Below are 56508 nucleotides of genomic sequence, written 5' to 3'. Positions count from 1 at the left end.
TTCTTCCACGTGTTCACGGGTTCCTACGACCTGCAGGCCGCGCACTGCACGGTCACCGGCGTCTACACCAACAAGGCGCCCGGCGGTGTCGCGTACGCCTGCTCGTTCCGCATCACCGAGGCGGTCTACCTGGTCGAGCGGATGGTCGACGTGCTCGCGTACGAGCTCAAGGCCGACCCCGCCGAGCTGCGGATGAAGAACCTGATCCAGCCCGAGCAGTTCCCCTACACGACCAAGACCGGCTGGGAGTACGACTCGGGCGACTACCCGAAGGCCCTCCAGCTCGCCATGGACATGGCGGGATACGACGAGCTGCGCAAGGAACAGGCGGAGAAGCGCGAGCGCGGCGAGCTGATGGGCATCGGGGTCGCGTTCTTCACCGAGGCGGTCGGCGCCGGCCCGCGCAAGCACATGGACATCCTCGGCCTCGGCATGGCGGACGGCGCCGAGCTGCGGATCCACCCGACGGGCAAGGCCGTGCTGCGGATCTCGGTGAAGACCCAGGGCCAGGGCCACGAGACGACGTTCGCCCAGATCGTCGGCAACGAGCTCGGGCTGCCCACCGCCGACATCGAGGTGGTGCACGGAGACACCGACCAGACGCCGTTCGGCCTCGGCACCTACGGCTCCCGGTCGACGCCGGTGTCCGGCGCCGCCACCGCGCTGGTGGCCCGGAAGATCCGCGACAAGGCCCGGATCGTCGCCTCCGCGATGCTGGAGGTCTCGCCCGACGACCTCGAGTGGGAGGGCAACCGGTGGCAGGTCAAGGGTGACCCGGAGCAGGGCAAGACGATCCAGGAGATCGCCCTGGCCGCGCACTCCAGCCTGGAGCTGCCGGAAGGCGTCGAGGGCCACCTGGACGCGACGACCGTCTACAACCCGCCGAACCTGACGTACCCGTTCGGCGCGTACATCTGCGTCGTCGACGTCGACAAGGGCACCGGCGGGGTCAAGGTGCGGCGGTTCATCGCGGTCGACGACTGCGGCGTGCGGATCAACCCGATGATCGTCGAGGGCCAGGTGCACGGCGGCCTCGCCGACGGCGTGGGCATGGCGCTGATGCAGGTGATGGCGTTCGACGAGGAGGGCAACCACCTCGGCGCGTCCTTCATGGACTACCTGCTGCCGACCTCGCTGGAGTGCCCGTCGTGGGAGCTGGGCGAGACGGTCACCCCGTCGCCGCACCACCCGATCGGCGCCAAGGGCGTCGGTGAGTCGGCGACGGTCGGCTCCCCGTGCGCGGTGGTCAACGCCGTGCTGGACGCCATCAAGCCCTACGGTGTGCGGCACGCCGACATGCCGCTCACGCCGGCCGCGGTGTGGGGTGCCATGAACGGCCGGCCGATCCGGACGGACCTCGCGATCCCGTGACGTCCACGACGGAGCGGAGGGCGAACGAGCTGCGCCAGGCGCGCAGCCCGTTCGTCCTCGCGGTCGTGGTCCGCGCCGAGCGGCCCACCTCCGCGAAGCCGGGCGACCGGGCGATCATCCACGGCGACGGCACGATCGAGGGCTTCGTCGGCGGCTCCTGCGCCGAGTCGACCGTGCGGATCCAGAGCCTGCGCCAGCTCGCGGTCGGCGAGTCGACGCTGCTGCGGATCACGCCGGGCGGCGACGCGACCGGGCCGCGTGAGCTGCCCGGTCTCGTGGTCACCGACAACACCTGCCTCTCCGGTGGCACCATCGACGTGTTCCTGGAGGTGGTCGTGCCGGCGCCGCTGCTGCAGGTCTACGGAGACACCCCGATCGCGCGCGCCTTGCGGTCGGTGGGCGAGGCGGCCGGCTACGAGGTCCGGGTGGCGCCGGCTCCCGGGCCGGTCCCGACCGACGCCCTCGCCGTCGTGGTCGCCTCGCACGGGCACGACGAGACCGGCGTGCTCACCGAGGCCGTCGCCGCCGGGGTGCCGTACGTCGCGCTGGTCGCCTCCCCGAAGCGGGGCGCGGCGGTGCTCGCCGAGTCGGGTGTGCCGGCCGGGCGGGTCAAGACACCGGCCGGGCTCGACCTCGGCGCCCGCACGCCGGGCGACGTGGCCATCTCGATCCTGGCCGAGGTGGTCGCGGCCCGCATCACCACGAAACCGGTGCCGGCCCCGCGGCCGCCGTCGCTGCTCCAGATCGGCGTGGGCCTGCCGACGCCGCCGGAGATCGCCGTCGACCCGGTCTGCGAGATGGAGGTCGTCGTCGAGCCCGGTGCGCTGTCGTACGAGCACGGCGGCCGCACCTGGTACTTCTGCGCGCCCGGCTGCCGCAAGAAGTTCGCCGCGGACCCCGCCCGGTGGGGCGGATGACGCAGGACCTGCCCGCCGACGTCGGTGGACTGACGGCCGCGCTCGACCGCACCGGCTACCTGGCGGACGAGCCCCTGGCCACGGCCATGTTCCTGGCCACCCGGATGCCGGCGCCGATCCTGCTCGAGGGTGAGCCCGGCGTCGGCAAGACCGAGGCCGCCAAGGCGCTCGCGACCGCACTGGACACCCCGCTGGTGCGGCTGCAGTGCTACGAGGGACTGACCGTCTCGGAGGCGCTGTACGAGTGGAACTACCCGCGGCAGCTCCTCGCGATCCGGCTGGCCGAGGCTTCCGGCGAGACGCTGGCCTCGGCCGACCTGTTCACGCCCGAGTTCCTGCTGCGCCGTCCGTTGCTGTCCGCGCTGGAGCATCCCGGGCCGCGTCCGGCCGTGCTGCTCCTCGACGAGGTCGACCGGGCCGACGACGAGTTCGAGGCGTTCCTGCTGGAGCTGCTCGCCGAGGCCACGGTCACCATTCCCGAGCTGGGCACCCGGCGGGCGCTGCTGCCGCCGATCGTCGTGCTCACCTCCAACCGCACCCGCGACCTGCACGACGCGCTCAAGCGCCGCTGCCTCTATCACTGGATCTCCTACCCGGCCGCCGAGCGGGTCGCGGCGATCGTCCGCCGCCGGGTGCCCGGCATCGGCGACCCGCTCGCCGACCAGGTCGCCGGGGCGGTGCAGCGGCTGCGGGGGCTCGAGCTCTACAAGCCGCCGGGGGTGGCCGAGGCGGTCGACTGGGCCACCGCGCTGCGGGTGCTGGGCGTCGACTCGCTGACCCCGGCGACCGCCATGCTGTCCGTCTCTGCCGTCGTGAAATACGACGAGGACCTGGCCACGGTACGCGCCAGCGGGTTGTTCGATGACTGAGCCGGACCTCGCCGTCGTGGTCGCCCGGTTCGGCGCGCTACTGCACGACTCCGGCGTCGCGGTCGGCCCGGACCGCAGCGAGCGCTTCGCGCGCGCGGTGCAGCTCGTGCGGCCGGCCACGACGCGCACGCTCTACCACTGTGCCGCCGCCACGTTGCTCGCCGATCCGGCCGATCGGCCCGCCTTCGACCGCGCCTTCGACCTGGTGTTCGGCGGCATGGTCGACGACGCCCCAAACCGCGGCGGCGAAGGCGGCTCGACATCGTCCAACTCGGACGTGCCGCCCCGGCCGGGTCGCGCCGATGGCGGACGGCCGGGCATCGGCGACCGGTCACCGGGTTCCCCTCCTTCGGCCAACGGGGCACGTAGCCCGTATCCCGTGATAGCGACGGGAACCGAACGACTCGGTGGTCGCGACTTCGCGAAGCTCTCGCCCGACGAGCTCGCGGAGCTTGCCGTCGCCATGCGGCGGCTCCGCCTGGCCACACCGCCGCGTCGCAGCCGCCGCACCGTCGTCGGACGGCGCGGACCCGCTGTCGACCTCCGGGAGAGCCTGCGTGTCGCGAGGCGGACCGGCGGCCACCCGGTGCGGTTGAGCCGTCGTCGACCGAGAACCAAGCCGCGCCGACTCGTCGTGCTTTGCGACATCTCCGGTTCGATGGCGCCCTACGCGCGTGCGCTGCTGCAACTGGTCTATTGCGCGGCCGAAGGCCAGCGGGCCGAGGTCTTCACCTTCGCCACGCGCCTGACCCGCCTGACACGGGTGCTGCACCGAGTGCCTCCGGCAGTGGCCCTCGAGCGGGCTGGCCGCGCGGCACCGGACTGGTCGGGCGGCACGCGGATCGGCGCGGCGTTGCGAACCTTCATCGACGACCACGGCGCCCGAGGTATGGCCCGTGGTGCGGTGGTCCTCATCCTGAGCGATGGTTGGGACACAGGTGAACCCGCTGAACTGGAACGCCAGATGATTCGCTTGTCGCGCCTGGCATATCGAGTGGTCTGGGCGAATCCGCGCACGCAGAGTGCGGCGTTCCGACCGCTGACGGGGGGAATGGCCGCCGCGTGGCCGCATTGCGACGCGGTGGTGAGCGCGCATCGGCTGGACGCGCTCGACGAACTGTTAGCGGCTCTGGCGGCGGGGAACCGGACCGACCATAGTGATACCTGGGGGCGATGATCGTGCGAGACGTGCTCGCCGACCTGTCACGCTGGTGGCGTGCCGGTCGACCGGTGGGGATGGCCACGGTGGTTGGCACCTGGAAGAGTGCCCCGCGGCCACCCGGTGCCACCATGCTCGTCGGCCCTGACCAGACCGCGGTGGGCAGCGTCTCGGGCGGGTGCGTCGAGGCCGCCGTCTACGAGCTCGGCCTGACCGCGATCGAGACCGGCGAGCCGCACCTGCAGCGCTACGGGGTCAGCGACGACGACGCGTTCTCCGTCGGCCTGACCTGCGGCGGGATCATCGACATCTTCGTCGAGCGCGTCGACCCCGCGTCCTTCCCGCAGCTCGGCGAGGTGGTCGAGGCGATCGAGGCGGAGTCGCCGGTCGCGGTGGCCACGGTGATCAGCGACCCCGGCGACCGGGTGGGCCGGCGGGTGCTGGTCTGGCCGGACCGGGTCGACGGCTCGCTCGGGTCGGCGCACTTCGACGAGGCGCTGACCGAGGACGTGCGCGGGATGCTGGCGTCGGGGCTGACCGGCCCGCTGCGCTACGGCCCCGACGGCGAGCGGCTCGGCGACGACGTGACGGTGTTCGTCGCGTCGTACGCGCCGCCGCCCCGGATGCTGGTGTTCGGCGCGATCGACTTCGCGTCCGCGCTGGCCAAGCAGGGTGCGTTCCTCGGCTACCGGGTCACGGTCTGCGACGCGCGTCCGGTGTTCGCCACCAACCGCCGGTTCCCGGGTGTGGAGGTCGTGGTCGACTGGCCGCACCGCTACCTCGCGGCCGAGCTCGAGGCCGGGCGGGTCGACGGGCGCACCGTGGTCTGCGTGCTCACCCACGACCCCAAGTTCGACCTGCCGGTGCTCCAGCTCGCCCTGGAGCACGAGTTCGCCTATGTGGGCGCGATGGGCTCCAGGCGGACCCACGACGACCGGGTCACCGGCCTGCTCGCCGCCGGGGTGCCGGAGGCCCAGCTCAAGAAGCTGCACTCGCCGATCGGGCTGGCGCTGGGCGCGCGCACGCCGGAGGAGACCGCGGTGAGCATCACCGCGGAGATCATCGCCGACCGCTGGGGCGGTGGCGGGCAGAAGCTGTCCACTCTGGACGGCAGCATCCACGAGAACCTCGACCGACGCTGACTGGGAGACCCTGCAATGGAGCTGGAACACGAGTTCACCGTCGCGGCACCCGTCGAGCGCGCCTGGGAGGTCCTGCTCGACCTCGACACGGTCGTGCCGTGCATGCCCGGTGCGGCGTTGACCGGCCAGGACGGTGACAACTTCGACGGCACGGTCAAGGTGAAGCTCGGCCCGGTCTCGATGACGTTCGCCGGCAAGGGCCGGTTCGTCGAGCGCGACGCGGCCAGCCGCACGGTGGTGGTCGAGGCCGCGGGGCGCGACTCCCGGGGCGGCGGCACCGCCAAGGCCACCGTCCGCGCGACGCTGACGCCGTCGGCCGACCCGTCGTCGACCGACGTGCACGTGCTGACCGACCTCGCGGTGACCGGGCGGATCGCCCAGTTCGGCCGGGGCATGATCGCCGACGTGAGCGGTCGCCTGCTCGGCCAGTTCACCGACTGCCTGCAGGGCAAGCTGGCCGGGGGAGCGACGGTGGCCGCGGGCCGCACCGCCACCGCGGCCGGCGCGGCGGCGTCCGGTGCCGCCGCCGGCGGCGCGGCGGCGGCCAACCCGCCGGCCGGCTCGGCGGCGTCCGGCGGCGCGGTCGCTGACGGTGGGCCTCCGAACGGCCGGGTGGCCGGCCACGCGGAGGCCTTCCACGGCACGACGCCGGCGGAGCGCGCGTTCCCGGGCCAGCTGGACTCCGAGGAGCAGCGGGCGTTCACGGAGGAGCGCGAGGTGTCGTTCACCGAGACCGAGGTGGAGCCCGTCGACCTGCTCGCGGTCACCGGCCTCGACACCGCGGCCCGGCGCGTCCTGCCGTACGCGCTGGCCGTCGTCGCCGGCATCGCGATCGGCGCGGTCCTCTTCCGGCGTCGCCGCGACTAGGCCTGGTCGCGGCCGTCGACTTCCTGATTGACGCGGCGCCCGGTCAGGCGGCCGTGAGGGCCTTGTCGCGGGAGCCGCGCAGGACGGCGGCGGCGAGCTCCGGCAGGCGGTCGGGCGGCACCAGTCCGGCCAGCCTGGCCGGGCTGGCCGGCAGACGCACCGCCTTCGCGGCGGCGGTGACCCGCTCGTCCAGGTACGGGCGGACGTCCGGCCACACCGCCTGCACCTCGCGCAGGTAGATGTCGGCGCCGGTCGGGCCGATGCCCGGGAACTCGGTGAGCGAGGCCCGCAGCCTCGCCCGGTCGCCCTGGGCCGCCTTGTGCATGCGTCGCAGGTCGCCGCCCCACCGGTCGTTGACCAGCTGGGCACCGCTGGCCAGTGCCCTGATGGCGGGGCCGCCGTAGCGGATGTAGTGCGCCCTGGCCAGGGTGTGCCACAGGGTGTGCTCGTCGGCTGCCAGCATCGCCTTCGGCGAGGTCAGGCCGGCCTTGAACAGCTCACGGGCGCCGGCCACCGCCACGTTCGCGGAGATCCGGGCGCTGAGCAGCTTCGTCAGCACCAGCAGCTGGTAGAGCGGCTGCGGCCGGTCGGCGAGGCGGATGCCGGCCTGGTGCGCGTAGGTCTCGCCGTACCGGTCCAGCAGTCGCTCCACCCGGTCGTTGTCGGTCATGTGTCCCGGGTTACCAACCCGCGGCGATCTAACCGATGAGTTTCGCCGGCCGGCGCGGTACATACCTCGACCGCACTTCGAGGAGGAAGATCGAGATGATGCACGCAGAGATTCGCGAGCTGCTGGACCGGGTGTACGCGGCGTGGGGCGACGCCGAGGCGTTCGCCGCGCTCTACCGCCCGGACGCGACGGTCGTCATGCCCGGCGTGTTCCGGCAGGGCCGCGACGCCGTACGCGAGTCGATGGCCGCCGCCTGGGCCGGCCCGCTGCGGGACTCGACCCCGATCGACGAGCCGCTCGACATCCGGGTCCTCGGCGACAGCGCGGTGGTGGTCAGCCGGGCCGGCATCCTGCTGTCCGGCCAGAGCGCGCTCACCCCGGCGCAGGAACGGACCGCGACCTGGGTCCTGACCCGCGCGCCGGGCGAGGGCTGGGCGGTGGCCGCCTACTCGAACACCCCGGCGGCCGCGTGACGTTCGAAGCTCATCGGGCCGAACTGCTCGCGCACTGCTACCGGATGCTCGGGTCGGTCGACGACGCCGAGGACGTGGTGCAGGAGACCATGCTGCGCGCCTGGCGCGCCCGGGACGGCTACGACCCCGGGCGCGCCTCGGCGCGCACCTGGCTCTACCGCATCGCCACCAACGCGTGCCTGACCGCGCTGGCCGGCCGGGCTCGGCGGCCGTTGCCGTCCGGGCTCGGCGGGCCGCCCAGCGACGACCCGGACGCGCCGCTGACGCCGGCGTTCGAGATCCCGTGGCTACAGCCGTTTCCGGACGCCCGGCTGGCCGCCGCCGGCGACGACCCGGCCGCCACGGTCGTCCAGCGCGGCAGCCTGCGCCTGGCCCTGATCGCGGCGCTCCAGGTGCTCCCGCCGAAGCAACGCGCGGTGCTGCTCCTGCGCGAGGTCCTGGAGTTCCCGGCGGCCGAGGTGGCCTCCCTGCTGGACACCTCGGTGGCGGCGGTCAACAGCGCGTTGCAACGGGCGCGGGCCGCGCTGGCGGAGGTGGGGGAGACCGGCGTCGAGGAGCCGACCGACCGGGTCACGCGGGACACGGTGGACCGCTACGCGCGAGCCTTCGAGATCGCCGACGTCGACGGCCTGGTGCGACTGCTGACCGCCGACGCGGTGCTGGAGATGCCGCCGGTCCCGCTGTGGTACCGGGGCCGCGACGACTACGCGGCGTTCCTGCGCCGGGTGTTCGCGATGCGCGGCGAGTTCTGGCGGGTGGTCCGCCTGGAGGCGAACACCCAACCGGCCTTCGCGGCGTACGTCCGGACGGATGCCGGATTCGCCCTGCACACGCTCCAGATCCTGACGGTGACCCCGGCCGGCCAGATCTCCCGCAACGTGGTCTTCCAGGACCCGTCCGTCTTCGCCGACTTCGCCTTGCCGGCGCTCCTGGCGGCCTAGCCGCGCGTGATCGCGGCGGAGGCGGTGCCGTCCTGGCAGGTCACCCTCATCGTGACGACCTGCTTGCCGCGCCTGAACGAGACGGAGGCGGTCGTCGCGGGTCCGGGGTCGACCTGGTCCAGCAGGTATCCCTTGCTGGCGACCCAGGAGGACAACCGGACCTGTCCGGCGCTCGAGCAGGCCGCGTTCGTGCTGCCGCCCTCGGACGACAGCCGTTGCTGGGGACCCCAGTGCGGCGGCTCGGCCGGCGGGGGGCTCGGCGGCGGCGCGACGGTCACCGGTGGCGGCGGGACGAGCGGTCCGCCGGTGACCGGGGGCGCCGTGCCGTCCGGGCCGGCGCGGCCGATCGGCCGGCCGGTCGGCTCCAGCCGCTCGGGGCCGGCGGTGGCCGGGGCGACGGTCCGCGCCGCGCCCAACCGATCCTGGCCGGGCGGGGAGGAGGTCGGCGACGGGAGCGCGCCGCTGACCGGCGGGAGGGCGGAGCCGTCGGGGCCCAGCAACCACCACGAGCCGGACGCCAGGAGCACGGCGGCGACGGCGGCCGAGGTCTTGGCCCGCCGGCGCGCCCGCCGCGCCGCCGGCACGGGCGACGAGGGCGGTGGCGCCAGAGCGCCCGCCGGGACCGGGAGATCGTCATGGACCGTACGCAGGCCCGCGGCCCGTGCCAGGGTCGCGGCGACCATCGCGGCCGTCGGTCGCGCGGCCGGGTCCTTGGCCAGGCAGTCGTGGCACAGCTCACGCACGGCGGGCGGGACGCCCTCGAGCGGCGGCAGCGGGGCCGGGGCGGTGAACACGCGGTCCGTCATGAGGCCGGTGTTCGTCCTCGGTGGCCACGGCAGGCGGCCGGCGAGCAGCTTGTAGAGCATGACGCCGAGGGAGAACACGTCCGAGGCGGGCTCGACGGCGTCGTGGGTGATCCGTTCGGGAGCCAGGTAGGCCGGTGTGCCGTACAGCTCGCTGGCCGGCTCGGCCGGTCCGCCCGGCCGGACGAAGGCGGCGATGCCGAAGTCGACGACCTTGGCGCCGACGGGGGTCACCATGACGTTGGCCGGCTTGATGTCGCGGTGGACCAGGCCGGCCTCGTGAGCCGCGGCGAGCGCGGCCGCCACCTGCGCGCACAGCCGGAACGCCTCGTCCGGCGGCAGGGCCCCGGCCGCGCGGTGCTCGTCCAACGACCTGCCCGCGACCAGCTCCATCACCACGTACGGAGCGCGCTGGTCGTCGTCCGTCTCGCCGAAGTCGTAGACCTGGGCGATGTGCGGGTGGGAGAGGGCCGCGGCCATCCGCGCCTCGTCGCGGATCCGCTCTCTGGCCTGGTCGTCGATCGACGGCCCGCCGGAGAGCACCTTGACCGCGACGGTGCGGCCGAGCACCTCGTCGTGTGCCCGCCACACCACGGACGTGCCGCCGTCGCCAAGGCGCTCCAGGAGGCGATAACGGCCGTTGAGCACCCGTCCTTCCGCCATCCGCCCAGTGTGCCCATATCGATGGACGACTACACGTCGATCTCCGGGATAGTGACCAGGACGAGACCTCAGGCGGCGGCCGCGGCGCTGGCCGGCAGCGCCGGTTCCTCCGGTTCGTCGTCGGCCGGGGCGGTGGGATCGGGATCGGGATCGGCGGAGGCGGTCTCGTCGTCGGACGCCGGAGGTGGCGACGACTCGCTCGGCGCGGACGGCTCGGCGGTGGGAGTGGGCTCCGGTTCGCCGCCCGGGTCGCCGCCGTCCGCGGGCGCGCCTCCGTCGTCGCCGCCTTCCGGCGCGGTGTCGCCGGCCGGTGTCGCGACCACGGATCCGGGGGATCGCGGCGGGTCAGCGCTCGTGTCGTCGCCCTGGCGAGGCTGATCCGGGTCGGCCGAGGCCGGCGCGTCCCGCGTCGCGGCCGGCACCCGGGGCGGCTCACCCGGCAGCGGGATGATGCCGGTCGGGTCGGCGACCGCGAACACGACCAGCAGCGCGACCGCGCCGACGATCAGCGCGCCCACGGTGCGGCGGCGCCGGCGGACCGGCGGCGGTGGCTCGTCGACGACCGTCACCGGTGCCGCCGGCAGCGGGGCGCGCGCCGCGAGGACCGTCGTCGACGCCTCGGTCCGGCCGCTCTCGACGGCGTCGGCCAGGGCGGCCGCGGTGGGGTACCGCAGCGCGGGGTCCTTGGCCATCGCGGTCGTGACGACGCGGCACAGGCTCTCGGGCACGTCCTCCGGCAGCGGGTCCGGCTCGTCCTGGAGGTGGCTCAGCGCGACGGTGACGGCGTTGTCGCCCGTGAACGGCGGCCGGCCGGCCAGGCAGTGGTACGCGACGGCGCCCAGGGCGTACACGTCGGTGGCCGCGGTCAGCTCACCCTTGGTGACCTGCTCGGGCGCCATGTAGAGCGCGGTGCCGACCACCTCGTCCGCCCTGGTCTGGGCCGCGGCGTCGGCGGTGACCGCGACACCGAAGTCGATGAGGACGACGGTGCCGTCGGGCTCGACGATCAGGTTGCCCGGCTTCACGTCCCGATGCACGACGCCGGCGTCGTGCACGGCCTGGAGGGCGCGGGCCGCCTGGGCGACGACCGACGCGGTCTCCGCCGCCTCCAGCCGGCCGGCCTCGGCGATGCGCCGCGACAGGGGCTGACCCTCGACGCAGGCCATGACGATGAACGCGACCGGCGTGCCGTCCGGGAGCGCGGTCTCGCCGTAGTCGTAGACACCCGCGACGCCCGGGTCCCGCAGCGCCGCCATGGCCCGGGCCTCGTTGCGGAACCGCACCCGCGCCGTGTCGTCGGTGAGGTGGCGCAGGAGCTTGACCGCGACCGTGCGGCCGAGGACGGTGTCGGTCGCCCGCCACACCTGCCCCATGCCGCCGGCGGCGATGGTGGCGTCGAGGCGATAGCGATCGTTGACGAGCGTCCCAGGGTCGAGCATCGTTTCGCCGTACCCGATCGGGTCGATCGCATGCGTCGCGCCGCATGTCTGCGCGATCTTCTTTCGGGAATTGCGGAACCGGACTCGTGTATGTGACGAAATGACTCCTGTCGGCGCTACGCGCGCGCGTCAAGCGGTGCCCGGTGCGGGGTCGGCGTCCCGGCCGGCCGGTGCGGCGGCCGCCTGCGATGACGCTTGGGCGGTCGGGCCGGCCGTTTCCGGCTCCGCGCCGGCGGTGCTTCCGTCGTCGGTCGGTGGAGCTCCCGACGGCTGCGGGGCGTGGGCCTGGATCAGGAAGAAGATCAGCACCGCACCGGCCGCGAAGATGCCCGCCGACACCAGGAACGCGATCTTGTAGCCCGCGACCGGCGCCTCCGCCGCGGCGGCCGCTCCGACGTGTGTCGCCGCGTACGAGCTGGTCACGCTGGCCGCGATCGTGCTCAGCAGGGCGGTGCCGATGGATCCGCCGACCTGTTGCGTGGTGTTGACCAGGGCCGACGCCACGCCCGCGTCCTCGCGGTTGACCCGCTCCGTGGCCGTGTTGATGGCCGGCGCGAAGATCAGGCCGAAGCCGAAGCCCAGGACCGGCAGCGACGGCAGGATGTGCACCCAGTAGTTCGACGTCGAGTCGATGAAGTACAGGTAGGTCATGCCGATCGCGGACAGGACCATGCCGAGCGTGATCAGCACGCGTGCGCCCAGGATCGGCATCAGCTTCACGTTGGCCAGCGTCGAGCCCAGCAGCACGAAGGCGATCATCGGCAGGAAGGCGACGCCCGTCAGCACCGGGCTGTAGCCCTTGGTGAGCTGCAGGTAGAACGTCAGGAACAGGAAGACCCCGAAGATCGCGATCGCGGCGAGACCCACCGACAGGTACGCGCCGCCGCGGCTGCGGTCCTTCACGATCCGCAAGGGGAGCAACGGCTGCCCCACCTGCCGCTCGATCTGCACGAACGCCAGCAGCAGGAGGGCGGACACGACCAGGCTGATGATCGTGAAGATGTCGCCCCAGCCGTCGGAGGCCGCTCGGGAGAAGCCGTAGACCAGCAGGAACAGGCCCACCACCGCGGAGGCCGTGCCCAGCCAGTCGATCTTCGGTTTGGTCGCCGACGTCTCGTTGCGCAGGTAGTACTGGCCGCCGATCCAGGCGATGCCGGCGAAGACCAGGTTGACGAAGAAGCACCAGCGCCAGGAGGCGTACTCGGTCAGGACGCCACCCAGCAGCAGGCCCACCGCGCCGCCGCCGCCGGCCACCGCTCCGTACACGCCGAAGGCCCTCCCTCGTTCCGCGGGTGACGAGAACGAGTTGGCGATCGTGGACAGCGCCGCCGGTGCGAGCAGCGCGCCGAACGCGCCCTGGGCGGCCCGCGAGATCACCAGGACCATGAAGTCGGTCGACGCTCCGCCCGCCGCGGACGCGACCGCGAAACCGATGAGACCGATGATGAACATGCGTTTTCGCCCGAACAGGTCGCCGAGCTTGCCGCCGAGCAGCAGGAGCGAACCGAACGCCAGCGCGTACGCGGTCACCACCCACTGCCGGTCACTGTCGGCGAACCCCAGCGCGTCCTGCGCGGCGGGGAGGGCGATATTGACGATCGTGGCGTCGAGTACGACCATGAGCTGCGCGATCGAAACGATCACCAGGATGGTCCAGCGGTGCTTGTGCTCGAACTCGCGGTCCGCGTCGTACCGCTGTGCCGTAGCAGTTTGTGACGTCATATGGCTTCCTCGGCCGAAATGACCGGAAAAATCACTCTTATGGGTGGCCCGACCTCCACGGTATGACGCGATTCCGTCACGACCAGCGACAACGGCGAGTTATCGAAGTGTCCTGGCTCTCACACCCGGAGTTTGCCGCTCCCGCGTCCCGGGCATTGCCGACCCACAATCCCCTCGACCCCCCGAGGAGAAAGGCGATGGGCATCGTGGGCAAAGTGGCGTACAAGCCGGTCGGTGTGTTGCTCGGCATCGCGGCGGGCGGCCTGGCCGGGCTGGTGTTCAAGCAGGTCTGGAAGCGCGTCTCGGGCGACGACGACGCGCCCAACGCGACCGACGAGGATCGCGGCTGGGGCGAGGTGCTCGCGGCCGCGGCGCTCCAAGGGGCGATCTTCGCGCTGGTCAAGGCCGCCGTCGACCGCGGCGGCGCGACGGGCGTCAAGCGGCTGACCGGGCGCTGGCCGACGTAACGGTTCTGTGCCATGAGTGCGCGAGCTCAGGGCACCTGTCGCGCCCAGTCCGTACGATGAACCAGCCATGTCGACGCTCGCGCCCGGCCTTCGCCTGCACGACCGCTTCCTGCTGGTCGCGCGGATCGGCGTGGGCGGCATGGCCGAGGTCTGGCGGGCCGACGACACCGTGCTCGGCCGTCCCGTCGCCGTCAAGGTGCTCGACCCGTCGGTCGGCAGCGACACCACGATCCGGCTCGCCACCCATCGCGAGGCACGCGCGGCCGCCGGGCTGGCCCACCCCAACATCACCCGGGTGTACGACTACGGAGAGGCCGCCCTGCCCGGCGGCGGCCTGGCGCCCTACCTGGTGATGGAGCTCGTCGAGGGCGACGACCTGGCCGAGCGGCTGGCCGTTGGTCCGCTGCCCTGGCCCGTCGCCGCGGCGATCGCCGCGCAGGTGGCCGCCGGGCTGGCCGCCGCGCACGCCGCCCGCGTGGTGCACTGCGACATCAAGCCCGGCAACGTGATGCTCACCCAGGGCGGGGTGAAGATCCTCGACTTCGGCATCGCCGGCCTGGCGGGCAGCTCCGACGGCGGCGAGCGATACGGCACGGTGGGCTACTGCTCTCCCGAGCGGCTGGCCGGTGCCGACCCGACACCCGCGAGCGACGTCTACAGCCTTGGCGTCCTGCTCGCCGAGGCCCTGGTCGGCCACCGCCCCGAGTCGTCCGGCGGCGTGGCCCGGTTCCCGGTGCTGCCCGGAGTGCCGGCGGCACTGACCCGGGCCGGCGTGGCCAGCCTCTCGGCCGATCCGGCCGCGCGCCCGTCCGCCGCCGAGCTCGCCCGCGTGCTGGGCGAGCTCGCCGCGTCCGCGCCAACCGCATCCCTGGAGACCCGCCCGGCGAACCCGGGCCGCGCGGTGGTGTCCGCGCCGACGAGCCTGCTGCGTGCGCGGGCCGCCGACCGCGAGCCTGTTCGCGACCCGGGGCCGGCCCGCAACCCGATGCGCGCGGTGGCCGTCGGCGGTGTCGCCGCGGCCCTGGTCGTCGTCGCCATCGTGGCGGCCATCCTGCTCAACCCCGGCGCCGACGGCACGCCCGGCGGTTCGGTGGCGCAGGCGGGTGCGAGCCCGCAGCAGCAGGCCCGCGACGACGTGGTCGAGCCGACCACCGAGCCGCCGGCACCGACCGACCCGGGCGACGCGCTCGCGGCCTTCAAGTCGGCGCTCGAGGACGCGGCGGACGCGGGCAAGATTGACAAGAAGGCCGTCGATCGGATCCTCAGGCGCGCCGACGACCTCGAACGAGCGATGACCTTCGGCGACGAGGACGACGTCGCCGACGAGGCCCGCGACCTGCGCTCCGAGGTGCTCCGCGACCGCAACAAGGAGCACGTCGACGAGCTCACCCGCCGCCAGCTGGTCCGGCTCCTGCTCCCGTTCGGCAACGACGTCGACCGCTAGGCCCGGCGGGTCGACCGCCGGGCCTGTCCGACCGCCTAGAGCAACCCGGCCTTGCGCAGCGCGTCTTCCATGGCGCTGTTGACCGGCCGGCCGCCGCCCTGCCGTCCACCGGCACCCTGGCGACCGCTTCCGCCCTGACCTCCGGTGCTCTGGCGACCGCCGCCACCCTGACCGCCCGTGCTCTGGCGACCGCCGCCGCCATGACCGCCACCCTGGCGGCCGCCGCCACCCGGGGCGCCGCCTTGGCGGCCGGTGCCGCCGCCCTGCCGGCCTCCGCCGCTCTGACCGCCGCCACGCCGGTCACCGCCGCCGCTCTGACCGCCACCCTGCCGGTCACCGCCCCCACCCTGCCGGCCGCCGCCACCGCCCTGGCGCTGTTGCGCGGGCCGACCGCCGCCGCGCGGCGCGCCCGCGCCGTTCTCCTCGTCCAGCCGCAGCGTCAGCGAGATCCGCTTGCGCGGCACGTCGACGTCGAGCACCTTGACCTTCACGACGTCACCGGGCTTGACGACCTCGCGCGGGTCGTTGACGAAGGTCCGCGACATCGCCGACACGTGCACGAGCCCGTCCTGGTGCACGCCGATGTCCACGAACGCGCCGAACGCCGCCACGTTGGTCACGACGCCTTCCAGCACCATGCCGGCGACCAGGTCGCCGATCTTCTCGACGCCGTCGGCGAACCGCGCCGTCTTGAACGCCGGTCGCGGGTCGCGGCCCGGCTTCTCCAACTCGCCCAGGATGTCGGTGACGGTCGGCACGCCGAACATCGCGTCGGCGAAGTCGCCGGGCTTGAGCCCGCGCAACAGGGCGCCGTTGCCGATCAGCGCGGGCAGCTCGAGGTCGACGGACGCCAGGATCCGGCGGACCACCGGGTACGCCTCGGGGTGCACCGACGACCCGTCCAGCGGATCGTCACCACCCGCGATCCGCAGGAAGCCCGCGCACTGCTCGAACGCCTTGGGGCCGAGCCGCGGCACCTCCTTGAGCGCCGACCGGTTGCGGAACGGCCCGTTGGCCTCACGGTGCGCGACGATGTTGGCGGCCAGCGACTCACCGATGCCCGAGACGCGCGACAGCAGCGGCGCGGACGCCAGGTTGACGTCGACGCCGACGCCGTTGACGCAGTCCTCGACCACCGCGTCGAGCGAGCGGGACAGCTTCACCTCGGAGATGTCGTGCTGGTACTGCCCGACGCCGATCGACTTCGGGTCGATCTTCACGAGCTCGGCCAGCGGGTCCTGGAGCCGGCGGGCGATGGAGACCGCCCCGCGCAGCGAGACGTCCATGCCGGGCAGCTCCGACGCGGCGTACGCGGATGCCGAATAGACCGAAGCCCCCGCCTCGGAGACCATCACCTTGGTCAGGTTGAGGTCGGGATTCGCCGCGATCAGCTCACCGGCCAGCTTGTCGGTCTCCCGCGACGCGGTGCCGTTGCCGATCGCGACGAGCTCGACGTCGTGCTCCTTCGCCAGCGAGGCCAGCGTCGCCAGCGCCGCGGACCACTTGTTGGCCGGCACGTGCGGATAGATGGTGTCGGTGGCCAGCACCTTGCCGGTCGCGGAGACCACCGCGACCTTCACCCCGGTGCGGAAGCCCGGGTCGAGGCCCATCGTGGCGCGGGTGCCGGCGGGTGCGGCCAGCAGCAGGTCGCGCAGGTTGGCCGCGAACACGCGCACCGCCTCGTCCTCGGCGGCCTGGAACAGCCGCATCCGAAGCGACATGTCGAGGTGCACGACGATCCGGGTGCGCCAGGCCCAGCGGACCGTGTCGAGCAGCCAGCGGTCGGCCGCGCGCCCCTGGTCGGCGATGCCGAAGTGGCCGGCGATCCGCTGCTCGTAGTACACCGGCCCGGTGGCCAGCGTCCCGGCGGCGACCGCGTCTGCTTCTTCGGCGGAGGGCTCCAGGATGAGGTCGAGGACCTCCTCCTTCTCACCGCGGAACAGCGCGAGGATCCGGTGCGACGGCAGCGAGGTCAGCGGCTCGGCGAAGTCGAAGTAGTCGCTGAACTTCGCGCCCGCCTCCTCCTTGCCCTCCTTGACCTTGGCCCGCATCCGGCCGCGCTCCCAGACCTGCTCGCGCAGCCCGCCGATCAGGTCGGCGTCCTCGGCGAAGCGCTCGACCAGGATCGACCGGGCGCCGTCGAGCGCGGCCGCCGCGTCGGCGACACCCTTCTCGGCGTCGACGAACGCCGCCGCCGAGCTGGCCGGGTCCTGCGTCGGGTCGCCGAACAGCAGGTCGGCCAGCGGCTCGAGGCCGGCCTCGCGGGCGATCTGGGCTTTGGTCCGGCGCTTGGGCTTGAACGGCAGGTAGATGTCCTCCAGGCGGGCCTTCGAGTCGGCCGCCACGATCTGCGCCTCGAGCTCTGGGTCCAGCTTGCCCTGCGAGCGGATCGACTCGAGGATCGCCGCCCGGCGCTCGTCGAGCTCACGGAGGTAGCGCAGCCGCTCTTCGAGCGTGCGCAGCTGGGTGTCGTCGAGCCCGCCGGTGGCCTCCTTGCGGTAGCGGGCCACGAACGGCACCGTCGCGCCGCCGTCGAGCAGGTCGACGGCGGAGACGACCTGCGTCTCGCGTACTCCCAACTCCTGCGCGATGCGGGCGGAGACGGACGGAGCTGCTGCCTGGATCTGGTCGGTCACGTCCGGCATTCTGCCGGACCGGTTCGTTTCCCGTGGCCAGTGGGTAGAAGCCACACCGAGGGAGGTACACCGATGCTGGCCGAGCGACTGCGCGCCGTCGCCCCCGACGCACTGGTCGAGGTGGTCGACCACCATGTCCGATCGGAGCTGGGCGGTCTGCGCGCCGACGTGTTGCTCGCCGACTACCGGATCGCCGGGCTCTGGCCGGTGCTGCGGCCCGACGACCCGACCCAGGGCCTGCTGGCCGAGCGGACCATCGCCGCCCGCTGCTACGCGAGCCAGGAGCACTGCGTCGACGACGTGCCGGAGACGCCGGGCGTACGCCTCTACGTGCCGTTGACCGTCTGGGGCGAGCGGCTGGGCGTCCTGGTCGCCGACTTCCCGGCCGCACCGACCGACGCGACCGTGCGGCACTGCTGTGCGGCCGCCGAGGACCTCGCGGTCGCGTTGCGCGCCGCTGACCGCGACACCGACCGCTACCGGCTGACCCGCCGCCGCCAACGCCTCTCGATGGCCGCGGAGATGCAGTGGGACCTGCTGCCCGGGCGCTGTGTGAGTGATCACGGGTACGTGCTCGCCGGTCAGCTCGAGCCCGCCTACCGGACCTCCGGCGACAACTTCGACTGGGCGGTCAACGACGGCCGGTTGACCGTGACGGTGGTCAACGGCCAGGGCACCGGGCTCGCCGCGTCGGCGCTGACCTCGTTGGCCGTCAACGCGATGCGCAACGCTCGCCGCTCCGGCGGCACGCTCGTCGAGCAGGCGGAGCTCGCCTCGGACACGGTCTTCGCGGCCCACCGCGGCGGGCGGCCGGTGGACGCGATGCTGCTGGAGTACGACGGCGGCACCGGCCGGGTGCGCGCGATCGACACGGGCTCGCCCAAGGCGTGGCGGGTCCGCGGCGCGGCGGTGGCGCCCGTGGTACTCGACCAGCAGCTCCCCTTGGGCATGTTCGAGGAGACGCGCTACGGGGTGCAGACCTTCCACCTGGCCGCCGGCGATCGGCTGTTCGTGGTCAGCGACGGGGTGCACGACGCGGCGCCGGGCGGCCGCCCGACCTATGGCGAACAGCGGCTGGTGAAGGCGATCCGGTCGGCCCGGCGCTTCCCGCCGGCACAGGCGATCAACACGGTGATGCTGGCCCTGCGGGCGTACCACGGCGACATCGAGCTCGAAGACGACGCCGTGATGGTCTGCCTGGACCGCAAGTATCCGGTCAACGGGACGGAAGGCACAGTGGATCAAAACGACTCAAGGCGCATGACGGAGGCGGCGTCCGGGTAAGTCACGGTTTTCCCGACTGGGCGAGAGGCGACGCAATGGATCGCGCTAACCTGGCCAGCTCTATCGAGGCCGCTTCGGAGGCGCTGGTCAGCGTGCTGGAAGCGGCCCGTACGCGTCAGGAGTCACCGGTCTCGCCGACCCAGGTCCGGGTCCTCTCGATCATCAACGTGCGCCCGGACACGAACGTCAACCGGCTCGCGGAGCTGCTGGACGTGGTGCCCTCGTCGGCCAGCCGGCTGTGCGACCGGCTGGAGGCGGTCGGTCTGCTGCGACGGGCGGCCGACGAGCGTGACCGCCGCGAGGTGCGGCTGGTGCTCACGGCGGCCGGCGCGGCGGTGCTCCGCGAGCTACGCGAACGGCGCGCCCAGGCGGTGCGGGCGGTGCTCGAGCGGATGCCGCACCGGGCGCAGCACGACCTGCTGGTGGCGTTGCTGGCCTTCGGCCACGCGGCGGCCCAGGTGCAGGCCGAGTCAGCGGAGCCGCGCACCGCCTAGGAGAACGTCGATCTGCCGCCCGCTGTCCGGGTTGGTGTCGAGCGTGATCAGCGCCTTCCACAGCGCCCAGCCGCGGCCGCGTTGCCAGGTCGCGTCGTCGACGTGCAGAGCGGCCCGGAACGCGTCCCGGGCGGGGCCGTCGAGGAACGTCCAGGCGATCACCATGTCGCAGGCCGGATCGCCGACCCCGGAGGTGCCGAAGTCGATGACGGCGGCCAGCCGGCCGTCGCGGACCAGGATGTTGCCCACCGCGACGTCGCCGTGGAACCAGACCGGCTTCCCGTGCCACCGCGCGTCGAGGGCGGCGTCCCACTCGGCGGTCGTGGCGGCGGCGTCGATCCGGCCCTCCAGGGTGGCGATCGTCTTGCGGGTCTCGTCGTCGTAGTGCTCGAGGCTCGCCCCACGCCAGAAGCTGTGCGGCCCGGCCGCGGGCTCGCCGCCGGTGTCGACGCCTTGGAGCGCGGTGAGGAAGCCGGCGAGGTCGACCGCGAACGCCGTCTGGTCGGCGACGGTGTCGGGGCCGGCGGTCGAGCCGTCGAGCCAGCGGTTGACCGACCACGGCCACGGATAGCCGGCGCCGGGCCGTCCCTGCGCGAGCGGAGCCGGGATGGGCACCGGCAGGTGCGGCGCGAGCACCGGCAGCCACCGCTGTTCCTTCTCCACGCTGGCCACGTAGCCCTCGGCGCTGGGCAGCCGCACGCTCATCGCGTCGCCGAGATGGAAGGTGCGGTTGTCGTTGCCGCCGACCGCGACCGGCCTCACCGGCAGATCGGCCCACTGCGGGAACTGCTCGGCCACCAGCCGACGGACCAGCGCGACGTCGATGATCACCACCCGATGCTCCTGGTCGCCGGGGCCGGGTGCAACCGGATTAGCCAGCGCGGAGACGTGCGACAGAGCCGGACATCGGGGACAATGAACCATGGCGTCGATGGCAGACCGGATTCGCGACTTCCTCAGAAGCCCACGTGGGCAACGGCTCGTGCAACAGGGCCGCACCCAGCTGGCCAAGCCCGAGAACCAGCGCCGGCTCCAGCAGTTGGCCAACCGGCTGCGCAGCCGGGGTCGCTGACACGCGGAAAATCGCGGGCGGCGCCGTGACCGGCCCGGTTAGTCTTCCCGGGCCATGACCGAGTCGCCGCCCGTCGCGCACCTGCACGTGCACCTGGAGAGTGCGGTGCGCTGGTCGACGCTGGCCGAGATCGCCGGCCCCGCGTTTCCCGACCACCTGCGCGACGGCACGCACCGCTTCACGTCGTTCACCGACTTCTTCGACCAGAACCAGCTCGTACGCGACTGCCTGCGGCGGCCGGCGGACTTCCACCGGGTCGCCGTCGAGTTCTGCGCCGACCAGGTGGCCCAGGGGGTCGACTACGTCGAGGTGTCGTTCACCGCGGCCGCGCACGGCGAGCGCCTCGGCGACCTCGACATGCCGCTCGCGGCGGTGCTCGACGGGTTGGCCGAGGGCGGAGAGCGCTACGGGCTCGCCTGGAACGTCATCCTCGACACCTCACGCCGCCGCTCGGTCGAGCGGGCCTGGCGGACCCTCGACCTGGCCCGCAAGCACGACCGCGTGGTCGCGATGGGGCTGGCCGGCGACGAGGACTTCCCGGCCGCGCCGTTCGGCGCCGTCTTCGCCGAGGCCCGCGAGGCCGGCCTGCACGTCGTGCACCACGCCGGAGAGGCGGCCGGCCCCGCCAGCATCCGTGAGGCGCTCGACGTCGGCCTGACCGAGCGGCTGGGCCACGGCATCCGGGTGCTCGACGACCCGGACCTGACCGCCGAGGTGCGCGAGCGGGGCATCCCGCTCGAGGTCTGCCCGACCTCCAACGTCGCGCTGGGCTTCGTGCCGTCGTTCGCCGAGCATCCGTTGCCCCGGCTGCGCGCGGAGGGCCTGCGGGTCACTCTCAACACCGACATCCCCGAGATGATCCACACCACCCTGCGCGACGAGTACACCGCAGCGGCGGAGGCGTTCGGCTGGACGTCCGCCGACCTCGCCGACCTGGCCCGCGCGTCGGTCGACGCGTCCTTCGCCGACCCGGCCACGAAGGCCCGCCTCAGGCCAGCGGCAGCAGACCCCGTTCCGCGAACACCTTCTTGGCCGTGAAGACGGCGTTGAGCGCCCTCGGGAAGCCGCAGTAGACGGCCGAGTGCAGGAACGTCTCGGTGATCTCCTGGGGAGTCAGCCCCACGTTGAGCGAGGCGTTGACGTGCACCTCGAGCTGCGCCTCGGCCCCGAGTGCGGTCAGCATCCCGAGTGTCACCAGTTGCCGGTCCCGCGGGGCGAGACCGGGTCGGGCGTAGATCTCGCCGTATGACCAGGAGACGATCTGGCGCGCCATCTCCGGTGCGATGTCGGCGAGCGCCTCCATGACCCTCGTGCCGGTCTCCCCGTTGACCGCCTCGAGGACCTGCTTCCCCCGCTCGAACCGGTCGGTGTTCGCTTCGTTCATGCGATCAACGCTAGGAGCTGGAGTGCGCTCTAGGTCAACAAACGTGCGCGCCGTCTCAGACCGCGATGCGGGAGCCCATGATCACCGTGCGCTCCCGGGGCAGCCCGAAGTACTCGGCGGCGTCGGCCGTGACGTAGGACGTGGCGATGAACAGCCGCTTGCGCCAGCCGGCCATGGTGGCCGCGTCGCCACGCGTCAGCTCGATCTTCGACAGGAAGTACGAGGCGTCGCCGAGCGAGGCCACACCCTCCGTGCGGTCGGGTTCGATCAACGCGAGGGCGGCCGGCACGTTCGGCGTCTCGATGTACCCGTAACGGGCGATGACGTGCACGATCCCGTCCTCGGCGAAGCCGAGGTCGTCGACCTCGATCCGCTCGCTGTCCGGGACGTACGGCACGGTCTCCGTCTCGATCGACAGGATCAGCACGTGCTCGTGCAGCACGTGGTTGTGCTCGACGTTGGCCCGCAGGGCCAGCGGTGCCGTCTCCTTGCCGCGGTTGAGGAAGACGGCGGTGCCAGGCACCCGGGTGAACGTGGCCGCCCGGTCGTGCAGGTCGGCGACGAACTCCCGCAGCGGCCCCTCGGCCAGGGCGCGCTCGCGGGTGACCACCTGTCGGCCGCGCTGCCAGGTCGTCATCACCACGAACGCGGTCAGCCCGATCAGCAGCGGCAGCCACGCGCCGTGCAGCAGTTTGGTGAGGTTGGCCCCGAGGAACAGCAGGTCCATCGACAACAGCACCACGGCGCCGACCACGACGATCCATAGTGGAGCTCTGAAGCGGACGCGGGCGAGGTAGAAGAAGAGCAGGGTCGCGATCGTGATGGTCCCGACGACCGCCATGCCGAACGCGTACGCGAGGGCGGCCGAGCTCCGGAACGCGAACACGAGCGTCAGCACCGAGACCATCAGCAGCCAGTTGATCCACGGCACGTAGATCTGGCCGATCGTCGACTCCGAGGTGTACGCGATCCGCAGCCGCGGCAGATAGCCGAGCTGGGCCGCCTGGCTCGCCACCGAGAACGCCCCGGTGATCACCGCCTGCGCGGCGATGACGGTGGCCGCCGTCGCGAGCAGCACCATCGGCAGCCGGGCCCAGTCGGGGGTGAGCAGGAAGAACGGGCTGCTGATGGTGCTCTGGTCGTCGAGGACCAGCGCGCCCTGGCCGAGGTAGCTGAGCGTGCACGCGGGCAGCACCAGCGTCAGCCAGCCGCGGGTGATCGCCCGCCGGCCGAAGTGGCCCATGTCGGCGTAGAGCGCCTCGGCGCCGGTGACCGCGAGCACGATGGCGGCGAGCGCGTAGAACGCGATGTGGAAATGCCCGGTCAGGAACCCGATCGCGTACGTCGGGGACAGCGCCTTCAGGATCGCCGGGTTCTGCGCGATCCCACCGACGCCGCAGGCGCCGATCGCCACGAACCAGGCGATCATGACCGGGCCGAAGAACCGGCCGACCGCGGCCGTACCCAGCCGCTGGACGAGGAACAGCAGCACGATGATCACGGCGGTGATCGGCACGACCGCGTCCGCGAGGCCGGGCTGGACCACCTTGAGCCCCTCGACCGACGACAGCACCGAGATCGCCGGCGTGATCATGCTGTCGCCGAAGAAGAGTGCGGCGCCGAACACACCGAGACCGGCGAGCACCAGCGCGCCACGCCGCCGCCCGCCGGCCAACCGGCGCAACAGCGTGATCAGCGCCATGATGCCGCCCTGACCCTGGTTGCTGACCCGCATCACCAGCGTGACGTAGGTCAGGGTGACGATGAGCATCACCGACCAGAAGATCAGCGAGACGACGCCGTAGACGTTGGCGTCGCTGACCGGCACCGGATGCGGGTCGGCCGGGTTGAAGACGGTCTGGATCGTATAGATCGGGCTGGTCCCGATGTCGCCGAACACGACACCGAGCGCCCCGACCACCACCGCGGCCCGCACGACCTCCCGGCCGCCGGCCGACGCTGCCGGCGAAGACTCACTACGCACCAGGTGGACCTTTCGACGTCGCACTGCCGGCGTTCATCCTGCCGGCACGACCGGGTTCACCGCGTCAAGAAAACGTCAAGATCGGTCGGCCGTGCGCCCCACCCAGGGCCACGGCGAGCGCCGCCGCCCCTCGCGCCTCGTGCTGACCGGGCGTCGGCCCGCCCGTTGTGCGGCTGGGTGACCCATCCTCTATCGATAATCTGCTATCTTTTACCGGGAGCGAAGGGCACGCTCTTCCGATGTTTTACCGGTAATCCAACAGTCCGGGCCACACCGTCGACGCCAGGCGACGCACCTGTCGCCGGGCGACGGTCGCCACGCCGCATGCCCGGCCCGGACGCCCCTGGAGCGATCGGCGCGCCCCAGGCTTCCTGGACGGGCGAACCGCTGGCGACCCATCAGCGCACCCGCCCAAGGAGTCACGCAATGCCGAAACGCAGACACCTTCTCCCCTCCATCGCGGCCGCGGCGGTTCTGCTCGTGGTCGCCGCCGGCGGCGTCCTCAACGGCGCCTTCCGCGCCGTGGCCGTGGCGGCGCCGAACGGCACGTTCGCCGCGACCGCCGGCTGCGGCAAGACCCCCACGTTGACCAGCGGGACCCGCACCATCTCCAGCGGTGGCCAGAGCCGCAGCTACAACCTGCGGATCCCCGACGGGTACGACAGGAACCACCCGTACCGCCTGGTCTTCGCCTTCCACTGGTTGAACGGCTCGGCCAACAACGTGACCTCGGCCGGCTACTACGGGCTCGCGCCGCTGTCGAACAACAGCACGATCTTCGTGGCCCCGCAGGGCCTGAACGCCGGCTGGGCCAACAGCAACGGCCGGGACCTGACCCTCTTCGACGACATCTCCCAGCAGATCGAGAACGACCTGTGCGTCGACACGGCACAGCGCTTCGCGCTGGGCTGGAGCTACGGCGGAGCCATGAGCTACGCGGTCGCCTGCGCCCGGCCCACCGTCATCCGCGCGGTCACCGTCCTCTCCGGAGCCAACCTCAGCGGATGCAACGGCGGCACCCAGCCGGTCGCCTACTTCGGCATCCACGGCACCTACGACAGCGTGCTGAACATCTCCCAGGGCCGCCAGCTACGTGACACCTTCGTCAGGAACAACGGCTGCACGGCGCAGAGTCCGGCCGAGCCGAGCCGGGGCAGCCTCAGGCACATCACGACCGCCTACTCGGGATGCCGGGCCGGTTACCCGGTCCAATGGGCGGCGTTCGACGGTGACCACACGCCCAGCCCGGTCGACGGGTCCGGCAGTCCCAACGACTCCCGGACGTGGACCTCGGGTGAGATCTGGAGGTTCTTCAGCCAGTTCGAGTCGACCGCGCCACCGACGAGCGCGCCGCCCACGAGCGCGCCGCCGACCACCCCGCCGCCGACCGGTGGCACGGGCACCTGCGTCGCCGCCTATCGCGCGGTGAACAGTTGGCCGGGCGGCTTCCAGGGTGAGGTGACCGTGTCCAACGGCACCGCCACGACCTTGAACGGCTGGACCGTTTCCCTGACGATGGCGAGCGGCCAGGCCATCAGCAGCCTCTGGAGCGGCACCAACACCGGCACGACCGGCCGGGTCGTCGTCAGGAACGCGCCCTACAACGGGACGGTCGCGCCGAACGCCTCGACCACGTTCGGCTTCACCGCCACGGGCGACGGCGCGACCCCGCCCAGCGGCCTCACCTGCACCAGCCCCTGAAGGTAAAGGCCCGGAGCCGTGCTGGCTCCGGGCCTTACCGGGGGGACTGTCAGCGGCCGCGGACGGCGGAGCCCAGGATGTCGTGGTTCAGGGCGCCGATGACCGTCAGGGGGATGCCCTTCGGGCAGACGGCCGTGCACTCGCCCGTGTTGGTGCAGCCGCCGAAGTCGGCCTCGTCGTGGGCGTGCAGCATGGCGGCCGCGCGCGACGCGCGTTCCGGCTGGCCCTGGGGCAGGGCGCCCAGGTGCGCGACCTTGGCCGCCGTGAACAGCATCGCCGAGCCGTTGGGGCAGGCCGCCACGCAGGCGCCGCAGCCGATGCAGGCCGCCGCCTCGAACGCGGCGTCGGCGGCCGCCTTCGGCACCGGGGTGGCGTGCGCGTCGGGGGCGCTGCCCGTCGGCGCGGAGATGTAGCCGCCCGCCTGGATGATTTTGTCGAACGCGCCGCGGTCGACCACCAGGTCCTTGACCACGGGGAAAGCCCGCGCCCGCCACGGCTCGACGTCGATCGTGTCGCCGTCCTTGAAGTGTCGCATGTGGAGCTGGCAGGCCGTGGTCAGCTTCTGCGGGCCGTGCGCCACGCCGTTGATGACCATTCCGCAGGCGCCGCAGATGCCCTCGCGGCAGTCGTGGTCGAACGCCACCGGCTCCTCGCCGGCGGTGGTGAGCTGCTCGTTGAGCACGTCGAGCACCTCGAGGAAGGACATGTCGGTCGAGATGTCGTCGACCTTGTACGACACCATCTTGCCGCGGGATTCGCGGTCCGACTGGCGCCAGATGCGCAGGGTCAGTTTCACGAGTAGCTCCGCTGGCTGGGTGTCTCGTACTCGAAGGTCAGGTGTTCCTTGTGCAGCACCGGCGGGGAGGCGAACTCCCAGGCGGCGACGTAGGAGAACTCGTCGTCCGCGCGCAGCGCCTCGCCGTCCGGGGTCTGCGACTCGGCCCGGAAGTGGCCGCCGCAGGACTCGGTGCGGTGCAGGGCGTCGATGCACATCAGCTCGGCGAGCTCGAAGAAGTCGGCCACCCGGCCGGCCCGCTCCAGCGACTGGTTGAGCTCCGCGCCGGTGCCGGGCACCTTGACCCGGGCCCAGAACTCGTCGCGCAGCGTGCGGATCAGCTCGATCGCCTTGCGGAGACCGGCATCCGTGCGCTCCATCCCGCAGTACTCCCACATGATCTTGCCCAGCTCGCGGTGGAACGAGTCCACCGAGCGGTCGCCGTCGACCTCCAGCAACCGCTGGACCCGCTCTGTCACCGCCGCGCGCGCCGAGGCCACGTCCGGGTGCTTCGGCGTGAGCTTCTGGAACGGGCCGTCGGCCAGGTACGCGCCGATCGTGTTGGGCAGCACGAAGTAGCCGTCGGCGAGCCCCTGCATGAGCGCGGACGCGCCGAGCCGGTTGGCGCCGTGGTCGGAGAAGTTGGCCTCGCCGATCACGAACAGGCCCGGGATCGTGGAGCTCAGGTCGTAGTCGACCCACAGCCCGCCCATCGTGTAGTGCACGGCGGGGTAGATCCGCATCGGCGTCACGTACGGGTCGTCGCCGGTGATCCGCTCGTACATCTCGAAGAGGTTGCCGTAGCGCTCCTCGATGGCCGGGCGGCCCAGCCGCGCGAGCGCGTCGGCGAAGTCGAGGTAGACGCCGCGACCGCCCGGACCGACGCCGCGGCCGTCGTCGCAGACCGCCTTCGTCGCCCGGGACGCGATGTCGCGCGGCACCAGGTTCCCGTACGCCGGGTAGCGCCGTTCGAGGAAGTAGTCCCGCTCGTCCTCGGGGATGTCGCCCGGCGCCCGGGTGTCGCCTGCGGCGGACGGCACCCACACGCGGCCGTCGTTGCGGAGCGACTCGCTCATCAACGTCAGCTTCGACTGGTGGTCGCCGGAGACCGGGATGCAGGTCGGGTGGATCTGGGTGAACGCCGGGTTGGCGAACAGCGCCCCGCGCCGGTGTGCCCGCCAGCTCGCCGTGACGTTGCAGCCCTTGGCGTTGGTCGACAGGTGGAACACGTTGCCGTAGCCGCCGCTGGCCAGCACCACCGCGTCGGCCAGGTCGACGGTGACCGCGCCGGTCTCCAGGTCGCGCACCACGATGCCGCGGGCGCGGCCGTCGACCACGATCAGGTCGAGCATCTCGTGCCGCGTGTGCATCTGCACGGTGCCGGCGTTGACCTGCCGCTCCAATGCCTGGTACGCGCCGAGCAGCAGCTGCTGGCCCGTCTGGCCGCGGGCGTAGAAGGTGCGCGACACCTGGGCGCCGCCGAACGAGCGGGTGTCCAGCAGGCCGCCGTACTCGCGGGCGAACGGCACGCCCTGCGCCACGCACTGGTCGATGATCTCGACGGAGACCTCGGCCAGCCGGTAGACGTTGGACTCGCGCGCCCGGAAGTCGCCGCCCTTGATGGTGTCGTGGAAGAGCCGCTCGACCGAGTCGCCGTCGTTGCGGTAGTTCTTGGCCGCGTTGATGCCGCCCTGCGCCGCGATCGAGTGTGCCCGTCGCGGGCTGTCCTGGTAGCAGTAGCAGCGCACGCGGTAGCCGAGCTCGCCGAGCGTCGCGGCCGCCGAGCCGCCGGCCAGGCCGCTGCCCACCACGATCACGTCGAGCCGGCGGCGGTTGGCCGGGTTGACGAGGCGGCCGGTGGATCGGCGCTTGGTCCACCGCTCCGCGAGCGGCCCGTCCGGCGCCGCGGTGTCGGCGATCGGGTCGCCGTCGACGAAGAACTCACCTGGGTACGTCATGCCTAGCCAACCAATCCGACGAGCACGGCGAACGGCACCACGAGGAAGCCGGCGCAGAGGAGGATCGCGAAGCCGAGCGCGGCCACCCGCGCCCACCGCTCGCCGTTCGCGGTGCGCTGGCCGAGGGTGCGCAGCGCGCTGAACAGCCCGTGCCGCACGTGGAAGCCGACGGCGACCACGGCCAGCGCGTAGAACAGGGTCACCGGCCAGCGGCTGGGGGCGAAACCGGCCACCACGTTGGCGTACGGGGTCGCCGGATCGCCGACCGGGTTGACGGTGCCGACGGTCAGGTCGAGCAGGTGCCAGACCAGGAACAGCAGGATGATCACGCCGCCCCAGCGCATCGTCCGGGCCGCGTAGCTGCCCTGCACCTTGGGGCGGTGCGCGTAGCCAACGGGACGCGCCCGCTTCGCGCGGATGGCCAGGGTCGCCGCCGCCCAGACGTGGCCGACCAGCGCGAGGGTCAGCACGCCGCGCTGGATCCAGAGGAACCATTCGTGCGGCAACGCGGGTGCGCCGATGTCGCGGAGCCAGTGCGCGTAGTGGTCGAAGGACTCGGCGCCGAAGAAGATCTTCAGGTTGCCGGCCATGTGCAGCACGAGGAACGCCAGGAACAGGAGGCCGGTCACCGCCATGACCACCTTGATGCCTACCGTCGAGCGGTAGGACGCGTTCCGCCGAGGCGCCGAGGATTCCTTCGCCGCCACCGCCGCGCGGTCGCGCGTACTCGATGCCACCATGCTTTGGACGCTAGGTTGAGCTGTCCTGATGCGTCCAATGCATGGCGATAGCGGTGCTGATAGCTATAAGCTATCAAAATGCGTCTGGAGCAGCTGCGATCCTTCGTGGCGGTGGCAGAACTACGACATTTCACCCAGGCAGCCGTCGCGGTGGGTGTGGCCCAGCCCTCACTCAGTAAGCAGATTCACAGCCTCGAAGCCGAGCTCGGGGCGCCGCTGTTCACCCGGCTGCCGTCGGAGGTCGAGCTGACCCCGGCCGGCGAGACGCTGCTGCCGCTGGCACAGCGGATCCTCGCCGACGCGGAGACCGCGCACCGCGAGGTCCGCAACCTCGTCGGGCTCACCCGCGGGCGGGTCCGGCTGGGTGCCACGCCGAGTTTGTGCACCTCGCTGGCGCCGCGGGTGCTGCGCCGCTTCCACACCGCCCACCCCGAGATCGAGCTGCGGGTGGCCGAGGGCGGCTCGCAGGAACTGGTCAACGCCCTCTCGCACGGCGAGCTCGACCTGGCCCTGGTGGTGCTGCCGGAGACCGGCATCGACCCCGCGCTCGACGCCGCGCCGATCCTCGACGAGGACCTGGTCGTCGCGGCCGCGGCGGGCACGCGACTGCCCGAGCCGATGCTGGTCGAGGATCTGCGCGACCGGCCGCTGGTGATGTTCCGGCCCGGCTACACGCTGCGTGACGACGTGCTCGAGGCGTGCCGGCGCGCCGGTTTCGAGCCGACCTTCGCGGTCGAGGGCGGCGAGCTCGACGCGGTGCTGGAGTTCGTCGAGGCGGGCCTCGGCCTGGCCGTCGTGCCCGAGATGGTGCTGGCCAACCGCCCGGGCCTGTGGGCCGTCCCGCTGGCGCCGCCGTTGCGCCGGACCATCGCGGTCGCGCAGCGGCGCGGCGTCACCCTGACCCATGCGGCAGCGGCGTTGCGTGCCGTCCTGCTGGCCGAGGTCGGCCGCTAACATCAGCCAACGTGAAACCTTGGCGCGATGTAGCGGCCCGCATGCTCGGACGCCCCACGCCGGCGCGGGTGGTGCCCACCGCTTCGGTCCGCCAGCGGCGCATGCCGGCGCCGCTGCGGCGGCGGTCCGACCGGATGCTGGAATATTCGCCGGAGCTGGACGGGCGCGCCGATCCCGGCGAGGTCGTCTGGACCTGGGTGCCCTACGAGGAGGACCCGCGTCAGGGCAAGGATCGCCCGGTGCTGGTGGTCGGCCGTCGCGGCCGCACGATGCTCGGCCTCATGCTCTCCAGCAACGACCGGCGCGACGGCTCGCGCAGCTGGCTCGCTCTCGGCGCCGGGTCGTGGGACCGCGAGTCCCGGCCGAGCTGGGTGCGGCTCGACCGCGTGCTGACCGTCGACGAGCGCGGCATCCGGCGTGAGGGGTCCATCCTGGACCGTGGCCGCTTCGACCGGATCGCGGCCCGGCTGCGCAGCGACTACGGCTGGCGATAAGGGCTTCACCACAGTGGCGTGTCCGCGACACTTCCAAGAGGTGTTCGCGGGTTAACGTCGGGCGTGACTGAATCCACGCATTCGCATGTCCTGAGCCGTCGCGGTGTGCTCACCGGGGTCGGAGTGGCCGCCGGTCTGACGCTGGTCTCGGCCGCGCCCGCGGCGGCCACGAGCCCGACGCCCACCACTCCGGGCGCCGCGCTGGCCGAGCTGCTCGCCGGCAACGCCCGCTTCCGGGGCGGCCACTCGCGCCACCCGCACCAGGGCGTGGCCGACGTGCGGCGCCTGGCGGCGGGCCAGCACCCGTTCGCGATCGTCCTGGGCTGCGCCGACTCGCGCGTGTCGCCTGAGGTGCTGTTCGACCAGGGTCTGGGCGACATCTTCGACAACCGGGTCGCCGGCAACATCGTCGACGAGGTCGTGACGGGCAGCATCGAGTACGCCGTGGCCGAGTTCGCCCCGCCGGTCCTGGTCGTGCTGGGCCACGAGCGCTGCGGCGCGGTGGCCGCGACGGTCGAGACCATCGAGAACGGCGGCACGCCGCCCGGCTCCGTCGGCGCGCTCGTCGAGGCCCTGCGCCCGGCGATCGAGCCGGTCCTGCACCAGCCCGGTGACACCGTCGAGAACGGGGTCCGGGCCAACGTCCGCTACCAGGTGGCCCAACTGCTGGCCGGCAGCGCGATCGTCCGCGACGCGGTCGCCGCCCGCACGCTGCGGGTGGTCGGCGCCCGCTACGACCTCGACAGTGCGGCGGTCACGCTGCTCTAGACGAGCGTCGCGGCCTCGTCGAGCTGGGCCAGTTCCACGGCACTCATCGTGGGATTGGCCCGGCGCTGGGCCACCGCCCACGCGAGAGCGTCGGCCGACGGCGCCGGCAGCAGTGGGCGGAGGGCGGCCAGGCCATCGGCGGCGGCTGCCGCCAGCGCCGGTTCATGGGTCCAGAGCGTCACCTGGGCCAGGATCACCAGCGTGATCGCCACGTCCCGGTCGGCCGGTCCCTCGGCGGCGTTCGCCCAGTCGATCACCACCGGGCCGCGGTCGGACAGCATGACGTTGTCCGGGTGCAGGTCCAGATGCAGGATCCGGTCTCCGGGGTCGGCCGCGACCCGAGCCGGCAGGGCGTGCAGCCGCAGGTGCAGGTCGGCCATCGTGCTCGCGACGAAGTCCCGGTCGGCGGTGCCGGCCATCCAGGCCGCCAGCAGCGTCGGCCCGGCGAGGCGTTCCATGACCAGGTCCGGGCCGTCGGCGTCGTACACCTGCGGCACCGGGTAGCCGGCCTTGGCCAGATGAGCCATCAGGTCGGCTTCCGGCGCGGCGGCACGGCCGTGGCGGGAGCGGCGCAGGACCCGGTCGGGGGCGAGGGCGTACACGTCGCAGTCGCGTCCCGAGGCGATCAGTTCCATCAGTCCACCCAGGCAGCGAGGTCGAGGGCGCGCAGCCGGTGCGGGTCGCCGAGGACGTGGATCTGGGTGATCCGGCCGTCGTGGACCACGAACGACATGATCGAGACGACCTCGCCGCGCGGCGCGATGACCGCGCCCGGGAGGCCGTTGATGAGCGCCGGCCTGACGAACGGCGCGAGCTGGCGGGCCGTGCGGGCCTGGCCGGCGACCGCGCTGCCACCGCGGATGATCGCGGAGAAGGCGGGCCGTGCGGTGCCGCCGTCGGCGCGCAGCACCACGTCCGGGTCGAGCACCGCGACCAGGGCCTCGAAGTCGCCGGCCCGCGAGGCGGCGAAGAACGCGTCGACCACCTCGCGCTGGCGGACCAGGTCGGGGTCCGGTGCGGGCGCCGCCTCCTGGACCCGGCGGCGGGCACGGCTGGCGAGCTGGCGGGTGGCCGCCGGCGAGCGGTCGACGATCAGCGCGATCTCGTCGAAGGCCACGGCGAACATGTCGTGCAGCACGAACGCCAGCCGCTCGGCCGGGTTCAGCGTGTCGAGCACGACCAGCAGCGCGAGGCCGACGGCGTCCGCGAGCAGCGCCTGGTCCTCCGGGTCGACCCCCTCGGCCGGGCTCACCACCGGGTCGGGCACGTGCGTGTCGAGCGGTAGCTCCGGCCGGGCACCACGGGACCGCAGCAGGTTGAGGCAGATCCGGCCGACGACGGTGGTCAACCAGCCACCGAGGTTGGCCACCTCGGCGGCGTCCGTGCGGGCGAGCCGCAGCCAGGCCTCCTGCACCGCGTCGTCGGCCTCGTGCAGCGAACCGAGCATCCGGTACGCGACCGCGCGCAGGTGGCCGCGGTGCTCCTGGAAACTTCGCGCCAACTCGTTCTCGTCCACCGGTCACATCCTCTCGCCACCCCGTGTCATACCTGTAGAAGAGCGAGGCTACAAATGCTCACATAGCGGGAGGAAACTCGTGAACACTCCGATTCTGGTCACCGGTGGCACCGGCACCTTGGGGCGGTTCGTCGTCGCCCGACTGCGCGCGAAGGGCGCCGAGGTCCGGGTGCTGACCCGGCACCCGAAGCCGGCCACCGACGGGGTCACCTATGTGGCCGGTGACCTGGAGACCGGCGTGGGCGCCGACGCCGCCGTCGAGGGCGTACACACCGTCGTGCACTGCGCCGGCAGCCAGAAGGGCGACGACGTCAAGGCCCGCCACCTGATGGCCGCCGCGGCGAAGGCCGGCGTCCGGCATGTGGTCTACATCTCCGTCGTCGGCGCCGAGCGCACCCCTGTGACGAGCGGCGTCGACCGCGCGATGTTCGGCTACGTCGCCGCGAAGCGCGCGGCCGAGGAGATCGTGGCGAGCTCCGGCGTCCCGTACACGACGCTGCGCGCCACCCAGTTCCACGAGCTGGCTCTCCAGGCCGTGGCCGCGATGGCGAAGCTGCCGGTGGTGTTCGCGCCGGGCGGCACGAAGCTCCAGCCAATCGCCGCTGACGAGGTCGCGGAGCGGCTGGTCGAGCTCGCGCTGGGCGAGCCGCAGGGGCTGGTGCCGGAGATGGGCGGCCCGCGCGTCTACCCGTTCGCCGACCTGGCCCGCTCCTACCTGCGCGCGACCGGCCGGCGCCGGCCGATCCTCGCGGTGCCGGCGCCCGGGGGAGCGGCCCGCGCCTTCCGCGCCGGAGCCAACCTGACGCCCGAGCACGCAGTAGGTCACGTCACCTGGGAAGACTTCCTCACCGAGCGGCTCGCGGTCTAGCCTGCACGCGTGCGCATCCAGGTTGGTGAGTCCGCGGACGGACGCGCCGTGTGGCCGGTGTACGACGCGATCTTCGGCGACCACGACTCCTACGAGAGCTGGCGCGACACCGTCTGGGATCGGCACCGGACGCGCGCCGGCTTCCGCCTCGCCCGGGCGTACACGACAGATCTGATCGGTTTCGCCTACGGCTACACGGGCGAGCACGGCCAGTGGTGGACCGACAACGCCCGGGCGGTCCTGCCGTCCGGTGTGGCCGACGAATGGCTGGGCGGCCATTTCGAGCTCGTCAGCCTCGGAGTCCTGCCCGCGGCGCGGGGGAGCGGCACCGGCCGCGCGCTCCTGCGCGCCCTGCTCGACGGCGTCGGCCACGAGCGGCGACTGCTGATGGCCACGGAGGACGCCACCGACCCAGCCCGCCGCCTCTACGCCGCCGAGGGCTGGACCGTCCTCGGGCCGGGCATCGGCACCGGCACGGTCATCCTGGGCCAGCGCCGCTAGAGCTCGCGTTCCAGTTCGCGTACGAGGGCGTCGACCGGTTGGTGCTGGGCCAGGGCCGGCGGGGGCACGACGACGATCGGGCAGCGGGCATGCCGGACGCTGTAGCGGGTGACCGGGCCGCTGCCCAGCAGGTGGGAGCCGCGCCGGTCGCCGCCGACCACCAGCAGGTCCGCGTCCTCGCCGGCGTGCTCGACCAGGCTCTGGCCGGTCAGCCCCTCCAGCACCACCGGGTCGACCCGGACGTCGGCCGGTGGGCCGCCCATGGCGGCGTCGAACGCGTGCGGGATCAGGAGCTCCGCCTCGGCGAGGTGCACCCGGCGCTCGAACGTCGCGGTGGTGTCGCGCCAGAGCGGCCGGAACAGCCACACCCGCACGGCGTCGACGGTTCCGCCGCGCTCGCGGGCCACTTTCACCGCGTAGCGCAGCGCCTGCAGGCCGGCCAGCGACGGGCTGACGCCGACCACGATCCGAGATCGCATCGGCCAAGCATGGACCGCGAGGCCGCGCGCGTCGACGGTCTTGCCACGATCTTTACGCCTGTGGGGGAAATTCTGACGGCGCGGGCTCTTCGAACACCTCGCCGGCCGGCCGGGAGACGATCGCCAGCGCTCTCACACCGCTTCGGCGGCGTCCATGGCCTTGTAGATGCGTTGCTCCGACACCGGGTACGGCGTGCCGAGCGCCTGCGCGAACACGTTGACCCGCAGCTCCTCGATCATCCAGCGGATTTCGGTGACCGCCTCGGCGCGGCGGCGGCTCGGGGACAACGCGGCCAGCATGGCGTCGTACTCCTTCTGCACCTGGGCGATCCGGGCCTGGCCGTTGCGGTCGCGGGCGACGTCCTGGCCGAGCCGGTCGAGCCGCCGTTCGATCGCCGCCAGGTAGCGGGGGAGGTCACCGAGGTGGGTCCAGCCCGTAGCGGTCACGAAGCCCGGGTAGATGAGCCGGGCCACCTGCCCCTTCACGTCGGCCAGGGTCGACAGCGCGTCCAGCGCCGACATGCGGCTGATCCGCTGGTCGACCGCGTGCTGCGCGGCCAGGGCGCGTTCGACCCGGCTGACGACCGCTTCCACCGTGTCGACCAGGTCGGCCCGGACCGTGTCGCGCAGCGCGGCGAACGCCGCCGGATCCCAGGCCGGACCGCCGGCCTGGTCGACCAGGCGGTCCACGGCCGCGCCGGCGCAGTCGCGCAGCAGGTCGGTGACGTTGCGATGCGGGTTGCGCGAGAGGGCCAGCTTCTGCTGGTTGGTGAGCCGGCCCTGCAGGAACGTCGCCGGGTTGGGCAGCGAGAGCAGCAGCAGCCGCCGGGTGCCGGCGATCATCGCGGCCGCCTGCTCGCCGGCGCTGTCGAAGACCTCGACGCCGACGGTCGTGCCCTCGTCGACCAGCGCCGGGTAAGCGGTTACCCGGAAGCCGGCCCGGTCCTGCTCCAGGGTGCGCGGCAGCGGGCCGAAGTCCCACGCCGTCAGCCCGGTGCGGGCGATGCCGGGGGCGGCGGCGGTGACGGTCGCGCGCACCTCGGCCTTGAGCTGCGCCTGCAACGCCGCGAGGTCCTTGCCGCGGGCCACCTCGCGGTCGCCGTCGACCACCCGGTACGTCAGCCTCAGGTGGTCGGGCACCCGCGACAGGTCCCAGGCGTCGTGCGGCACCGTCACGCCCGTCATCCGGCGCAGCTCCCGGGTCACCGCCTCGACCAGCGACAGCCCGGGCGCCGGCGCGATCCGGGCCAGCACCGCGCGGGCGAAGTCGGGCGCGGGCACGAAGTTGGTGCGGATCGCCTTCGGCAGCGAGCGGAGCAGAGCGACGATCAGGTCCTCGCGGAGCCCCGGCACCTGCCAGTCGAAGTCCTCCGGTGCCACCTGGCCGAGCATCGGCAGCGGCACGTCGACCGTGACACCGTCCGATGTGGTCCCCGGGGCGAACTCGTACGTCAATGGCAGCGGCGCCGACTCGGAGCGCCACACGTCGGGATAGGCCTCGGCGCTGACGTCGCCGCGTCCGGCGTTGATCAGGAACTCGCGGGTGAACGTGAGCAGGCGGGGATCGGTGTGCCGGGCCTTCTTCCACCAGGTGTCGAAATGCCGACCGGACACGACGTCGGCGGGGATCCGCTGGTCGTAGAACGAGAACAGGGTCTCGTCGTCGACGAGGATGTCGCGCCGGCGCACCCGGTCCTCGAGCGCCGACACCGACTCCAGCAGCGCCGCGTTGTCACGGAAGAAGTGGTGGTTGGTCTGCCAGTCGCCTTCGACCAGGGCGTGGCGGATGAACAGCTCACGGGACAGGACCGGGTCGATCCGCCCGTACTGGACGCGTCGCCCGACCACGATCGGCACGCCGAAGAGGGTGACCCGCTCGACCGCCACCACCGAGGCCTGCTTCTTCTCCCAGTGCGGCTCGCTGTAGCTGCGCTTGACGAGATGGCCGGCCAGCGGCTCGACCCACTCGGGCTCGATCTTGGCGTTGACCCGCGCCCACAGCCGCGACGTCTCGACGAGCTCGGCGGACATCACGAACCGCGGCGGCTTCTTGGCCAGGGCCGAGCCGGGGAAGATGGCGAAGCGCGCGTTGCGGGCGCCCAGGTATTCGCGCTTCTCGCCGTCGCGCAGCCCGATCTGGGAGAGCAGGCCGGCCAGCAGCGACTGGTGCAGCCGGGCCGGGTCGGTCGACGACGACGGCACGAGGCCGAGCGACTTGGTCACCTGACGGAGCTGCGAGTTGATGTCCTGCCACTCGCGCACCCGGAGGTAGTTGAGATATTCAGCGCGGCAGAGCCGGCGGAACGCGCTGGACGACAGCTCCCGCTGCTTCTCTCGCAGGTAGTTCCAGAGGTTGAGGTACGTGACGAAGTCCGAGTCCGGGTCGGCGAACCGCGCGTGCAGCTGGTCGGCGTGCGTGCGGTGCTCGACCGGCCGCTCGCGCGGGTCCTGGATGGACAGTGCGGCCGCCACCACGCTCACCTCGTCGAGGCAGCCGTTGCGGTCGGCCTCCAGGACCATCCGGCCCAGGCGCGGGTCGACCGGCAGCTGGGCCAGCCGGCGGCCGGCCTCGGTCAGCCGCTTCGCGTCGTCGAGGGCGCCCAGCTCCTGCAACAGGTTGACGCCGTCGGTGATGTTGCGCCGGTCCGGCGGGTCGATGAACGGGAACTTCGCGACGTCGCCGAGCCCGATCGCGGTCATCTGGAGAATGACCGAGGCGAGGTTGGTACGCAGGATCTCGGGCTCGGTGTATTCCGGCCGCGACAGGAAGTCCTGCTCGTCGTAGAGCCGGATGCAGATGCCGGGCGAGGTGCGGCCGCTGCGGCCCTTGCGCTGGTTGGCCGACGCCTGGGAGACCCGCTCGATCGGCAGCCGCTGCACCTTGAGCCGGTGGCTGTAGCGGGATATCCGGGCGGTGCCCGGGTCCACCACGTACTTGACGCCGGGCACGGTCAGCGAGGTCTCGGCGACGTTGGTCGCCAGCACCACGCGGCGACCCGTGTGCGGCTGGAACACCCGGTGCTGCTCGGCCGTGGACAGCCGCGCGTACAAGGGAAGGATCTCCAGATGTGGCAGGTCGAGCCGGCCCAGCGAGTCGGCGGCGTCACGGATCTCCCGCTCACCGCTGAGGAACACCAGGATGTCGCCCGGACCCTCGGCCGCCAGCTCGGTGACCGCGTCGCCGATCGCCGTGATCGGGTCACGGACGACCGCGCCGGCGACCTCCTCCTCGTCGTCGTCCTCGACATCCTCTTCCAGCACCAGCGGCCGGTAGCGGAGCTCGACGGGATAGGTCCGGCCGGACACCTCCACGACCGGGGCCGGCTCGCCGGACGCCTGACGGAAGTGCTGCGCGAACCGCTCCGTCTCGATGGTCGCCGAGGTGATGACCACCTTGAGGTCCGGCCGGCGGGGCAGCAGGGACGCCAGGTAGCCGAGGATGAAGTCGATGTTGAGGCTGCGCTCGTGGGCCTCGTCGATCACCAGCGTGTCGTACCGCAGGAGGTCGCGGTCGTTCTGAAGCTCGGCCAGCAGGATGCCGTCGGTCATCAGCTTGATCAGGGTGTCGTCGCCACCCCGGTCCGTGAACCGCACCTTGTAGCCGACGGTGCTGCCCAGCGGGGTGCCCAGCTCCTCGGCGATCCGGTCGGCGACCGTGCGGGCGGCCAGCCGGCGGGGTTGCGTGTGCCCGATCTGCCCGCGCACGCCCCGGCCCAGCTCCAGACAGATCTTGGGGATCTGGGTGGTCTTGCCCGACCCGGTCTCGCCGGCGACGATCACCACCTGGTGGTCGCGAATGGCGGCCGCGATGTCGTCACGCCGCTCGCTGACGGGCAGCTCGGCCGGATAGCGGATCACCGGGACGGCGGCCTGTCGCGCCGCGACCCGCGCCTCGGCGGCCGCGATGTCGGCCTCGATGGCGGCGACGGCCGTGGCCTTCTTGCCGGCGTCGCGGATCTTGCGGGTGCCTTCCAACCGCCGGCCCAGCCGGTGCGCGTCGCGCAGGGTCAGGGTCGACAGGCGGGTCTGCGGCGACGGGTTGGGCGCGTTCATCTCGCGCCCAAGAATAGGCGGGACGATGCGGATCAGCTCGCGGTTATCCGGACGACGTGATCTTTGGCGGCCGGCTCGATGAACCGGGCCAGGGCCTCACCCTCGGCCTCGACCTCGCCGGCCGCCGCCTTGGTCAGCTTGCCGAACGCGGTCGCCGTGAGCGTCACCACGTTGCGCTTGGTCTCGGCCGACCAGACGCCCGCCACCAGGCCGTCGACCAGCAGGGTGGGCAGCCACCGCAGGTTCCGCTTGAGATAGACCCGCTCCTTGTACGCCTCCGGCAGGATCCGTGCCCGGCGGTTGGCGGCGAACGCCAGCAGCGCGTTGTCGAAGGCCGGCAGGAAGCGCGGCGGTGCGGGGGTGTCGTCCACGGGCCGGGGCGCGTCCGGCAGGTCGTAGAGCACCCGCCGGCCGCCCGCGTCCTCGCCGAGCGTGACCAGGTCGAGCCGGCCGATAGCGGCCTTGACCGGCCCGGCCGGCGAGCCCAGCCAGTACGCGATGTCGTCGGCACCGGCCGGCCCGAACGCGCCCAGGTGCCGGGTGACCGCCGTTTCCCACGCCTTTTCGCTGGTCAGGCCGCGTGGCGTGGGCGGGCCGGCATGGTAGGAGGCCGGCGTCTTGGCGCCCCAGGAGCCGTTGGCCGGCACCTTGACGAATGCCGGCTGGGCGCGGAACGGGCGCCACTTGTATTCCCGCTGCGCCTCCACTGCCTTGGCCGGCAGCGCGTCGGGGTGCTGCTCGACCCACTGCTCCGCGAACTCGGTGAGCTCGTCGCCGGTGCGCGCCTGTTTCGCGTACGCGATGGTGGCCTTCAGCATGTCGTCGGCCCGCTCCGGGGTCTCGACGCCGCGCAGCAGCCAGCCGCCGACCCCCGTCTCCGCCGCGATCCGCGCCCAGACCGGGTGCTCGGCGGCGCTGACCAGGTGCAGGGTGCGACGCATGAGGATGCCGGTGACCACGTCACCCTTGTCCATCGCCGCCCAGAGGTCGGCTGCCGTGAAGCCTTCGAGCCGGCTCCAGAGCCCGATCGGTGGTGAGGACCACTGCTGGGCCTGCGGGGCGCCGATCTGTTCGATAGCCGACACCAGGGCCTTGTTCCCGCCCTGGTGCCTTCGCAGGAGGCCCTGGCGGGCGAGCAGCGCACGGTTCAGCCCGGCCGCGGTCGCGGTATCTTGGGGAGTTCGCATGGTTCCCGGTTCGCTTCCGGAAGGAACGTCGTTGTCTGAGCGCGTTGATCCTAGTCGCGTCCTCGATCCCACAGACTCACCTGCCGAGATGGAAGCTGAACAAAAACACGTCACGAGCCTTTACGACCGGCTCGACGGGATGCGGGCGCTGGCCGAGTCGCGCCTGTCCGGGTCGCTGGAGGCGACCGGCGGCACGCCGCAGGCCCGCTCGCAGCGCGAGTCGTCGGTCGCCATGTACACCGAGCAGCTCGCCCAGCTCTCCGCCGTGGAGAGTGGGCTGTGCTTCGGGCGCCTCGACCCCGAGTCCGGCGCGCCGCTCTACATCGGCCGGATCGGCATCTTCGACGAGGAGGGCGACTACGAGCCGCTGCTGCTCGACTGGCGCGCTCCCGCCTCGCGGCCGTTCTATCTGGCCACCGCCGCCGACCCGCTGGGCATCCGGCGGCGCCGGCACATCCGCTCCAAGGGCCGCACGGTCGTGGCCCTCGACGACGAGGTGCTCGACCTGTCGGCCGCGGCCGGCTCGGCGACCCGGGAGGGGTTGGCCGGCGAGGCGGCGCTGCTCTCGGCCGTCGACGCCAGCCGCACCGGCCGGATGCGCGACATCGTCGAGACCATCCAGGCCGAACAGGACCGGATCATCCGGGCCGACCTCGGCGGGGTGCTGGTCGTGCAGGGCGGCCCCGGCACGGGCAAGACCGCGGTGGCGCTGCACCGGGCGGCGTACCTGCTCTACACCCACCGGCGCGAGCTCTCGACGCGGGCGGTCCTGGTGGTCGGCCCCAACCCGACGTTCCTGCGCTACATCTCGCACGTGCTGCCGTCGCTGGCCGAGACCGGCGTGCTGCTGTGGACGCTCGGCGACCTCTACCCGGGCGTGACCGCGCGCGGCGAGGAGCCCGAGAGCGTGGCCGCCGTCAAGGGTCGCCTCGGCATGGTCGACGTGATCGCGGCGGCGATCGCCGAGCGTCAGGAGCTGCCCACCGAGCCGATCACCGTCGAGCTCGACCGGGATCCGCTCACCATCGACCGTGAGCTGGCCTTGGCCGCCCGCGACCGGGCACGGCGTTCGGGCCGGCTGCACAACCAGGCCCGGGACGTGTTCCAGGAGGCCCTGATCGATGGGCTGGTCGGGCAGGCCGCCGCGATCATCGGCACCGACCCGTACGCCGACGACCCGCTCGGCGGCGACGACGCGCCCGGCGACCCGCAGCTCATGGGCGCCGCCGACCTGGCCGACATCCGCGCGGAGCTCGCCGCCAACGACGGTGTGCGGGCCGCGCTGGACACCCTCTGGCCCCGGCTGACCCCGCAGCGGCTGCTGCGTGACCTGTTCTCGTCGCCGCAGCGGCTGGCGGCCGCCCGCGGGGACTCGCTCACCCTGGCCGAGGCGGCGGCGTTGGTCCGGCCGGTCGGCGCGCCGTGGACGCCCGCCGACGCGCCGCTGTTGGACGAGGCCGCCGAGCAGCTCGGTCCGCTGCCCGAGCTGGAGGCGGCGGCCAAGACCATGGCCGAGCGGGTACGCCGGTCGGAGCTCTCCTACGCCGAGGGCGCACTGGAGATCGCCCGCGGTTCCGCGTCGATCGACGTCGAGGACGAGGACGACCCCGAGCTGCTGCTGGTGACCGACCTGCTGGACGCCTCGCGACTGGCCGAGCGGCAGGAGGACGGCGAATACCTCAGCGCCGCCGAGCGGGCCGCCCGCGACCGGAAGTGGGCGTTCGGGCACGTCATCGTCGACGAGGCGCAGGAGTTGTCGCCGATGGCCTGGCGGCTGCTGATGCGCCGCTCGCCGAGCCGGTCGATGACCGTGGTCGGCGACATCGCGCAGACCGGCGACCCGGCCGGTGCGGCGTCCTGGTCGGAGGTGTTCGAGCCGTACGTCACCGACCGCTGGAAGCTGGCCGAGCTGAGCGTCAACTACCGCACGCCGGCCGAGGTGATGTCGCTGGCCGGCGAGGTGCTGGCCCGGATCGACCCGACGGCCACGCCGCCGCGCTCGGTGCGGTCCACCGGGCAGCAGCCGGTGCGGGGCTCGCTGGACGACCTGGCGACCGTGCTGGCCGGCGAGGCCGCGGTGCTCGAGGGCGGCCGGCTCGCGGTGATCGCGCCGGCTGCGCGGGTCGCCGCGCTGGCCAAGGAGGCCCGGGCCGCGCTGCCGTCGCTCGCGGTCGCCGTGGGCGACGAGCCCGACCTGGAGAGCCCGGTGGCGGTGCTCAGTGCCCGGCAGTCCAAGGGCCTGGAGTTCGACGCGGTGGTGGTCGCGGACCCGGACGGCATCGAGGCGGAGTCGCCGCGCGGGGTCAACGACCTCTATGTGGCGTTGACCCGCGCGACGCAGCGCCTGACCGTCCTCATCCCTTAGCGGAAGCGGCGGCCTTCGTCCCGGCGGTAGGCCCAGACGGCGACCGCTCCCGCCACCACGGTCCAGACCGCCAGCATGACCAGGGACGTGGCGTCCGGCTCGAAGTCGGCGACTGCCGCCCAGAGCAGCTCGACCGCGCCGCGGGTGGGCAGGTAGGGCGCGATCGTCGCGATGAAGGCGGGCGCCTGGTCGGGGGAGGACATCAGGCCGCCGCCGAACGCCAGCGGGAAGAAGATGACCTGGCAGACCACCAGGGCGGCCTTGAGGGGGAGCGAGTAGCCGATCGCGAGGCCCATCAACGTGAAGGGCAGCGCGCCGACGAACACGGTCGCGACGCCCAGCACGAAGCCCAGCGCGGAGACGGTGGCCTCGGTGAGCAGGGCGCCGATCAGCACGACGGGCACCAGCGAGACGAGCGACATCGCCATGCCGGCCAGGATCCGTCCGGTGAACCGGGGTGCGGCGCCGGCGGCCAGCGTGCGCATGTAGCCGTCCCACGGCTGTGAGCGGTCGTCGGCGACACCGACCCCGTAGGTGAACAAGCTGCTCACCATGATGGAGAAGGTGACCATCGAGGCGGTGGCGTAGGTGGCGGCCACCGGGTCGTCACCGGCGAACGGCACGACGAAGAAGAGCATCGAGGCGGCCGGGAAGAACGCCGAGCCGATCAGGGCGATCGGGATCCGGATGGTCTCGAGGAGCTGATATCTGGCGTGTACGAGGGCGAGCGTCGACAAGGGGTGCTCCGTTCTCAGGCGGCTAGTGCGACGGCGTCGGAGCTGTCGGTGATGGCCAGGAAGGCCTCTTCGAGCGAGGTCGGTGCGACCTCCAGGTCGCGGAAGTCCACCGTGGACGCGACCAGCGCGCGGACCAGCGCGTCGGAGTCCGGGGTGAGCAGGTGCGTGCGCCCGTCGCGCTGCTCGACCGCGACCACGCCGGGCAGGGCCGGGGGCTCGCCGTCGCACGCGAAGCTGACGCGGCGGACGCCGACCATGCCGCGGACCGCGGTGACCGTGTCGTCGGCGAGCACCCGGCCCCGGCCCAGGACCACGACCCGGTCGGCGAGCGCCTCGATCTCCTCCAGGTAGTGGCTGGAGAGCAGCACCGTGCCGCCGCCGGCGTGGTAGGCCTTGATGGCGTCCCACAGGCCGCGCCGGGACTGCACGTCGAGGCCCGTGGTGGGCTCGTCGAGCACCACGATCCTCGGCCGGCCGACGAACGCGAGCGCGATGGCCAGCCGGCGCTTCTGACCGCCGGAGAGGCCGCCGGTCTGCCGCTTGGCCAGGTCGGCGAGACCGAACTGCTCCAGGAGCTCCGGGCGGGGGACCGGGTTCGGGTAGTGGGCGCCGACGAAGTCGACGACCTCGCCGACCCGCAGGGTGGCCGGCAGCCCGGTCTCCTGGGGTGTCACGCCGAGCGCCTGCCGGGTACGCGGGTCGCGCGGGTCGCCGCCGCAGAGCGTGACGCGGCCCTCGTCCGGCCGGCGCACCCCGGTCAGCAGGCTGGCCAGCGTGGTCTTGCCGGCGCCGTTGGGACCGAGCAGGCCGACGAGCTCGCCCTCGGTGACCTGGAGCGAGACGCGGTCGAGGGCGGTGACGTCTCCGTACCGGCGGCTGACCTCGATCGCCTCGGCGAGGATCATGTCTTCTCCTTGATGTCCGGGGGTTGCAGCAGGGCGCGTACCGATGCGGTGTACTGCTCGAAGGCGGCTCGGCCGCGGTGGGTCAGCGCGACGAGGGTGACCGGGGTGCGGCCGCGGTGGGTCTTGGTGATCTCGACGTAACCGGCGTCCTCGAGCTTGCGCAGATGCACGGAGAGGTTGCCGGCGGTCATGCCGAGAATCTCCTGGAGGCGGGGAAAGGCGATCTGGTCTCCCGAGCCCAATGTGGACAACGCGGCGACGACCCGCAGCCGGGCCTGGGCGTGAATGACCGGGTCGAGTGGCGTATCAGTCATGCCGCCGCCCGCGGCGATGCCACCGGCTGGCCACCAGGCCGAAGACGAGCATGCCGCCACCGCCCGCGACGCACATGATCAGCGCCTGCCAGCCCGGGCCGGCCAGGACGCCCGCGACGTTGACCACCGAGATCCAGGCGCCGAGCAGGAAGAGCTGGCGGTTGAGCCAGATCGCTCCGCCGGCCAGGTGCAGCGCCCCGGTCAGGCCGACCATGGTCGCGGACCACACGACGATCTGCAGGTCGGCGGGGAGCCGGTCGCTGATCCGGACCAGGATCACCGTCATGGCGGTGAAAGTGATCATCCAGGCCCAGCCGTAGTAGGCGCCGCGTTTCGCCGACTCGCCGGCGATGTGGCCGTAGGCCCGTGCGCCCGTCAGCCCGGAGATCACGCCGGCCGCCAGGATCAGGGCCACCAGCACCGCGGTCGGCAGCCAGTCGGGCAGGTCGACGAAGACCTGGCCGCCGGGACCGAACCGCAGGAAGATCAGCCCGAAGCCGACCGACCAGGCGAAACCCCAGGGCCAGAACCACCACCGGTCGTCGACGTAGATCTGGCGCACCGCGGCCGCCCGCTGCTCCTCGATCATCCGGAGCGCCTCGGCGGGGTCGCCGGGCGGCTGTTCGTTGTCGACAAAGCTCTCACTCACGTAAAGAACTTTAAACCACAAAGTCGAGCCTTGGGAAGACGTGGTCCGTCGCGATCGACGGACGAGGTCCGACCGCGGACATGCCGGCCGAAACCGCACACCTGACCGTTCCGCCATGGGTGCCGGGTCCGCGCCGGTAGCGTCAAAAGCTTCCCGGCGTTGATACGGAGGCGCGCCATGTCCCACCATCTCGACACCCCACTGGCGCGACAGAGCGGCCAGCTCTTCATCGACGACCTCTACGTCTTCGGTGGTGACGGGTGCACCGTGCTGATGATGGACGTCAACTCCAATATCACCGAACCCAACGTCACGGCCGGTTTCCACGCGGAGGCGCGCTACGAGTTCCGGGTGCACTTCGACGAGGCCGACACCGAGGAGCTCACCTACCGGGTGTCGTTCGAACCCGAAGGAGCCGACGGCAAGCAGGCGTACGAGGTGTGGGAGCTGAGCGGCACCGAGGCCCGCGGTGACGACGAGACCGGCGTCCGGGTCGCGACGGGCCGCACCGGTGAGCCCACCGAGGCCGGCAACGTCCGGGTGTACGCCGGTCGGATCAACGACCCCTTCTACATCGACCTCGACGAGCTGTTCGTCATCAACGCAGCGGTCAAGGACGGCGCGAAGGTCGACCTGTCGAAATGGCGCTCGGGCAAACCGAAGAACACCTTCGGCGGTACGCAGGTCTACACGATCGTCCTCGAGGTCTCGCACGACCACCCGAGGCTGCGGCCGGGTGCCAAGATCGGCGTCTGGTGCGCGACCAAGCTGGCCACCGACGCCGGCGGCTGGCGCCAGATCAACCGGTTCGGGCTGCCGATGATGTGGCCGATCTTCTGGCCCGACGACACCGACTTCTCGAACCCGGCCAACGAGCGCCATCCGGCGCAGGACTTCAACGAGGACGGCAAGTACATCGCCGAGAAGATCGCCGCGGTGGTGTCCGCCAACGGCGGGAACACGTCGGACGCCGACGGCTACGGCCAGCTCGTCGCGCGCCGGATCTTCCCGGAGGTGATGCCGTACACCGTCGGCACCCCGGCCAGTTTCGGTTTCACCGGCATCAACGGCCGCACGCTGGCCGACAACGCACCCGAGGTGATGTTCTCCCTGGTCCTGGACTCGGCGACGAGCTCCGGCCTGGACCCGTCGGTGGCGGCCGAGATGCGCCGTGACGCGTTCCCGTGGGTGGTGCCGGCGCCTTGACCGCGTCAAGGTGGAGACATGAGTACCCGGATGCGTGATGCCATGGCGCAGCGCTTCAAGGAGCTGCGCCACGAACCGACCGAGAAGCGGGTCCGCGCCGTCCTCGGTGGCGAGACCGTTGTGGACACCACCGACGCGGTGCTGGTCTGGGAGCCCACGCGGATCGTCCCGACGTACGCGGTGCCGGCCTCCGTCCTGCGGGCCACGATCACTCCTGGCGACGAGGTGATGCCGGGCGGCCCAGGGTTCCTGCACCCGGGCATCCCGTTCTCCGTGCACTCCACGGCCGGCCGGTCGCTGACGATCTCGGCCGGTGGCGAGAGCCGGCCCGACGCCGGGTTCCGGCCCGCCGATCCCGACCTCGACGACTACGTCGTCCTCGACTTCGACGCGTTCGAGTGGTTCGAGGAGGACGAGCGGATCCACGCGCACCCGCGCGACCCGTACCACCGCGTGGACGCGCGTGCGAGCTCCCGGCGGATCCGGATCGAGGACGGCGGCACGCTGCTGGCCGAGACCACCCGCGCGGTGCTGGTCTTCGAGACGAGCCTGCCGGTGCGGTTCTACCTGCCCCGGGAGGACGTGGTCGCTCCGCTCGAGGCGAGCGACCAGGTGTCGTACTGCCCGTACAAGGGCGAGGCCTCCTACTGGTCGACAGACTCACGGTCCAATGTGGTCTGGTCCTACCTGGCCCCGCTGCCCGACGCGATGCCGATCGCGGGGCTGGTCGCGTTCTACGACGACCTGCTCGACGTCACGGTAGACGGCAAGCTCCGCGACCGCCCGGGCGGCGCGGTCGTGCGCTCACTCCGCGACGAGTTCGGCGTCAGCTGACGGCGCTGTGCTGGACCCAGAGGTTCTCCTCGACGTAGACGCCTCGGTCGGTCTCGCGGTCGATGCGCACCAGGTTGAGCGCGTCGGGGACCACGTAGTCGCCGGTGACCGGGAAGGGCATGTCGGCCCAGGTCTCCCACTCGGCCACCGTGCCCGCGATGACCATCGAGCGTGGCGCCGGCGCGAGGATGCGGGCGCCCATCCGCTGGTGGGTGCGGATCCACGGGTCGACGGAGAGGCCGTCGGGGCGGGTCCAGCCGGCGTACTCCGCCATCGGCACCAGCGGGTAGCGGTGTTTCCAGGTCGGCCGCAGGGGCGCGATCACCTGGGTCAGGCCGTCGTCGTGCGCGCGCCGGGTCAGTCCGGACAGGACGGTGGTGGCCAGTCCGCGCTTGTCGTGGGCCGAGCTCACGGCGGCGGCCATGAAGCTCAGCGTGGTCGGCGGCGTGCCGGCCTCGTGGCCCTCGACCGCGCGCACCATCGTGTCGTCGTACCCGTCCGGCAGGTCCTCGAGCTTTCCGCTCCAGGCCAGTGGCACGCCCCAGCCGCCGGCGACCACGGCGCCGTCGTCGTCGAGCACCATGATGTCGTAGCGGGAGAAGAACCGCTCGACCCGGTCCAGGTACTGTTTCGGCACCTCGTCGTGGAAGATGAACTCCGGCCAGCGTTCGCGGAACACCACGGCCGCCTGCTCGTCGAGGTCGGGGCGGTCGGCTCGCGTCACGATCTCCATGTCAGGCCTCCGGCAGGCGCAGGGTGAGCACGCGGACGACGGGTCGGAAGCCGGCCGCGTCGTAGAGGCGGCGGGCCGGGTTGCCGTCCACGACGGACAGATCCAGGCTCGGGAGGCCGGCCGCGCGGGTGCCGTGCAGCGCGTGGGTCAGCAGGGCGCGGCCGAACCCGCGGCCCTGAGCCTGTGGTCCGACGGCGATGTTGAGCATCCACGCGCAACGGTGGTCGAGCCACGGCACCGGGCCGGCGCACAGCACGTGGCCGGCGCTTCGTCCGTCGGGGCCGACGAGGCGGGCCGACGCAGCGGCCAGCGGAGGCACGGGGTCGGCCCGCTCGAACATGCCGCGGACGGCCTTGGTGTCGTCCTCGCTCCAGCCTCCGTCCGGGTGACCGGGTGGGTAGGCGGCCGCGGCCGCCTTGGCGAGGTCGTCGTCCCAGCCGGCCTCCGCGAGCGCCCAACCGGCCGGCAGCGGCTCTGGAGCCGGCAGGTCGGTCAGGTCGTGCCGCAGGTCGGTCGCGGAGCGTTCGATCGGCACACCGAGCGCGGCGGCGAGGTCGTCGTCGGGCGTCTCGAACCGGACACCGGCCAGGTCCCGCAGCGCCTGCGCGGCCACCCTTTCCATCGCGACGCCGGGCGCGGGCCGCACCTCGGCGGCGACGCGCTCGCCGTCGTCGTCCCTGGACCGGAACCGGGCCAACATGGTGCCGTCGTCGGCGCGCAGCTCTTGATCGGCCATGTGCGGGACCCTACGGGCGCGGCGCGGCCTGCCGCCACCCGGTTCTAGTCCGCGAGGCGGGTCATCGTGACCGCGAGCTGGGCGCGGTTGGTGATGCCGAGTTTGCGGTACGCGCGGGCCAGGTTGGCCTCCACCGTCTTCGGGCTGATGAAGAGCGCGTCGGCGATCGCCCGGTTGGTCTGCCCTTCCGCCGCGAGCCTCGCCACCCGCAGCTCGGTCGGGGTCAGCTCGGTGGCCGCGGTCGTCCGGCCGGTGGTGCGGGTCAGCTCCGCCGTTGCCCGGTCGGCGAAGGCGGCCGCTCCGAGGGCGGTGAACTCGGCCGCGGCCGTCTCGAGGGCCGCGCGGGCCTCGCGCTTGCGCCGGCCCCTGCGGTGGGCCATGCCGGCGACCAGTAGACAGCGGGCACGGTCGACGGGCAGCACGTCGGCGGGGACTTTGTCGCGGGCGGCCGTGAGCGCGGCCAGGGCGGGCATCGGGTCGGCGCCGGTCGCGGTGTCCAGCAGGACGCGGCTGCGGGCGAGGCCGAGCGTGGTCCACGGGCGGGGCAGCCGGTCGTGCCGCTGGGCCAAGCGGTCCAGGGCGCGTCGGGCGGTGTCCAGGTCGCCGGCGCCGACGCACGCCTCGATCCAGTCCGGCTCGAAGCGTTGGGTGATCGGCTCGACCACGCCGAGGTCGCCGAGCAGGGTGGCCAGCTCGTTGTAGGTCTCCGCGGCCTCCGCCGAGCGCCCGCGGGACAGCTGCACAAAGGCGGCGAGCTGGAGGTGGATGCGCAGGCACCAGGGATCGTCGTTGGCGCGGCCGCGGGCCAGGCCGGCTTCGACGACGGCGTCGGCGGCGTCGAGCCGGCCGAGGTACGCGTCCAGAGTGCCGGCCAGCCAGGTCTCACCGACCAGCCCGGTGCCGAGCATCTCGCCGAGCTCACGCGCGTCGGCGATGTGCCGACCGGCGGCGGTGAACCGGCCGGCGAGCAGCTCGGCCTCGCCGAGGTGGGTGAGCACCTCGTGCTGCCAGGGCTCGTCACCGTACGCGGTCGCATGGGAGAGCAGTTCGTGCAACCGTTCGCGGGCGCGGCCGTGGTCGTCGATGCCCTTCCACCAGATCGCGGGGATGGTGCCGGACAGCCACGACGGGGTGCCGTCCTCGAGGGCGAGCGCCCGGTCGAGCAGGTCGGTGCGGGCCACCCCGGCGCGGGCCTCGTGGAAGAACAGGTTGAGCAGGGCCGCGCAGAGCAGGGGCCGCTCTTCGTCCTCCTCGCCGAGCAGTCGGATGGCCGCGTGAGCGTGGGCACGGCCGCGGTCGGGGATGTCCTGGAACATGCTCAGGTGGGCCTGGATCCGGCCTTCCAGGCGGCTTCCGGCGCCGGCGACGGCCAGGCTGGCTTCGGCGGCATCGACCGCGCCGCGCAGGTCGTCGGTTCCCCACGCCACCATCGCCCGCAACAACAACGCCTCGGCTCGTGCGTCGCCGGCAAGGGCCCGCGCCGCGGCGTCGGCGGCAGCGGCGGCCGCGGTGTAGTCACCACAGTCGAACCGGCACCGGACCGCAGCCAGTCGCCATTGGTCAGCGTCGGCCAGGTCGCCGCCCTCGGAGCGCGGGCAGGAGTCGGATCGCGCGGGGTCTGTCGTCCGGTCGTGGTCGGCTCGGCGGCCGCCTTCGGCGTCCAGGACTGCAGCTGGAGGTGTGGGGCCGGTGGTCTCGCCGGGGTCCTCCTGGTCGCCGGACCGGGCGACAATCGCCGGGTCGGTGAGGTCCGCGCCGTCTCGTTCGGCGCCCTCGGCGCGGAACTCGCTCTGTGGAGGGCCGGCCAGTTCCACGGCGCGTTCGTAAAGGTCTGCGGCGACCGCTGGTGCGCCGCGGGCTCGCTGGCGGCGGGCGGCGGCGGCCAGTTCGGCGGCGACCGCCAGGTCAGGGCCGGTCGTGCACTGGGCCAGCTGTCGAGCGCGTTCGTCCGGGTCCGCGACCGCGGTGGCGAGGGTTCGCCGCATCCGGCGGCGCGTGTCGGCCGGCGTTCCGGCGCGGACGGTGCTGGCGTACACCGGATGGGTGAACGCGACGCCGCTCCCGGTCACCGTGAGCAGCCCGGCCTCCTCGGCGGGATCGAGGTCGGCGGCGGCTACGCCGGCCGCGACCAGATCGTCCACAGTGGGCACGGTGAGCAGCGCGGCTAGGCGGACCGCGGCCTGGCTCGCCGGGGGGAGTGCCCGGGTGGCGTCCGCGACGAGTTGCCGCGTCGACGCCACGACCGGCAGGTCCTCGCCCGGCCCCGGTGGTCGCGGCAACCGCAGCACCGCGCGGGCGAGCTCGATCGCCAGCAGCGGGTTGCCGCCGGCGTCGCGGGCGATGCGGGCCAGCAGCGAGCGGCTCAGGGTGCCGCCCAGGCGGTCCCGGATGATCTGGTGGAGGGCGCCGGCGCCCAGCGGGGTCAACGCGACCCGGTGCGCGTCGTCGAGGTCCAGGGCCGCCGCGGTCGGCGCGGTGCCGCCGGTGCGGCAGGCGACCAGCGCCGGCGGCCGGGGCGCCAGGCGGCGCAGGGCGAACCGGATCGCGCGCTCGCTGGGCTGGTCCAGCCACGGCGCGTCGTCGAGGGCCACCAGCAGCGGCCGGGCGGCGCGTTCCAGGAGCGAGCGCGTGGCCGCGCCGATCGCGCGTTCGTCGACCACCTCGTCGGGGAAGTCGGTGAGCAGCACCGCGTCGGCGGCGGCCCGTTGCGGCGGCGGCAGCGCGGGCACGAGGTCACGCAGCGGCCGGATCAGGTCGGACAGCGCGGCGAACGGCAGTGCGGCCTCGGCCTCGGTGGGCGCGCAGGCGAGCACCAGCCAGTCGCGGCGGCGCGCGTCGTCGACGAGGGCGCGCCAGACCGCCGTCTTGCCGATCCCGGCGTCACCTTCGAGCAGCACGGACGTGCCCTTGGTCAGGGTCTGCCGGGCCTCGGCGAGGATGGCGTCGCGACCGACCACGCCCAACTCCACATGGGCGATGATCGCACGGGGCTACGACGGGGCGTGCCCACAGACCGCCACGTCGGGGATGACCTCCTCGTTCGTGTAGATCTCGCTCGTCGACCGGATGCCGCCCGAGCTCTTGATCGGCGGTATGTCGACCACTTTGAACGGTTTGAGCAGGCTCAGGAACGAGTTGATCACCTTGACCACGGGATCCAGGATCGTGTAGCCGACCCCGAACGCCGCGTGCACACCGATGGCCACACCACGGCATTGGGCGTACGGAGCCCCGAGCGCGGACCCGAGCGTCGACCCGTACCTCGTGATCAGTTCGAAGTAGACGCCCGCTTTGAACAGGAACGCGCCGATCCCGACGGTGAACCTGACCCCGTGCTCGATGACCAGACCCATCACTCCGACGGGTACGCCGGTCAGGGAGTTCAGCAGGCTCGACCGGCGCTGGAAGTCGTGCTTCACGTGCGGTCCGAACGTGCCGTTCGCGTACCCGAAGCCGAGCGAACCGGCCAGCGAGAACTCTCCGGACCCCTTGACCGTGCCGACCTTGGCCCCGAACGCGGTGGTCACGCCCAGCGTCTGGCTCACGGTGAACGACAGCGGGATGCCGGCCAGCGCGCCGATCGGAAACGACAGGTCGGCGGCGATCGGGAAGACCTTCTTGTGGTTCCTGCCGTCCTTGATCCCGGCCTCGAACTCGGCCTTTATGCCGAAGCCGCCGCTGATCTCGAGCTCGGCCCGGGTCACCGTGCCGCCGCCGATCGCCAGGTGGAACGCGGCCGTCGGCGTCCGGCTGGTAAGGGTGACGGTGCCGACGAGGCGTACACCACCGTCGTCGTAGGTGAAATGAACTCCGGCCCCGTTGGTGCAGCAGGTCGGGTAGACGGTGTAGCCGAGCGCGTGGGCCTTGACCTCGCCGCCGCGCTGCCGGCCCGGTTGGGTGGGTTGGTCCGTGCGCCGCTGCACCGGCACGGAGCGCCCGTAGGTGCTCGGCGGTTTCGGCTGCTCGTCGGCCCAGAACGGCTCGCCCGCCGGGTAGATGACGGGGTCTTCGAGTGCGACGTCGTCCCGCGCGAAGGTGCCGTCGCGGACGACCTCGGTGATGTCCACCGGCCCGACGGTGACGAGCAGGTCGTCGTCGCCGACGGGCGCGATGTCGAGCACCCGGCCGACACCGCGCTCCGTGACGAACATGACCTTGCCCGGCGCGAGGTCGCCGGCGTGCGCCGCGTTCTTGTCGATGCGCCACGACAGGCCGTCGGCGGTGACGGAACGGACCGCGCGGCTGCCCCCGCCGACGATGACGACGTCGGGCTGGAGGGTCACCCCTTCGGGCGTGGGCGCGGCGCCGTAGGAGAGGTCCTCATCGGACGGTCGCTGTTCGTCGGCGCAGCCGGCTGTCAGGAGCACGGCGGCGAGCGCGACTGCCAGGAGGCGTCTCACATCCGGTCCGCGGCGGTGCGGGCCGCCGCCTCCAGCGGTTTGTGGGTCTCCTCGGGGTCGACGAGCCGGACGAGCCGGATGCTCACCCAGACGCCGCCTTTGGCGAAGAAGACGGTGCCGTCCTCGAGGTGGGCCTCGTCCCCGATGCCGGCGAGCTCGGTGAACTCGTGCTTGAGCTCCCGATCGATATCAAGAAACTTCTTGGCCCCGTCACCGACGAAGATCTCGACCTGCGCGGTCGGCCCGGTCACGGGTCCGGTGTACGTGCACGTCTCCCTCACGGGCACCGGCGGGTCGAGCGGGGTGCCGGCCAGCTTCTCGGCGTCGGCCTGGGTGATCAGCTCGCAGGGGTCGGGCAGGGTGGCCGGCGCGGCCTCGGTCGCGGGCGCCTCCTGTGTCGCCGCGCCGGTGGCGCTCGCCGGTCCTGCCGGGGTCGTTGCCGGGTCGCCGCCGCAGCCGGCCAGCGTCGTGAGAGCGACGGCGAGGACGACCAGCCGCCGCTTCATCCGAGGATGGTGTCGATGAGGGCGTTCATGGTCTTGTCGTACTTAGCCTCGTCGAAGCTGAAGCTGCTCATGATGAGCGTGTAGGCGCCCTTGTCACTGATCAGCGCCGCCTCGGCCTGGATGTCCTTGATGGCCAGATAGGACTTCTTGCCCTTGCCGATGTCGCTGACCTTGGGGAACGACTTGCCGGCTGTCTCCCGCTGGTAGTCGTAGGTCGTCTCCCCGGCCAACGCCGAGGCAACGGTGACGGTCAGGCTGGCGACCCCCTTACCGTCACCGAACAGGCAGTTGCCCTCGTCGGTCATCGGCTGCCCGACCAGCTCCGTCACCTGGTCGGCCGTGAACGGACAGGAGGGCACGCTCGTCGACACCGCGCCGGCCGCGTCGCCGTCGTCGGCAACAGCCGAGTCCGCGGCCGGCGAGGTGTCGCCCCCGTCGCCCGAACCACACGCCGACGGCGCGAGCAACGCCCCCACCAATAACAACGACGCGAATACCCGCCGCATGACCACGCCTCCGTCGTTCGGTCGTGCCCAAGCGGCCTCCCACCCCGAGCGGCCGTCACAGACACACCCCGACGCTATGGCCGCGGGCCAGGCTACGAATCAGGTGTTTCCCTACGTCGTGCCGTCGTGGTCGCACGCGCGAGACGCAAGGGCGGCCGGGGAGGCAGCTACAAGGTCCTGACCAGCTCCTGCGCGGGCGTTCCGACGGAGACCGCAGAGCCCGCGAGACTCCGCGCCATTTACCGAGATCTGCCGCGACACGCGACACTGCGGGCGGACCGCGCTATGCGGCGCGGACCGCCGCGGCGGAGCGGGCAGGGATGGCCGTACCGGGGGACCGCATCAGCGCTGACGTTGAAGGGCGATGCGGGCGGTCACGCCCGATGAAAGGGCATGGTCCCTTTGAGGCCGCTGGCCACGACAGACCGCCTGGGTCTGAGCGCGCGGACGCCCGGCGGTCTGTGCCGTTCGGGCCGGTGTGGTCGCCGGCGCGGCGGCCCTGCGCAGAATCGGTTACGCGGGAGCGTTCGTCGAGGTGTTGCGGGCGGCGGCTGCGTCGGGCCAACCTGGGCCAGTTGCGCGGGCTTGGGGGAGCCCGAACGGTGTCCCGGGCTCCAGCTCCGTCTGCTGCGAGCGGCTCACGTTGCCCTCGGCAAGCGCGCGAACGTTGGCGCGGACGATTAGTGCTTCCCGGTCCGCCGGCGCGGAAGCGGCTGAGCGCTTCCCGCCGGCGGCGCGGTTACGCCGCTACCGACCAGGTTGCGCGGAAGGCTGCTGCTTCGCCGGCTAGCCATTGTTCGACCTGCGCGGCCTTTACCGACGGGTCGGGGCGGTGGATGGTGCCGCGGCGTAGGTCTACCAGGGCTGGTTGCGCGTGGGGGAGGACCTGGTCCATGTGGCGGCTCATCAGGTGCAGCGTGGCCATCACCGTTTCGCGGCTCGGGGGTTGCTCGTCCATGTGCAGGCGGACCGCTTCGGCTTGGCCGTCTGGGTGGCGTAGGCCGAAGTGGGGGTTGATCTTTACCGGGAGGTCGCCCACCATGGCGATCGCGTCACGGGTCTGGGCTAGGTCTGTGTCCTTGTCCAGCGTGCCTAGGTAGGTCAGGGCGCCCGGTAGTAGAGCCTCGTAGAGCGGCTTCCAGCGTGGTTTGACCTCGTTGACCACCGCGTGGAGGTGGCGGCCTTCGCCGTGGAAGGCTATGTCGCTTTTGAGGGCTTTGATGAGTTGGCCGTGGGGGTTGAAGCCTGAGCGGGACTCGCGCTGTTTGCGGAGGCCGCCCACGAACGTGGCCTTGGCCGGGCCGGTGCGGTCGACGTAGCGGGCGAAGGCGAGAAGAGTGGCGTACGGGACGGCGGGTGAGGTCACAGGTGCCCTCCAGGCCTCAAGATCTCCGCTGGTCAGCGGCGATTTTCGTACACCTATTCTAATCGAAAGACGCCGCTGTGCCCACCCGGGTCACGGTCACCACGGCTACCCCCGCGAGGTCTGAAGCGGCCAGATCGACCGTGGCCTCGATGCCCCAGTCGTGGTCGTCCTCGGGGTCGTCGAAGATCTGCCGAACGTCCCAGCGGTCGGGTTTCTCATCGATCAGCAACAGGGACGGACCACGCGCATCCGGACTGACGCCAATATCGGCATACTCGTCGAAATAAGGGGCCAAAGCTTCGGCCCACTCCGACGCCGTGAAGCCGTCCGCTCCGTCCAGCTCCCCGAGTGACTCCCAGTCCCGCAACGCCGCCAGTTCCACGCGGCGGAACAGCGCATTGCGGACCAACACCCGGAACGCCCGACGGTTGCGGGTGACGGCCGGCGGCGGCCGCTCGATGTCCGCGACCTCCTCGTCGACCGACTGCGGATCGCGCAGCCGCTCCCACTCGTCCAGCAGACTGGAGTCGACCTGCCGCACCAGCTCGCCGAGCCACTCGATGAGATCCGACAGCTCCTCGGTCCGCGAGTCCTCGGGCACGGTCCGCCGCAACGCGTGATAAGCGTCCGCCAGATACCGCAGGACCAGCCCCTCCGACCGCGACAGCCCGTAGAACGACACGTACTCGCCGAAGGTCATGGCCCGCTCGTACATGTCGCGGACCACCGACTTCGGCGCCAGCTCGTGGTCGGAGACCCAAGGATGACCACGGGCATACATCGTGTACGCGTCTTCGAGCAGCTCGGCCAGCGGACGCGGATGGGTGACCTCCTCCAGGAGCTCCATCCGCTCCTCGTACTCGATCCCCTCGGACTTCATCGCCGCCACTGCCTCGCCGCGGGCCTTGAACCGTTGGGCCGACAGCACTTGACGCGGGTCGTCCAGAGTGGACTCGAGGACCGACAGCGCGTCGAGGAAGTAGTCCGGCGACTCGCGGTCCAGCAGCTCGATCGCGGCCAGCGCGAACGGCGACAGCGGCTGGTTCAGCGCGAAATCGGCCTGGAGCTCCACGGTCAGCCGCACGGTCCGGCCCGACGCGTCCGGCGGCGAGACCCGCTCGACCACCCCGCCGGCCAGCAGGGCGCGGTAGATGGCGATCGCCCGCTTGATGTGCCGTCGCTGGGCCGCCGGCTCCTCGTGGTTGTCGGTCAGCAGGTGCCGCATGGCCTGGAACGGGTCGCCCGGTCGGCCGATCACGTTGAGCAGCATCGCGTGCGACACGTGGAACGACGACTGCAGCGGTTCCGGCTCGGCCTCGATCAGCCGGTCGAACGTCGCCCGTCCCCAGCCGATCGAGCCCTCCGGCGGCTTCTTCTTGACGACCTTCCGCCGCTTGCGCGGGTCGTCACCCGCCTTGGCCAACGCCCGCTCGTTGTCGATCACGTGCTCCGGCGC

At 72.4% G+C, this 56508-nt stretch carries 51 protein-coding genes (2 of these 51 cut by a window edge); 23 read left to right on the top strand and 28 right to left on the bottom strand.

From position 1 onward, the window contains the following. The 6 genes in view from AB0J88_RS17115 to AB0J88_RS17090 are tightly spaced (at most 15 nt apart) and all read left to right on the top strand, a layout consistent with a single transcriptional unit that may run on beyond the window. A protein-coding gene (locus AB0J88_RS17115; protein ID WP_364343597.1) for an aerobic carbon-monoxide dehydrogenase large subunit crosses the window boundary here: on the top strand, window positions 1-1371 show its 3' portion. It extends 1005 nt beyond the left edge of the window; 1371 of the gene's 2376 nt are visible here — the last part of the coding sequence; its start codon lies beyond the left edge, outside the window; its stop codon occupies window positions 1369-1371. After that, window positions 1368-2288, top strand: a complete 921-nt coding sequence (locus tag AB0J88_RS17110; protein ID WP_364343600.1) for an XdhC family protein — start codon at window positions 1368-1370, stop codon at window positions 2286-2288. Before AB0J88_RS17115 ends, AB0J88_RS17110 begins: the two co-directional genes overlap by 4 nt. Next, complete coding sequence (locus AB0J88_RS17105; protein ID WP_364343603.1) at window positions 2285-3157, top strand: MoxR family ATPase; 873 nt, start codon at window positions 2285-2287, stop codon at window positions 3155-3157. The genes AB0J88_RS17110 and AB0J88_RS17105 overlap by 4 nt, the downstream gene beginning before the upstream one ends. Further along, window positions 3150-4334 (top strand): VWA domain-containing protein, encoded by a 1185-nt coding sequence (locus AB0J88_RS17100; protein ID WP_364343606.1) that lies wholly within the window; start codon window positions 3150-3152, stop codon window positions 4332-4334. Before AB0J88_RS17105 ends, AB0J88_RS17100 begins: the two co-directional genes overlap by 8 nt. Beyond that, entirely contained in the window at window positions 4331-5458 is a 1128-nt protein-coding gene (locus AB0J88_RS17095) for an XdhC family protein (RefSeq protein ID WP_364343609.1), read from the top strand. The genes AB0J88_RS17100 and AB0J88_RS17095 overlap by 4 nt, the downstream gene beginning before the upstream one ends. 15 nt (window positions 5459-5473) lie before the next feature. Then, entirely contained in the window at window positions 5474-6325 is an 852-nt protein-coding gene (locus AB0J88_RS17090; protein ID WP_364343612.1) for an SRPBCC family protein, read from the top strand. Window positions 6326-6368: 43 nt separating this feature from the next. On the opposite strand, the gene AB0J88_RS17085 is transcribed toward AB0J88_RS17090, so the two are convergent. Further along, window positions 6369-6995, bottom strand: a complete 627-nt coding sequence (locus AB0J88_RS17085) for a hypothetical protein (RefSeq protein ID WP_364343615.1) — start codon at window positions 6993-6995, stop codon at window positions 6369-6371. Window positions 6996-7090: 95 nt separating this feature from the next. Here AB0J88_RS17085 and AB0J88_RS17080 point away from each other — a divergent pair, with 95 nt between their 5' ends. Together AB0J88_RS17080 and AB0J88_RS17075 are read left to right on the top strand one after the other, a co-directional pair. Further along, on the top strand, window positions 7091-7468 hold the full coding sequence (locus AB0J88_RS17080) for an SgcJ/EcaC family oxidoreductase (RefSeq protein WP_364343618.1): 378 nt from the start codon (window positions 7091-7093) through the stop codon (window positions 7466-7468). After that, window positions 7465-8409: an RNA polymerase subunit sigma-70 gene (locus tag AB0J88_RS17075; RefSeq protein WP_364343621.1), complete on the top strand. Its 945-nt coding sequence runs from the start codon at window positions 7465-7467 to the stop codon at window positions 8407-8409. The genes AB0J88_RS17080 and AB0J88_RS17075 overlap by 4 nt, the downstream gene beginning before the upstream one ends. Here AB0J88_RS17075 and AB0J88_RS17070 read toward each other — a convergent pair. The 3 genes from AB0J88_RS17070 to AB0J88_RS17060 all read right to left on the bottom strand — a co-directional run bounded on the left by AB0J88_RS17070 (window position 8406) and on the right by AB0J88_RS17060 (window position 13036). Beyond that, window positions 8406-9875: a serine/threonine-protein kinase gene (locus tag AB0J88_RS17070; protein WP_364343624.1), complete on the bottom strand. Its 1470-nt coding sequence runs from the start codon at window positions 9873-9875 to the stop codon at window positions 8406-8408. The two genes, AB0J88_RS17075 and AB0J88_RS17070, sit on opposite strands and share 4 nt — an antisense overlap. Before the next feature lie 68 nt (window positions 9876-9943). Further along, the gene (locus tag AB0J88_RS17065) at window positions 9944-11314 is read right to left on the bottom strand and encodes a protein kinase (RefSeq protein ID WP_364343627.1); all 1371 of its coding nucleotides are present in this window, start codon (window positions 11312-11314) and stop codon (window positions 9944-9946) included. Window positions 11315-11443: 129 nt separating this feature from the next. After that, window positions 11444-13036, bottom strand: a complete 1593-nt coding sequence (locus tag AB0J88_RS17060) for an MFS transporter (RefSeq protein WP_364343630.1) — start codon at window positions 13034-13036, stop codon at window positions 11444-11446. Between the two features lie 197 nt (window positions 13037-13233). Between AB0J88_RS17060 and AB0J88_RS17055 the strand changes: the two genes are divergently transcribed. Together AB0J88_RS17055 and AB0J88_RS17050 are read left to right on the top strand one after the other, a co-directional pair. Beyond that, window positions 13234-13503 (top strand): DUF4235 domain-containing protein, encoded by a 270-nt coding sequence (locus AB0J88_RS17055; protein WP_364343633.1) that lies wholly within the window; start codon window positions 13234-13236, stop codon window positions 13501-13503. 67 nt (window positions 13504-13570) lie between these two features. After that, window positions 13571-14947: a protein kinase gene (locus AB0J88_RS17050; protein WP_364343636.1), complete on the top strand. Its 1377-nt coding sequence runs from the start codon at window positions 13571-13573 to the stop codon at window positions 14945-14947. Window positions 14948-14982: 35 nt separating this feature from the next. Here AB0J88_RS17050 and AB0J88_RS17045 read toward each other — a convergent pair whose 3' ends face one another. Continuing rightward, window positions 14983-17583, bottom strand: coding sequence for a Tex family protein (locus AB0J88_RS17045; protein WP_364343639.1), 2601 nt, complete (start codon window positions 17581-17583; stop codon window positions 14983-14985). 72 nt (window positions 17584-17655) lie between these two features. Here AB0J88_RS17045 and AB0J88_RS17040 point away from each other — a divergent pair, with 72 nt between their 5' ends. Beyond that, on the top strand, window positions 17656-18867 hold the full coding sequence (locus AB0J88_RS17040) for a PP2C family protein-serine/threonine phosphatase (protein WP_364343642.1): 1212 nt from the start codon (window positions 17656-17658) through the stop codon (window positions 18865-18867). Window positions 18868-18902: 35 nt separating this feature from the next. Further along, on the top strand, window positions 18903-19361 hold the full coding sequence (locus AB0J88_RS17035) for a MarR family transcriptional regulator (RefSeq protein ID WP_364343645.1): 459 nt from the start codon (window positions 18903-18905) through the stop codon (window positions 19359-19361). On the opposite strand, the gene AB0J88_RS17030 is transcribed toward AB0J88_RS17035, so the two are convergent. Beyond that, the gene (locus tag AB0J88_RS17030; RefSeq protein ID WP_364343648.1) at window positions 19338-20195 is read right to left on the bottom strand and encodes an aminoglycoside phosphotransferase family protein; all 858 of its coding nucleotides are present in this window, start codon (window positions 20193-20195) and stop codon (window positions 19338-19340) included. The genes AB0J88_RS17035 and AB0J88_RS17030 overlap by 24 nt on opposite strands. A gap of 97 nt (window positions 20196-20292) precedes the next feature. Between AB0J88_RS17030 and AB0J88_RS17025 the strand changes: the two genes are divergently transcribed. Together AB0J88_RS17025 and add are read left to right on the top strand one after the other, a co-directional pair. Further along, entirely contained in the window at window positions 20293-20433 is a 141-nt protein-coding gene (locus tag AB0J88_RS17025; RefSeq protein ID WP_364343651.1) for a hypothetical protein, read from the top strand. A 54-nt stretch (window positions 20434-20487) separates the two neighbouring features. Continuing rightward, the gene (gene add / locus AB0J88_RS17020; RefSeq protein ID WP_364343654.1) at window positions 20488-21471 is read left to right on the top strand and encodes an adenosine deaminase; all 984 of its coding nucleotides are present in this window, start codon (window positions 20488-20490) and stop codon (window positions 21469-21471) included. Here add and AB0J88_RS17015 read toward each other — a convergent pair. Beyond that, window positions 21422-21817, bottom strand: a complete 396-nt coding sequence (locus AB0J88_RS17015; RefSeq protein WP_364343657.1) for a carboxymuconolactone decarboxylase family protein — start codon at window positions 21815-21817, stop codon at window positions 21422-21424. The genes add and AB0J88_RS17015 overlap by 50 nt on opposite strands. Before the next feature lie 55 nt (window positions 21818-21872). After that, a complete protein-coding gene (locus AB0J88_RS17010) occupies window positions 21873-23801 on the bottom strand; it encodes a KUP/HAK/KT family potassium transporter (protein ID WP_364343660.1) in 1929 nt (642 codons plus the stop codon). Between the two features lie 426 nt (window positions 23802-24227). Between AB0J88_RS17010 and AB0J88_RS17005 the strand changes: the two genes are divergently transcribed. Beyond that, window positions 24228-25502 (top strand): cellulose binding domain-containing protein, encoded by a 1275-nt coding sequence (locus AB0J88_RS17005; protein WP_364343663.1) that lies wholly within the window; start codon window positions 24228-24230, stop codon window positions 25500-25502. Between the two features lie 49 nt (window positions 25503-25551). Here the strand turns inward: AB0J88_RS17005 and AB0J88_RS17000 are convergent, their stop codons facing one another. Genes AB0J88_RS17000 through AB0J88_RS16990 form a run of 3 tightly spaced genes read right to left on the bottom strand, consistent with a single transcriptional unit; the run spans window position 25552 to window position 28975 of the window. Then, window positions 25552-26298 carry a succinate dehydrogenase/fumarate reductase iron-sulfur subunit gene (locus tag AB0J88_RS17000; RefSeq protein WP_364343666.1) on the bottom strand — a complete coding sequence of 249 codons (747 nt, stop codon included), beginning with the start codon at window positions 26296-26298 and terminating at the stop codon, window positions 25552-25554. Next, entirely contained in the window at window positions 26295-28235 is a 1941-nt protein-coding gene (locus AB0J88_RS16995) for a fumarate reductase/succinate dehydrogenase flavoprotein subunit (protein ID WP_364343669.1), read from the bottom strand. The genes AB0J88_RS17000 and AB0J88_RS16995 overlap by 4 nt, the downstream gene beginning before the upstream one ends. A 2-nt stretch (window positions 28236-28237) precedes the next feature. After that, window positions 28238-28975 (bottom strand): succinate dehydrogenase cytochrome b subunit, encoded by a 738-nt coding sequence (locus AB0J88_RS16990; RefSeq protein WP_364343672.1) that lies wholly within the window; start codon window positions 28973-28975, stop codon window positions 28238-28240. A gap of 72 nt (window positions 28976-29047) precedes the next feature. On the opposite strand from AB0J88_RS16990, the gene AB0J88_RS16985 reads away from it, so the two are divergent. The 3 genes from AB0J88_RS16985 (at window position 29048) to AB0J88_RS16975 (ending at window position 31191) form a co-directional block, all read left to right on the top strand. After that, window positions 29048-29929 carry a LysR substrate-binding domain-containing protein gene (locus AB0J88_RS16985; protein ID WP_364344573.1) on the top strand — a complete coding sequence of 294 codons (882 nt, stop codon included), beginning with the start codon at window positions 29048-29050 and terminating at the stop codon, window positions 29927-29929. A 41-nt stretch (window positions 29930-29970) separates the two neighbouring features. Further along, entirely contained in the window at window positions 29971-30423 is a 453-nt protein-coding gene (locus AB0J88_RS16980; protein ID WP_364344576.1) for a type II toxin-antitoxin system PemK/MazF family toxin, read from the top strand. Window positions 30424-30486: 63 nt separating this feature from the next. Continuing rightward, on the top strand, window positions 30487-31191 hold the full coding sequence (locus AB0J88_RS16975) for a carbonic anhydrase (RefSeq protein WP_364343675.1): 705 nt from the start codon (window positions 30487-30489) through the stop codon (window positions 31189-31191). On the opposite strand, the gene AB0J88_RS16970 is transcribed toward AB0J88_RS16975, so the two are convergent. Both AB0J88_RS16970 and sigJ read right to left on the bottom strand, forming a co-directional pair. Next, window positions 31188-31826 (bottom strand): phosphotransferase, encoded by a 639-nt coding sequence (locus AB0J88_RS16970; RefSeq protein WP_364343678.1) that lies wholly within the window; start codon window positions 31824-31826, stop codon window positions 31188-31190. The two genes, AB0J88_RS16975 and AB0J88_RS16970, sit on opposite strands and share 4 nt — an antisense overlap. Beyond that, entirely contained in the window at window positions 31826-32707 is an 882-nt protein-coding gene (gene sigJ, locus AB0J88_RS16965; protein ID WP_364343681.1) for an RNA polymerase sigma factor SigJ, read from the bottom strand. Before sigJ ends, AB0J88_RS16970 begins: the two co-directional genes overlap by 1 nt. Before the next feature lie 79 nt (window positions 32708-32786). Between sigJ and AB0J88_RS16960 the strand changes: the two genes are divergently transcribed. Then, window positions 32787-33575 carry an NAD(P)H-binding protein gene (locus tag AB0J88_RS16960; protein ID WP_364343684.1) on the top strand — a complete coding sequence of 263 codons (789 nt, stop codon included), beginning with the start codon at window positions 32787-32789 and terminating at the stop codon, window positions 33573-33575. Window positions 33576-33584: 9 nt separating this feature from the next. Beyond that, window positions 33585-34076 (top strand): GNAT family N-acetyltransferase, encoded by a 492-nt coding sequence (locus AB0J88_RS16955; RefSeq protein ID WP_364343687.1) that lies wholly within the window; start codon window positions 33585-33587, stop codon window positions 34074-34076. Here the strand turns inward: AB0J88_RS16955 and AB0J88_RS16950 are convergent. The 3 genes from AB0J88_RS16950 to AB0J88_RS16940 form a co-directional block, all read right to left on the bottom strand. Beyond that, a complete protein-coding gene (locus AB0J88_RS16950; protein WP_364343690.1) occupies window positions 34073-34555 on the bottom strand; it encodes a universal stress protein in 483 nt (160 codons plus the stop codon). The two genes, AB0J88_RS16955 and AB0J88_RS16950, sit on opposite strands and share 4 nt — an antisense overlap. 132 nt (window positions 34556-34687) lie before the next feature. After that, a complete protein-coding gene (gene hrpA, locus AB0J88_RS16945) occupies window positions 34688-38608 on the bottom strand; it encodes an ATP-dependent RNA helicase HrpA (RefSeq protein ID WP_364343693.1) in 3921 nt (1306 codons plus the stop codon). Between the two features lie 32 nt (window positions 38609-38640). After that, on the bottom strand, window positions 38641-39693 hold the full coding sequence (locus tag AB0J88_RS16940; protein WP_364343696.1) for a winged helix DNA-binding domain-containing protein: 1053 nt from the start codon (window positions 39691-39693) through the stop codon (window positions 38641-38643). Between the two features lie 190 nt (window positions 39694-39883). Here AB0J88_RS16940 and AB0J88_RS16935 point away from each other — a divergent pair, with 190 nt between their 5' ends. Beyond that, complete coding sequence (locus AB0J88_RS16935) at window positions 39884-42160, top strand: ATP-binding domain-containing protein (protein ID WP_364343699.1); 2277 nt, start codon at window positions 39884-39886, stop codon at window positions 42158-42160. On the opposite strand, the gene AB0J88_RS16930 is transcribed toward AB0J88_RS16935, so the two are convergent. From AB0J88_RS16930 to AB0J88_RS16915, 4 genes are read right to left on the bottom strand one after another with little or no spacing between them, the layout of a single operon-like run. After that, window positions 42157-42897 (bottom strand): ABC transporter permease, encoded by a 741-nt coding sequence (locus AB0J88_RS16930; RefSeq protein WP_364343702.1) that lies wholly within the window; start codon window positions 42895-42897, stop codon window positions 42157-42159. The two genes, AB0J88_RS16935 and AB0J88_RS16930, sit on opposite strands and share 4 nt — an antisense overlap. Before the next feature lie 14 nt (window positions 42898-42911). Beyond that, on the bottom strand, window positions 42912-43802 hold the full coding sequence (locus tag AB0J88_RS16925; protein ID WP_364343705.1) for an ABC transporter ATP-binding protein: 891 nt from the start codon (window positions 43800-43802) through the stop codon (window positions 42912-42914). Further along, window positions 43799-44116, bottom strand: a complete 318-nt coding sequence (locus AB0J88_RS16920; protein WP_364343708.1) for a transcriptional regulator — start codon at window positions 44114-44116, stop codon at window positions 43799-43801. The genes AB0J88_RS16925 and AB0J88_RS16920 overlap by 4 nt, the downstream gene beginning before the upstream one ends. Further along, window positions 44109-44765, bottom strand: coding sequence for a transporter (locus tag AB0J88_RS16915; protein ID WP_364343711.1), 657 nt, complete (start codon window positions 44763-44765; stop codon window positions 44109-44111). The genes AB0J88_RS16920 and AB0J88_RS16915 overlap by 8 nt, the downstream gene beginning before the upstream one ends. A gap of 177 nt (window positions 44766-44942) precedes the next feature. Between AB0J88_RS16915 and AB0J88_RS16910 the strand changes: the two genes are divergently transcribed. Together AB0J88_RS16910 and AB0J88_RS16905 are read left to right on the top strand one after the other, a co-directional pair. Then, a complete protein-coding gene (locus tag AB0J88_RS16910) occupies window positions 44943-45971 on the top strand; it encodes a DUF4331 family protein (protein WP_364343714.1) in 1029 nt (342 codons plus the stop codon). Window positions 45972-45989: 18 nt separating this feature from the next. Beyond that, window positions 45990-46805 carry a DUF427 domain-containing protein gene (locus AB0J88_RS16905; RefSeq protein WP_364343717.1) on the top strand — a complete coding sequence of 272 codons (816 nt, stop codon included), beginning with the start codon at window positions 45990-45992 and terminating at the stop codon, window positions 46803-46805. Here the strand turns inward: AB0J88_RS16905 and AB0J88_RS16900 are convergent. From AB0J88_RS16900 to AB0J88_RS16865, 8 genes are all read right to left on the bottom strand, one after another. Then, window positions 46798-47538, bottom strand: a complete 741-nt coding sequence (locus AB0J88_RS16900; protein ID WP_364343720.1) for a hypothetical protein — start codon at window positions 47536-47538, stop codon at window positions 46798-46800. The genes AB0J88_RS16905 and AB0J88_RS16900 overlap by 8 nt on opposite strands. Window position 47539: 1 nt before the next feature. Continuing rightward, window positions 47540-48274 (bottom strand): GNAT family N-acetyltransferase, encoded by a 735-nt coding sequence (locus AB0J88_RS16895; RefSeq protein WP_364343723.1) that lies wholly within the window; start codon window positions 48272-48274, stop codon window positions 47540-47542. Window positions 48275-48318: 44 nt separating this feature from the next. Then, window positions 48319-51243, bottom strand: coding sequence for a LuxR C-terminal-related transcriptional regulator (locus tag AB0J88_RS16890; RefSeq protein WP_364343726.1), 2925 nt, complete (start codon window positions 51241-51243; stop codon window positions 48319-48321). A 21-nt stretch (window positions 51244-51264) separates the two neighbouring features. Beyond that, a complete protein-coding gene (locus tag AB0J88_RS16885; protein WP_364343729.1) occupies window positions 51265-52674 on the bottom strand; it encodes a hypothetical protein in 1410 nt (469 codons plus the stop codon). Further along, on the bottom strand, window positions 52671-53180 hold the full coding sequence (locus AB0J88_RS16880; RefSeq protein ID WP_364343732.1) for a DUF3558 family protein: 510 nt from the start codon (window positions 53178-53180) through the stop codon (window positions 52671-52673). The genes AB0J88_RS16885 and AB0J88_RS16880 overlap by 4 nt, the downstream gene beginning before the upstream one ends. Beyond that, the gene (locus tag AB0J88_RS16875; RefSeq protein ID WP_364343735.1) at window positions 53177-53686 is read right to left on the bottom strand and encodes a hypothetical protein; all 510 of its coding nucleotides are present in this window, start codon (window positions 53684-53686) and stop codon (window positions 53177-53179) included. The genes AB0J88_RS16880 and AB0J88_RS16875 overlap by 4 nt, the downstream gene beginning before the upstream one ends. Window positions 53687-54425: 739 nt before the next feature. Next, the gene (locus AB0J88_RS16870) at window positions 54426-55052 is read right to left on the bottom strand and encodes a hypothetical protein (protein ID WP_364343738.1); all 627 of its coding nucleotides are present in this window, start codon (window positions 55050-55052) and stop codon (window positions 54426-54428) included. Window positions 55053-55110: 58 nt separating this feature from the next. Next, window positions 55111-56508: the 3' portion of a DUF3516 domain-containing protein gene (locus AB0J88_RS16865; protein WP_364343741.1), read on the bottom strand. The gene runs 1119 nt beyond the window's last position; the window shows 1398 of its 2517 coding nt (coding positions 1120-2517); its start codon lies off the right edge, out of view; its stop codon occupies window positions 55111-55113.

This window comes from Asanoa sp. NPDC049475, from assembly GCF_040676915.1.
GTDB lineage: Bacteria > Actinomycetota > Actinomycetes > Mycobacteriales > Micromonosporaceae > Asanoa.
The sequence above is the reverse complement of the archived record's forward strand: the minus strand, read 5'-3'. Positions and strand labels throughout refer to the sequence as shown.

Bases quoted from the DNA above. Each gene is read 5' to 3' on its own strand.
- AB0J88_RS17105 (WP_364343603.1), top strand. From the start codon at position 2,285: ATGACGCAGGACCTGCCCGCCGACGTCGGTGGACTGACGGCCGCGCTC.
- AB0J88_RS17100 (WP_364343606.1), top strand. From the start codon at position 3,150: ATGACTGAGCCGGACCTCGCCGTCGTGGTCGCCCGGTTCGGCGCGCTA.
- AB0J88_RS17095 (WP_364343609.1), top strand. From the start codon at position 4,331: ATGATCGTGCGAGACGTGCTCGCCGACCTGTCACGCTGGTGGCGTGCC.
- AB0J88_RS17090 (WP_364343612.1), top strand. From the start codon at position 5,474: ATGGAGCTGGAACACGAGTTCACCGTCGCGGCACCCGTCGAGCGCGCC.
- AB0J88_RS17085 (WP_364343615.1), bottom strand. From the start codon at position 6,995: ATGACCGACAACGACCGGGTGGAGCGACTGCTGGACCGGTACGGCGAG.
- AB0J88_RS17080 (WP_364343618.1), top strand. From the start codon at position 7,091: ATGATGCACGCAGAGATTCGCGAGCTGCTGGACCGGGTGTACGCGGCG.
- AB0J88_RS17070 (WP_364343624.1), bottom strand. From the start codon at position 9,875: ATGGCGGAAGGACGGGTGCTCAACGGCCGTTATCGCCTCCTGGAGCGC.
- AB0J88_RS17065 (WP_364343627.1), bottom strand. From the start codon at position 11,314: ATGCTCGACCCTGGGACGCTCGTCAACGATCGCTATCGCCTCGACGCC.
- AB0J88_RS17060 (WP_364343630.1), bottom strand. From the start codon at position 13,036: ATGACGTCACAAACTGCTACGGCACAGCGGTACGACGCGGACCGCGAG.
- AB0J88_RS17055 (WP_364343633.1), top strand. From the start codon at position 13,234: ATGGGCATCGTGGGCAAAGTGGCGTACAAGCCGGTCGGTGTGTTGCTC.
- AB0J88_RS17050 (WP_364343636.1), top strand. From the start codon at position 13,571: ATGTCGACGCTCGCGCCCGGCCTTCGCCTGCACGACCGCTTCCTGCTG.
- AB0J88_RS17040 (WP_364343642.1), top strand. From the start codon at position 17,656: ATGCTGGCCGAGCGACTGCGCGCCGTCGCCCCCGACGCACTGGTCGAG.
- AB0J88_RS17035 (WP_364343645.1), top strand. From the start codon at position 18,903: ATGGATCGCGCTAACCTGGCCAGCTCTATCGAGGCCGCTTCGGAGGCG.
- AB0J88_RS17025 (WP_364343651.1), top strand. From the start codon at position 20,293: ATGGCAGACCGGATTCGCGACTTCCTCAGAAGCCCACGTGGGCAACGG.
- add (WP_364343654.1), top strand. From the start codon at position 20,488: ATGACCGAGTCGCCGCCCGTCGCGCACCTGCACGTGCACCTGGAGAGT.
- AB0J88_RS17015 (WP_364343657.1), bottom strand. From the start codon at position 21,817: ATGAACGAAGCGAACACCGACCGGTTCGAGCGGGGGAAGCAGGTCCTC.
- AB0J88_RS17005 (WP_364343663.1), top strand. From the start codon at position 24,228: ATGCCGAAACGCAGACACCTTCTCCCCTCCATCGCGGCCGCGGCGGTT.
- AB0J88_RS16995 (WP_364343669.1), bottom strand. From the start codon at position 28,235: ATGACGTACCCAGGTGAGTTCTTCGTCGACGGCGACCCGATCGCCGAC.
- AB0J88_RS16990 (WP_364343672.1), bottom strand. From the start codon at position 28,975: ATGGTGGCATCGAGTACGCGCGACCGCGCGGCGGTGGCGGCGAAGGAA.
- AB0J88_RS16980 (WP_364344576.1), top strand. From the start codon at position 29,971: ATGCTCGGACGCCCCACGCCGGCGCGGGTGGTGCCCACCGCTTCGGTC.
- AB0J88_RS16970 (WP_364343678.1), bottom strand. From the start codon at position 31,826: ATGGAACTGATCGCCTCGGGACGCGACTGCGACGTGTACGCCCTCGCC.
- AB0J88_RS16950 (WP_364343690.1), bottom strand. From the start codon at position 34,555: ATGCGATCTCGGATCGTGGTCGGCGTCAGCCCGTCGCTGGCCGGCCTG.
- hrpA (WP_364343693.1), bottom strand. From the start codon at position 38,608: ATGAACGCGCCCAACCCGTCGCCGCAGACCCGCCTGTCGACCCTGACC.
- AB0J88_RS16935 (WP_364343699.1), top strand. From the start codon at position 39,884: ATGGAAGCTGAACAAAAACACGTCACGAGCCTTTACGACCGGCTCGAC.
- AB0J88_RS16925 (WP_364343705.1), bottom strand. From the start codon at position 43,802: ATGATCCTCGCCGAGGCGATCGAGGTCAGCCGCCGGTACGGAGACGTC.
- AB0J88_RS16920 (WP_364343708.1), bottom strand. From the start codon at position 44,116: ATGACTGATACGCCACTCGACCCGGTCATTCACGCCCAGGCCCGGCTG.
- AB0J88_RS16910 (WP_364343714.1), top strand. From the start codon at position 44,943: ATGTCCCACCATCTCGACACCCCACTGGCGCGACAGAGCGGCCAGCTC.
- AB0J88_RS16905 (WP_364343717.1), top strand. From the start codon at position 45,990: ATGAGTACCCGGATGCGTGATGCCATGGCGCAGCGCTTCAAGGAGCTG.
- AB0J88_RS16900 (WP_364343720.1), bottom strand. From the start codon at position 47,538: ATGGAGATCGTGACGCGAGCCGACCGCCCCGACCTCGACGAGCAGGCG.
- AB0J88_RS16895 (WP_364343723.1), bottom strand. From the start codon at position 48,274: ATGGCCGATCAAGAGCTGCGCGCCGACGACGGCACCATGTTGGCCCGG.
- AB0J88_RS16880 (WP_364343732.1), bottom strand. From the start codon at position 53,180: ATGAAGCGGCGGCTGGTCGTCCTCGCCGTCGCTCTCACGACGCTGGCC.
- AB0J88_RS16875 (WP_364343735.1), bottom strand. From the start codon at position 53,686: ATGCGGCGGGTATTCGCGTCGTTGTTATTGGTGGGGGCGTTGCTCGCG.